Below are 54,006 nucleotides of genomic sequence, written 5' to 3'. Positions count from 1 at the left end.
GCAAACTTCTTCGTCGCCAGCGGCGAGCCGCCCTCGTTCGTGAGGCGTATATAGTCGCCACCAACGAGAACTGTCAACAGCGATCTCAAAGTTTTTGAACTTTTTGCGACAGAAATCTCGGGCCCGGTCTGTTGGTAGCCGACTGCCCCAAGGGAACGTGGACCGTACGGGTTGGACACCGACGAAAGAGCCCTATTGCCGCCGCATTGCCGTTCGACACCAAACCCGACGAAAGCGGCGCCGCGCGATGGAGCGGCGCCTCTTTTGAGGGCCTCATAGAGGAGCGCGCGGCGAGCCTTGCAGGGAAGGTACACCGCCCCTTCCGATAGAGCGCTCTATAAGAGAAGTGCTTGGGGGGAATTCGGTCGGAGCCTGGCGCTTCGTTGACTTCACCTGCCATGACAGGCAAATGTCACGGCCACAACAAAAGCGACAAGCCGTTCCGCCCGGGGAAGAAGCAGCCTTTCTGGATGCCAGACACGGAAGATGTCATAGCCGAACTCGGCAATGAGCCGCCGCTTATCGCGGACGGCCGCAGCGGCCCGCCCGACCGGCGCGAGGTTTCTGCGCGCTGGCTTTCAGGAACCTTCCTCACCGGCGTGACCTCGAGCGTACTGATGGGCGTCGCGCTGTTCGCCGCCCTTGACGGCCGCCAGCAGCTGGCCACCCCACCCGAGATCGCCGAGTTGATCAATCTTGCCGGCAACGGCGATTCCGGCGAAATCGCCAAGACCACAAGGCTGGTGGCGCCGCGTCAGATCGCCAAGGCCAAGGACCGTCGCCGCATGGAAGTGTCGATGGTGACCAAGGTCGGCGACCGTGACGTCATCCACACCATGCCTTTCGTGCAGATCAAGATGGCGCTTGGCGCGGGCCACACCACCAGCCGCGCCTACCCGCCCTTCGATCCGATGCAGGTGTTCGGCGACGACAGCGACGACAGTGCTCAGCCCGCGACAGCCTCGGCCGCCTCTGGTCAGATCTACGGCGCCAAGGTCGAAAGCGAGATGAGCCTGAAGACCGTCGATTTCCCGATCGAGACGGCTTCCTTTGACGAAAAGAGCGACCTGTCCGCCGACGAGGTGGAAAAAGTGGTGCGCGAAGCCGGCACCGACCTCAGCGATGGCGCCGTGCAGGTTGCTTCACTCCACTATGTCGACCCGCAGCGGTTCGGCGAAGCCTTTGCCGAGAGCATGGCAGGCTCCTATGACGTCAAGATCGTGCCGGAGAACGTCTCGGTGGCACCGCGCGCCGCCGCCGACGACCAGGCGCCGGCTTTCGCCGAGGAGATCATCCCCTTCACCAAGGATCTCGACGTCACTGAGGCTTTTGCTGATTCGGGCTACACGGGCGAAGACGCCACCGGCATGGCCGAAGCCATCGCCAAGCTGTTGAACGCGACAGCGCTCAAGGCCGGAACCGTGCTGCGTGTCGGGCTTGAGGTTCGCGGCGATGCCGCCAAGGTCGTGCGCACCAGCGTCTACGACAGGACACAGCACATCGTCACCATCGCGCTCGACGATCGCGGCCAGTATGTGCCCGCGCAGGAACCCGATCCGAATCCGGAATTGCTGACTGCCTTCGATGATTCGTCGGCTCCGGTGGTGGTGCGCGGCAACTTGCCCAACATTTATGACGGCATCTACCGCACCGCCTATTCCTACGGCATGTCCAAGGCGATGACCAAGCAGCTGATCAAGCTGCTGGCGTCTGGCGTCGACTTCCAGTCCCGGCTCAACCCCGCCGACCGCATCGAAGTGCTGTTTTCGCAGCCCGATGGCGACGACCAGACCTCGGACAGCTCCGAGCTTCTCTACGTCTCGGCGACGTTCGGCGGCCAGACGCGCAACTTCTACCGTTTCCAGATGCAGGACGGCAGCACCGACTATTTCGACGAGAACGGCTCGAGCGCCGAGCAGTTCCTGCTGCGCAACCCGCTGCCCAATGGTAGATTTACCTCCGGATTTGGTGCCCGCAAACATCCGATCCTCGGCTATGTCCGCATGCACACCGGCACAGATTGGGCCGCTCCCATCGGATCGCCGATCATCGCCGCTGGCAATGGTGTCGTCGAGAAGGCGGGCTGGGCCGGCGGCTATGGCAAGCAGATCATCCTGCGCCATGCCAACGGCTACGAGACGTCATACAATCACCAGAGCGCCTTTGCCAAAGGCATCGAACCCGGCGTACGCGTGCGCCAGGGCCAGATCATTGGTTATCTCGGCCAGACCGGTCTCTCCACCGGTCCGCACCTCCACTACGAGCTGATCGTCAACGGCACCAAAGTCGATTCGATGCGCGTCCGGCTGCCGGTCGGCAAGGTGTTGAAGGGCGACGACCTCGTCGCCTTCAAGCGCGAGCGCGAGCGCATCGACGATCTGCTGAAGCAGGAAGACAGTGATTCGCTGAAGGTTGCGAGTGCCAAGATCGACGGTTGATCCGTCGGTCCAACCTTGCTGAATTTCTCAGCCTTGCGGATTTTCTGCACCCCGTGGCCATGGCAGCGGTTGCCCGGAAATGGTCGTCCAGGCGATGACGGCCGAAAGCAGGCAAAGCAGCGCCGTCACCGCAGAGACGGCGGCAAACGCGGCGTCGCTCGCGGCGAGCCTTGCCGCATCGACGGCGGGCGCAAGGCCAACCGTCGCCGGCTCGCCAAAGCCAGGCACGCCGGGCGTTGCATTGCCATCCAGCGCGTGCGCGTAGACCCAAGCGGCAAGCGAGCCCATCGCCGCCACCGCGATCAGACCGCCGATTCGCGAGACGGCATTGTTGATGCCGGAGGCCGCACCCGTATCCTTGTCTTCAACCGCCGTCATGATCGCGGTCGACAAAGGCGATACGACCAGCGCCATGCCGAGCCCCATCAGCGCCATCAGCGGAAATGTCCCCGTCCAGAAATTGTGGATGCCGGCATGGGCGAGCAAGGCAAGTCCGGCGAAGGCGAAAGCCACGACGAGGCTGCCGCAGGCGATCGGAAAACGCGGGCCGATCCGGTCCGACAGCTGGCCGACCGGTCCCGACAGGAGTGCGATCAATGCCGACAGCGGCAAGAAGATGAAGCCGACCTCGGCCGTACTCAGCCCCCAGCCGGCTATCAGCAACATCGGCAGATAGAAAAGATTGGCCGACAGCGCGAAATAGAGGAAAAACGTCGCGACATTGGCGCCGGCGAAAGCGCCGACGCGAAACAGGCTGAGGTCGATCATCGGCTCGCGCTGCCGAAGTTCGAAGACGATGAAGACAGCCAGCAATACGACGCCGGCGGCAATGCTCGGCCCGGCCATGTGGCCCTCACCGCTGGCGCTCATCGAGGTCAGCCCGTAGGCGAGCGCACCGAAGGCCAATGTCGCGAGTGCGGCACCGCCGAGGTCCAGGCTGCGTTTTTCCGTGGCCGCATCGGCTGGAACCTTGGCCAGCAGGAGATAGATCGAGATAAGGCCGAGCGGCAGGTTGATGGCGAAGATCGCCCGCCAGATGCCGTCGCCGAAAGCCGACAGTACGAAGCCGCCGAACACCGGGCCAAGTGCCGTGGTCAGCGCCGAAGCCGCCGCCCAGATGCCGATGGCGCGGCCGCGTTCCTTTTTCGGGTAGGCCTTGGCAATGATGGCTAGGCTACCCGGCACCATGATGGCCGCACCAATGCCCTGCACGGCGCGAAATGCGATCAGCACAATTGCATTCGGCGCCAGCGCACAGGCAAGCGAAGCGGCAATGAACAGCGCAATGCCCGCCACGAAGGCGCGGCGCAGCCCGAATCGGTCACCGGCGGCACCCCCGGCAAGGATCAGCGCCGACAGCGTCAACGCATAGGCATTGGAAATCCACTGCGCTTGCGCCAGGCTGGCGCCGAGGTTGACGCGGATCGCCGGCATGGCGATGGCAAGGATCGAACCGTCGATGAAGCCGAGCGCCGAGGCCAGGATTGCCGCGATCAGCACAAATCGCCGCTGCGCTTGCGGGCAGAAGGTTCCATTCGTGACCGGACTGGTCAGGGGGACGGCGGCGGCGGCACTTGGTGAATGCATGGAACCTTGCTTAGACTTCGGGTGTAATGGCAACAACCGGCCAGCGGCTTGCTGTCGTTGAACCCAGCCACATTGCCGGGATTGCGCCTGCTCTGATGCAAACGGCGGCAGCCATGTTAGGTTTCCTGCAAATTGCAACGGGGAGAAATCGATGAAGCGGCCACTTGAAGCATCGGCGGAGGGACGTGGCCGTATCGTCGGCATCACCGACGGGGTGTTCGCCATCGCACTCACCTTGATTGTCCTCGAAATCAGGGTGCCGGCGCACGAGGCGATCCATTCAGAAGGCGAACTGCTTGCCGCGATGGTAGCACTGGCGCCACGCTTCCTGACCTACGCCTTGAGTTTCCTGACGCTGACCATCTTCTGGTTCGGCCAGCAGGCACAGCATGGCCTGATCGCCAGATCCGACCGACGGCTTGCGACGTTGAACCTCTGCTTTCTCGCCTTCATCGCCTTGTTGCCGTTCTCGACCGACCTTCTGGCTGACTTCCTCGAGTTCAGAACCGCCGTGCTGGTCTACTGGCTCAATCTGCTGATGCTCGGCGTCACCCTGTTCGCCAGCTGGCGCTATGCGGAGAAAAACGGCTTCCTGGCAGAGGGTGTCGACGCGGAAACGAAACGCACGGTCTATCTGCGCATCGTCAAGGCGCAAATCCTGTGGGCGATCGGCGCCGCATTGTCGTTCGTCAATGCATTGCTCGGCATCGGCTTCATCCTGGTCGTGCAGCTGATCTATGCCGCCGCACTTCGGAGTTCACTGCTGCGCAAAATCATCGGCTGAAGGCCCGCCGACAAACTCAACCGTCACACCCGGCGAAACCAGTTTGGCCAGCTCACGCGCATCCCAGTTGGTCAGGCGCACGCAGCCATGGCTTTCAGTCTTGCCGATCTTCGAGGGGTCGGGTGTACCATGAATGCCGTAGGTCGGCTTGTCCAGCGCGATCCAAACCGAGCCGACAGGACCGTTCGGGCCTGGCGGAATGGTCAGGATCTTGTTGTTTTGACCCTGCTTGAAATTGATGCTGGGGTTGTAGGTGTAGTTCGGATCGAGCGCGACGCGCGATACCGCATGCGTGCCGGACGGTGACGGCGTATCCGACGAGCCGATGGTGGCGGGATAGGCTGCCACCAGCTTGCCGCCGGCATCATAGGCGAAAACCTCTTTCTTGTCCTTGTCGGCGACGATGCGGGCCACCGGCGTCGAGACCAGCCTGCCGAAATTGGCGACTTTGATGATCGTGCCGGGGCGATTGAAGTTGACGTCCGGATTGAGCGCCTTGAGATAATTCTCGTCCATGTGGAAGCGCTCCGCCAGCGCTTCGGTCACAGACGTATAGCCCATGCGATCGAGCTGCGCCTTTTGGCTGTAGTCTTCCGGGATCGAGGCGACATACGGGCCGGCCGCATCCTCCGGCGTGATCGTGTAGTTGGCGAAAGCGTCGCCGCCGGATTGCGCCAGTGCTGACTGGATGCCGACAGCATCGGTCGATCGCAGATTGCTTCCGGTGATCTGGTTGTAGGCGGCGAGTGCCTTGTCGACATTCGAACCGAATCGCCCGTCGATGACGCCAGGCGAAGCGCCACCCCGGTCGAGCAGCACCTGCAGCGCTGCGACGTCCTCGCGCGCTCCCAGCGAAAGCGACGGCTCGATGGTCTTGCCGCCGATCTTCGGCGGCAGTGCCGCCTGATCCTCGGGCATGGTCTGTTCGGTCGGTGCCGCAGGCTGACCAGGGTCTATCGAGGCCTCGTCCAGCGGCTGACGCGTTATGATTTGCGGCTCTGCCGGCTGGGGTGCATCGGGAAAATTGTTGTCGTAGCTGCCATCGTCCTGCGGCGCCGGCGGATAGACTTCCACGGAATTGTCACCGTTAGGATCGTATTCGTCGGCCGGCGGCGGGATGACCCGGCCTTCCTCTTCCAGTTGCTTGCGGCGGAACCGCGCCATATCTTCCGGATTGTCGAGATAATAGCGATCATTGTCATCGGGGACGCGGCCCAGTTCGCGCAACCGTGTCTCGCGACGCAGCGCGCGGCGATCGAGTCGCGACTTCGGCGGCTGAATGGCGATGACCTTGCCGGTTTCGGCGTCGACAATGACGCGGTTGCCCCTGGCGTCGTAGTAGATGTCCAGATTGCCGTCCTGTGCGAGCAGGATGGCACCGTCGTTGATGGCGCGGACAATCGGTGGTGCGCTGTCCTGCGTCGGGGCAGCGACGGCATTGGCAGACAAAAACCCGCCGGCAAGTGCCGAGAGGGTGAAGATCGTGCGCAGCATGGTGGCGAAGCTCTCCGGTCCGTAATTGCCGCCGCCCGGCAGTGTCCCTGTAAGGCGAACCCCTTCGCCAGCAAACCAGTCAATCACCATATGGTTCCAATATGAACCGGGCATGAAGATGGCGGTTTCCGGCGCATCGGCGAATATTATCTAGCTTGCGGCAAGACCCAATTCCTTGCGCGCCTGCTTGGTCAGCTTCAGGGCGACAAGACGATGGCTCTCGCGCAGATAGTCCTTCAGCGCACTATCATCCATGCTCTGGCTTGTCTGACGCTGGATCCATGTCATGCCGCGCGACGCAAGATAGGGCGCGGGCCGCAGACCCGGCCGCTCCTTGAGCACATCATAGGCGATATCGGAGCATTTGAAGGTCACGAAGAGTTGGCCACCCTGGCCCCAGCCGCCGATCGCAAAGACCTTGGCGCCGACCTTCCAGACATGGGCACCGCCCCACTGGACGACATGGGTCGCCGACGGCAAGGAAGCGCAGAAGTCGTTATAGTCGTCCAGCGTCATCCCCGCCCCCGTTTATATGAAAAAAGCCGCGCGTCCAGGATGAACGCGCGGCGTTGGATCAGGCTGCCGCTTCCGCCGCGACGATCGTCGGCTTCGAGCGGAAGTTCAGCCGGTCTGAACCGGCTGTCACCTTGACGGTCGAGCCGTCGAGAATGTCGCCAAGCAGGACCTTCTCCGCCAGAGGATCCTGCAACTCCTTCTGCATCACTCGCTTCAGCGGCCGCGCGCCATAGGCCGGGTCGTAACCCTTGGCTGCCAGCCAGTCGATCGCCTCCTGATCCAGCGACAGCGTGATCTTGCGGTCGACAAGCAGGCTCTCCAACCGCTTGAGCTGGATCTCGACGATGCGGCCCATATCCTGCCGGCGCAGCCGGTGGAACAGGATCACCTCGTCGACGCGGTTGAGGAACTCCGGCCGGAACGATGCCCTGACGACATTCATCACCTCGTCGCGAACCACATCGACATCCTGGTCCTCGCCGAGATTGACGAGATATTCAGCACCGAGGTTCGAGGTCATGATGATCAGCGTGTTGCGGAAGTCGACGGTGCGGCCCTGGCCATCGGTCAGGCGGCCGTCGTCGAGCACCTGCAACAGCACGTTGAAGACATCGGGATGTGCCTTTTCGATCTCGTCGAACAGCACGACCTGATAAGGCCGCCGCCGCACCGCTTCGGTCAGCGCGCCGCCTTCCTCATAGCCGACATAGCCGGGAGGCGCGCCGATCAGCCGGGCAACCGAGTGCTTCTCCATGAACTCCGACATGTCGATGCGCACCATCGCGCTTTCGTCGTCGAACAGGAAGTTCGCCAGCGCCTTGGTCAGTTCGGTCTTGCCGACACCCGTCGGTCCGAGGAACATGAACGAGCCGATCGGCCGGTTCGGATCCTGCAAGCCGGCACGCGCCCGACGCACGGCCTTCGAGACGGACTGAACCGCTTCGCCCTGGCCGACGACGCGCTTGCCGATCTCGTCTTCCATGCGCAGCAGCTTGTCGCGCTCGCCCTGCAGCATCTTGTCGACCGGAATGCCGGTCCAGCGCGAGACGATATGGGCGACGTGGTCGGGGGTGACCACCTCTTCGACCATGCCGACCTTGCCGTCCTGGGCCTCGGCCTGCTTCAGCTTCTTTTCCAGTTCCGGGATCTTGCCATAAGCCAGCTCGCCGGCGCGCTGGAACTCACCCTTGCGCTGGGCAATGGCAAGGTCGTTGCGCGCCTCGTCGAGCTGCTTCTTGAGGTCCGCGGCGAGCCCGAGCTTCTGCTTCTCGGCCTGCCACTTGGCGGTGATCTCGGTCGATTCCTCTTCGAGGCCGACGAGTTCCTTTTCCAGGCGGGCGAGCCGGTCCTTCGAGGCATCGTCCGTCTCGACCTTCAGCGCTTCGCGCTCGATCTTGAGCTGCATGATGCGGCGATCGATCTCGTCCAGTGCTTCGGGCTTGGAATCGACCTGCATGCGCAGCCGCGATGCGGCTTCGTCGACGAGGTCGATCGCCTTGTCCGGCAGGAAGCGGTCGGCGATGTAGCGGTTGGACAGCGTCGCCGCCGCCACCAGCGCCGAATCCGAGATACGCACCTTGTGGTGCTGCTCGTATTTTTCCTTCAGGCCGCGCAGGATTGAAACGGTGTCTTCCACCGTCGGCTCATCGACGAACACCGGCTGGAAGCGGCGGGCAAGGGCTGCATCTTTCTCGACATGCTTGCGGTACTCGTCGAGCGTGGTGGCGCCGACACAGTGCAGTTCACCGCGCGCAAGCGCGGGCTTCAACAAGTTCGACGCATCCATGGCGCCATCCGCCTTTCCGGCGCCGACCAGCGTATGCATCTCGTCGATGAACAGGATGATGTTGCCGCTGGCCGAGGTGACTTCGGAGAGCACGGCCTTCAGCCGCTCCTCGAACTCGCCGCGGTATTTGGCGCCGGCAATCAGCGCGCCCATGTCGAGCGCCATCAATTGCTTGTCCTTCAGCGATTCCGGCACGTCGCCATTGACGATGCGCAGCGCCAGGCCTTCGGCGATCGCTGTCTTGCCGACGCCCGGTTCACCGATCAGCACCGGATTGTTCTTGGTGCGGCGCGACAGCACCTGGATGGTGCGTCGGATCTCGTCGTCACGGCCAATCACGGGATCGAGCTTGCCGGCACGCCCATCAGCGGTCAGGTCGCGCGCATATTTCTTCAGCGCGTCGTAGCCCTGTTCGGCACTCGCTGAATCGGCGGTGCGGCCCTTGCGGACGTCGTTGATGACCTGGTTGAGCGCCTGCGCGGTGACGCTGGCCTTGGCCAGGATGTCGGCGGTCTTGGCCGATTTCTCCATGGCGAGCGCCTGCAGCAGCCGCTCGACGGTGACAAAACTGTCGCCGGCCTTCTTGGCCAGTTCCTCGGCGGTCGAGAACACTTTTGCCAGCGGCTGCGCCAGATAGAGCTGACCGTTGCCGCCCTCAACCTTGGGCATCGCCTCGAGCGCCGTCTCGACGCCAAGCTTGACGTCGCGGACGTTGCCGCCGGCGCGCTCGATCAGCGATGCGACCAGGCCCTCGTCATCGTCGACGAGCACCTTCAGGATGTGTTCAGGCGTGAACTGCTGGTGGTTGCGGGAGAGCGCCATGGTCTGCGCGGACTGGATGAAGCCGCGCACGCGCTCGGAGTATTTCTCAAGGTTCATATCTGTCTCCTTCCATCACCGGCCCGCTTTGCGGCACCGGATCAGATTGCGGTGACGAATCCGCCCATTCGAGCCGGATCCTGTTCAGCCGAGATATGGTGCGTAGGCCATGCTGTCTCAAGACGCCTTGATGTCGGTCAACGCATAATATGCCATCGCGGCACAAAACAAAAACGGCGGAGATTTCTCCCCGCCGCCCAATGTGTTGAAATGTCGTTCGATTAGTTGTCGATGTCGACAATGGCCGGTTCGGCGTTGCCGCTGTCGGCCGGGGCCGCAGTCACCTCGCCGCCTTCGGCACTGTCGCCACCGCCTTCGACCTGATTGGCGTTGACGCGCGGACGGCGCGGACGCCTCGGGCGACGGGCAGCACCGCTTTCGGCAGCCGCCTCATTGAGCTCGGCCCGGGCGGCAAGACCCGCCGGCGAAAGGTTCTCGAACAACGGAGCAGGTTCGGCCGCCGCAATGGACTCGGTCGGCGAAGCGGTTTCGGCCTGAACCGGAGCCTCGTTGCTCCGGGGCTGACCACCTTGCTCGGCGGACGATGAATAATCCCGCTGACCGTAACCGCCATTGGGGCGACGATCGCGATGGCGTGCGCCACTGTTGTCGCGGCCACCACTGTTGCGCCCGCTATTGTCACGCCCGCTATTATCACGCCCGCTATTGTCACGCCCGCTATTGTCACGATTGTCGCGGCTACCTTCCCGGTTGAGTGCAACCTCGGCCGGCATGCCTTCGATGACCGGCTGCGGGCCGGCGCCATGGTTGATCACCGGCACCTGGGCATCGGAAACGGTATTGCTGTTGTTGCTGGCATTGTCGAAATCGTCGCGATCCTCGTCGCCGTCATCGTCGAAATCATCGCGATTCTGCTGCGTGTTCTGGATCGGCATCTGCGCCTGCGCGGCCGCGATGATGCGATTGTAATGTTCGGCGTGCTGGAGATAATTCTCCGCCATGACCCGATCGCCGGAGCTTTGCGCGTCGCGGGCAAGGGTGGCGTATTTTTCGGCGATCTGCTGAGCCGAACCGCGGATCTTGACGTCCGGGCCATTGCTCTCGTAGTTGCGCGTCAGGGGGTTCGGCCCCTTGCGGTTGTTGTTGTTATTGTTGTTATTGTTGCTGCCGCCGCCATTGTTGTTGCGACCGCGCATGCGCCTGTTCTGCTGTTGTGGCCTCATCAAACTCTCTTCATCTTGAAATTTTCGAAAACTCTTCACGAACGGAGGCGCTCATGCAGCCAGCCGCTTCGTCTCTTCACCGGCGTTCGCCCGCATCAATTGCGTTGGCGCCACGTGCCATCCTGTTCCGGTTACATCACTTGCCGGACGATTCCCGCACGAAGCTTGGGCATCGTTTGCGCAAGAAGGCAGCTATTTCCAAGGAAAACCGAATCGCTAAGAGCACTGCCTGCTTCGTCTCATCCGGTTAAGGCGACCCTAGCCGCATTCCCCGGCATTGCCAAGCGCTTTTTTGCACTGCATCAAGGCTTTATCCTTTCAAAGACAAGAACCCTGTCGTTTCCGCCAAGATCCCGAAAAGCACCACCCGGCACGTAGCCGGCAACTGTGAATGTCTTCGAGACTTGATCGTGCTGCGTGTGGCCGATCTCGACCGCAATCCTGCCTTCAGTTTCCAAAAACCTCGCCGCCTCCGCGGCGATGATCCTATAGGGGTTCAGACCATCCGCGCCGCCATCCAAGGCCAAGCGCGGGTCGAAATTGCGGACTTCGTCCTGCAGATTTCCTATGTCTTCAGAGGGTATATAGGGAGGGTTTGCGGCAATTACATGGTACCGGCCCGAAACTTTTTCAAACCAGTCCGACTGGAGCGCTGTGAACCGCCTTGCAAGGCCCAACTGCCCGGCATTGCGGGTCGCCGTCGCCAGCGCGCCCGCGGACAGATCGACACCGGTGGCCGTAGCTGTCGGCACGGCGCTGAGCAGCGCCAGCGCAATGGCGCCGGTGCCGGTGCCAAGATCGAGGATCCGGCATACGCCCTCCCGCGCCGCGATTGCCTTGACGAAGGGCAACACCGCCTCGACCAGCGTTTCGGTATCCGGCCGCGGCTCCAGCGTTTCCGGCGACAGCGACAGGCGCAAACCGTAGAATTCACGATAGCCAAGGATGCGGTGCACCGGCTCACCGCCGGCGCGGCGCCGCAAGGCGGCGTCGATTTCGACAACAATATCAGCGTCGACCTTGCGTTCGGGGTCCGCGATGGCTTGCGTACGCGTGGTGCCGGAAAAATGCTCGACGATCAGCCGCGCATCGAGCGCCGGATCATTGGTAGCGGCAGCGGCAAGCCGAGCCTGCGCTTCCCGCAGCAGCGGCCCGAGCGTCTCGGGCAGTTGATCAGCCATCGATGCCGATGTCGGCAAGCAGCTTCGACTGGTGATCGGCGATCAGCGCGTTGATGATCTCGTCGAGCTCGCCCATCATCACCCGGTCGAGCTTGTAGAGCGTCAGGTTGATGCGATGGTCGGTGACTCGGCCTTGCGGGAAATTATAGGTGCGGATGCGTTCCGAGCGGTCGCCCGAACCGACCTGCGACTTGCGCGATTCGGAACGCTCCTCGTCAGCCTTGCCGCGCCCCAGGTCATAGAGCCGGGCGCGCAGGATCTGCATGGCCTTCGCCCGATTCTGATGCTGCGACTTCTCCGCCTGCACCACCATGATGCCGGTCGGCAAATGAGTGATGCGAACGGCCGAATCGGTGGTGTTGACGTGCTGGCCGCCTGAACCCGAGGCGCGCATCGTGTCGATGCGGATGTCTTCGGCCCTGATGTCGATGTCGACCTCTTCGGCTTCCGGCAGCACTGCGACGGTTGCCGCCGACGTGTGGATGCGCCCGCTCGCCTCGGTCGCCGGCACGCGCTGCACGCGGTGCACGCCGGATTCGAATTTCAGATGCGCAAAGACGCCCTTGCCCGACACCGTGGCGATGATTTCCTTGTAGCCGCCGGCATCGCCTTCACTGGCCGAAGCCGTCTCGAAACGCCAGCCACGTTCGGCAGCGTAGCGCTCATACATGCGAAACAGATCGCCGGCGAAAAGGGCGGCCTCATCGCCGCCGGTTCCGGCACGAATTTCGAGAATGGCGTTCTTGTCGTCGGCGGCATCCTTGGGCAACAGCAGGATCTGGATGTCCCTCTGCAGCGCCTCGATGCGTTCCTCGACCTCCGGCAGGTCGGCCTCGGCAAGCGCCCGCATCTCGGCATCGGTGCCCTTGTCGGCAAGCATGGCTTTGAGGTCGGCCTGCTCATGCTCGGCCAAGCGCAGTGCCCTGACCTTGGCCACCATGTTCTGGATGTCGGCATATTCGGACGCCATCCGTACATAGGCATCCGGCGCCGGGCCAGCCGACATCTGCGCTTCGAGCATCTCGAAACGCTTGACGACTTGATCCATACGATCGCGGGGCAGGTTGACCATGATGAGGCTGCTACAATGGAATCGAACGGTCGTCGGCAAAGGCCTGCAGCAGCGCCCGCATCGGCAACCCCTGCGCCGGCGCCATCAGATTGTCGTCGAAGAACGCCTCCAGCTCATCCAGCGGCAGTTCCGTCAGCATCGCCTTGACCGGGCCGATCGAGGCCGGCGACATCGAGATGGAGCGGAAGCCGAGGCCGATCAACGCCATCGCCGAGATAGGTTTTCCGGCGAGTTCGCCGCACAGGGTCACCGGCGTGTGGTTGCGGACGCCGGCATCGGCGATCTGCTTGAGCACCCGCAGGAACGGCGCCGACAGCGTGTCGAAACGGTTGGCCAATTGCGTGTTGCCGCGGTCGACGGCCATGACGAACTGGAACAGGTCGTTCGAACCGACCGAGACGAAATCGACGGCCTTCATCAATTCGTCGAGCTGGAACAAAAGCGACGGCACTTCCAGCATGGCGCCCAGCTTGAGGCTGGTCGGCAAATGATGGGCAAAACGCGACAGATGCCGCACCTCGCGATCGATGATCTCGCGCGCCTGGGCGATCTCGCCGAGTTCGGTCACCATCGGCAGCATCAGCTTCAATTCGCGCCCGCCGCTGGCCTTGAGCAAGGCGCGGATCTGGGTGCGCAGCAAGCCCGGCCGATCCAGCGTCAGGCGGATCGCCCGCCAGCCGAGCGCCGGATTCTCCTCCTGGATAGAGCCCTTGAAGTAGGGCAGCACCTTGTCGCCGCCAATATCGATGGTGCGGAAGGTAACCGGCTTGCCGCGCGCTGCCTCAAGCACGTCGCGGTAAAGCTTTTCCTGGGCCTCGGCCCGGGGAAATGTCGAGGCGACCATGAATTGCAATTCGGTGCGAAACAGGCCGATACCGGCCGCACCCGCCTCGGCGAGCTGCGGCAGGTCGACCGCAAGACCGGCGTTCATCAGCAGGTCGACCTGGACGCCGTCCTTGGTCGTCGACGGCTTCTTGCGCAGCTCGCGATAGACCTCTTGCCGGCGCGCCCGGAAACGCACCTTTTCGGCATAGGCGGCTTCGAGATCGGCCTGCGGCCGCAAATGGATCACGCCCTCTTCGCCATCGACTATGATGGCGTCGCCGTTTTCCGCCATGGAAACGGCGCCCTTCATCTGGCCGGCGACAGGGATGCCCATGGCACGCGCGACGATGACGACGTGACTGGTCGCGGCACCGTCCTCGAGCACCAGCCCGCGCATCTTGTCCCGGGGATAATCGAGCAGTTCGGCGGCCCCCATCGAACGGGCAACGATGATGGCGTCCTTCGGCAGCGATGCGGCGACATCCTCCGGCCCACGTCCCATCAGCTGGCGCAGCAGCCGGTTGGCGAGGTCGTCGAAGTCGCTCATCCGTTCGCGCAGATACGGATCGGTCATGTGCAGCATGCGGGCGCGCATGTCGCTCTGCACCTTTTCCACGGCAGCCTCGGCCGTCAGGCCGTTGCGGATCGCCTCCTCAAGCCGCCGCACCCAGCCGCGGTCGTTGGCGAACATGCGATAGGCTTCCAGAACCTGGCGATGCTCGCCCTCGAAGGCAACATCGCGGCGCTCCAGCATGTCGTCGATGGACAGCCTGAGCGAGCCGAGCGAGGTTTCGAGCCGGCGGACCTCTTCCTCGCTGTCCTCGTTGAACAGATTGGTGACGACGATGCGCGGCTCGTGCAGCACGACATGGCCAAGCCCGACGCCGTCATTGAAGGACAGGCCGGTGAAGCTGACCGGGCGGCGCAGATCGAGTTCGAGACCGGGCCTGGTCAGCCGCGCCAGATCGCCGGTGGCGATCATCTCGGCGATCACCATGGCGGTGGTTTCCAGCGCCTCGACCTCATCGTCGCGATAGTGACGCATGGTCTTGTTCTGCACCACAAGCACGCCCAATGTGCGCCCTGCCCGCAGCACCGGCACGCCGAGGAAGGAATTGTAGATCTCCTCCCCGGTCTCCGGCAGATAGGCGAAGGCCGGGTGTTCCTGCGCATTCGAGAGATTAAGCGGCCGCGCGCTGGCCGCGATCGTGCCGACCAGGCCCTGTCCCAATCGCAACTGCGCCAGATGGACGGCGTTCGGGTTCAAGCCCTCGGTGGCGTAGAGTTCGAGCACCGAATCGGAGCGCAGCACATAGAGCGAGCAGACTTCGGCGACCATATTGGAGGCGATGTCGCGCACGATCCGGTCAAGCCGCTCCTGCGGCTCCAGCGGCTCCTGCATGAGCTCGCGGAGCCGTTTCAGCAAAACGCGCGGGCCACTGGCCTGATCACGCATCGCGGCTTGTTCTCCAATGGGCATTCTGCCCGCCACAGTTTCCACTGCGACCGGCGCACACGCAACAACTCAAATCGTTCTCGCTACTGCTTATCCAGACCGTAGACGGAATGCAAAGTGCGAACCGCAAGTTCGGTGTACGGACCGTCGATCAGGATCGAAATCTTGATCTCCGAAGTCGTGATGGCACGGATGTTGATCGACTTGTCGGCCAGCGCCTTGAAAGCGGTGGCGGCGACGCCGGCATGGCTCCTCATGCCTATGCCGATGACCGAAACTTTCGACATGCCGGCTTCCGACTGCACGACATCGTAGCCTATCGACGCCTTGAGGCGCTCCAGCACGGCCAGCGCCTTGTCGACATCGCCCGACGGCACGGTGAATGTCATGTCGGTAGACTTTCCGTCCTCGGATATGTTCTGGACGATCATGTCGACATTGATGTTGGCCTCGGCCAGCGGCCCGAAGATGCCGGCGGCAACGCCCGGCCGGTCGCCGACCCGGCGCAGCGAAATCTGCGCCTCGTCCTTGGCATAGGCAATTCCGGTGACGACCTGTTGTTCCACGATCTCTTCCTCGTCGCAAATGAGCGTTCCGGGCGGATTGAGCAAATCCCCCATTCCGGGCGCATTGGGATCGTCGAAGGACGACCGCACGAAGGTACGCACCCTGTGCACCATGGCAAGCTCGACCGAACGCACCTGCAGAACCTTGGCACCGAGCGAGGCCATTTCAAGCATTTCCTCGAACGATATCTTGGCCAGACGCCGCGCCTTGGGCTCGATGCGCGGGTCGGTGGTGTAGACCCCGTCGACATCGGTGTAGATGTCGCAACGATCGGCCTTGACCGCCGCCGCAATGGCGACCGCGCTGGTGTCGGAGCCGCCGCGGCCAAGCGTGGAGATGCGATTGTCTGGACCGATGCCCTGGAATCCGGCGATCACCGCCACCTGGCCCTCGCCGAAGCGTTTGATCAGGAACGCACCATCGATGTCGAGGATGCGCGCCGCGCCATGCGCATTATCGGTCTTGATCGGGATCTGCCAGCCCTGCCAGGAGCGTGCATGCACGCCCATGTTCTGCAAGGTGATTGCCAGAAGGCCGGCAGTGACCTGTTCGCCGGAAGCGACGACCGCGTCATATTCGCGTGCGTCGTGCATCGGCGAGGCCTCGCGCGTCCAGCCGACCAGTTCGTTGGTCTTGCCGGACATCGCCGAAACGACCACCGCCACCTCATGTCCGGCGTCGACCTCGCGTTTGACATGACGCGCCACGTTGCGGATGCGGGCGATGTCGGCGACGGAGGTTCCGCCGAATTTCATCACGATGCGCGCCATGGAAGCGAAATGCCTTTGACTGAAGCCGGATCCAGCCAAAAAAAGCGGGAATCCCGAAAAGTGGAAGGCCGGCTGACGCCGGCCGCTGAATGCGCGGCCTCCTTAGCCAAATGATGAAGGTTTCGCAAGGCTGGCGGCGGATTGCCGCCTTCAAGAAGACGACATATTGCGTTCCGCCCCGCTGCCGCTTACGAAATACCGCCCAGGGGGAACTCCTTTTGGTTCAGCATTGCAGATGATTACTCGTCTTCGGCGTGCCATGCGGTGGCAATCGCTCCCGCTCATCATCGGCTTCGCGGTGTTGGCGCTGATCGTCGGTAGCCGTGCCATGCTGGTCGAGGGCCAGAGGGCTAATCGCGCAGCCGCGCGCGAAGCAATCGAGTATCAGGAATTGCTTTCGGAGCTGCTTTCGCTGGCGCAAGACGCGGAGGGCGGTCAGCGCGGCTACCTTCTGACCGGCGAGAAATCCTATCTCGAACCCTATCGGCAAGCCGTCGGCGCAATTCCCGAGCAACTTGCGCATATCGAAGGCATGACCGCCCCCGACGACCAGGTCGTCCAGCAAATCAACCACATCAAGGAGGCGCTTTCGCAAAAGCAGGCCGAAATGGCCGAGACGATTGCGCTGTATGACCAAGGCAATGCGACAAAGGCGCTGGATCTGGTCCGCAGCGGCCAGGGCAAGGCCGCCATGGACGAAATCCGGACAAGCATGGATGCGATCCGACGCATCAGCGCCGCCGCCCTCGCTGCGCGCGACAGCCATACCGACCAGGTCGAGGCCTGGCTGCGCATCGGTTCGCTGGCGGCGCTGCTGGCGATCTTCCTGCTTGCCGCCTACACGATCAGGCAATCGCGTCGCCGCTTTCACGACGTGGTCATCGTCCAAGAGGAACTGATGCGCAAGAACATCGCGCTCGGCCATGAGATCCAGACGCGCGAAAAGGCCGAATCCCAGATACGCCAGATGCAGAAGATGGAGGCAGTCGGCCAACTGACGGGCGGTATCGCCCACGATTTCAACAACATGCTGGCTGTGATCATCAGTGCCATGAACCTCGCCCAGCGCAAGCTGGCGCGCGGCGAACACGACATCGAAAAATTCATCGAAGCGGCGGTCGACGCAGCGACCCGTGCCGCCAATCTGACGGCCCGGCTGCTCGCCTTCTCGCGTCAGCAGCCACTGGCGCCGCAGATCGTCGACGCCAACCGGCTGCTGACCGGAATGTCGGACCTGATCCGGCGGGCACTCGGCGAAGCCATCCGCATCGAAACCGTGCTGGCGGGCGGCTTGTGGAGGATCCATGCCGACCCGAGCCAGATCGAGAACGCCATTCTCAACCTCGCCGTCAATGCACGCGACGCCATGGGAGATGGCGGCAAGCTGACCATCGAAACCGCCAACAGCCATCTCGACGACAACTACGCCGCCGCACATGCCGATGTCGAGGCCGGCCAGTATGTGATGATCGCCGTCAGCGACACCGGTTCGGGCATGGCCCCCGAAATCATAGCCAGGGCCTTCGAGCCCTTTTTCACCACCAAGCCGGTCAACAAGGGCACCGGCCTGGGATTGAGCCAGGTATTCGGTTTCGTCAAACAGTCTGGTGGCCACGTCAAGATCTATTCCGAACCCGGCGAAGGCACGACGGTCAAGGTATACTTGCCGCGATTCTTCGACCCGCAGGGACCTGTCGTGCCGGGCGGGCGCGGAGAGAATCCCGCCGCACCGGTCACCGAAACGATCCTTGTCGTCGAGGACGATGCCGGCGTGCGCGCCTCCACCACGGATGCCTTGCGCGAACTCGGCTACGCCGTCATCGACGCCGCGAGTGGCCAGGAAGCGTTGCAGAAGCTGGCGGAAAACCCCGGCATCGCACTTCTGTTCACCGATATCGTCATGCCCGTGATGAACGGCCGCAAGCTGGCGCAAGAGGCGGTCGCGCGCATGCCGCGGCTGAAGGTGATCTTCACCACCGGCTTCACCAGGAATGCCGTGGTCCACAATGGCGTGCTCGACCATGACGTGCATTTCCTGGCCAAGCCCTTCACCATCGAGCAGTTGGCGACGAAACTGCGCGACGTGCTGGACACGAAATAGGCCGCATCGGAACGACCTTGATCGCTTCAGCCTGATGCAGCCGAGCTTGCCCACAGGCCGGGATAATCGACTACGAACCCGCACGGCGAAACCTGAAGGACCCCGTCATAGCCGAACATGGGCGCGACGTAGGCGTAGCGAGCCTCATCGAGACGGCGGTAACTCTGTTCGAGGCGCGCCAGCTTGAGCTCCGGAAAGGTCAGGTAGGCGGCGGGGGCGGGCGTCGCCTCGCCGATGCCGAGATCGAACTGGCGGATCGCCAACAGGTTCGATGCCGGCGTGAACCCGAGGTCGACGTCGGCGAGGCCGGCGACATCGCGCTGGACTTCGCCGTTCAGCGTCCAGCGGCCATCCGAACCGCGTTCGATCGCATAATGCAGCTCGCGCGTGCCCAGAAAGCCGTCGACCTGCGCCGCCCGTGTCCTCCAGCCGGCATCGCAATCCAGCTTGTAGGCAAGGCAGCACGGCTGGCCGTCCTGGATGAAGATGGCCTGCCCCTCGAGGCTGTGCCCGCCGTCGTTCGGCGAAAGCAGGCAGGCGTCGTGGCCCTCCAGGTCCAGCCGGCGCCAGAGGATCGAAGCCGTTTCCTCTTTCATCGTCATCTCCTCGAACTTCAACCCTGTCCTCTTTTCGCCCGACGGGCCAATTGTGTTTCGATGAGGTGCCCGACAGGTGACAGAACCTGTCGCTTCGACTGCATCGAAAAATGCTGCCTTGACATTCGCGGTCTCACGCCCGACTTCCTAGCGTTCGAGGAGACCAATCTATGCCAGAGCCCCGACGATCGACGATCGATGCCGGAGAGGTGGAACGCTTTTCCGCCCTTGCCGCCGAATGGTGGAACCCGAACGGCAAGTTCCGTCCGCTGCACAAATTCAATCCGGTCCGGCTGTCCTATATCCGTGACCAGATAGCGACGCGCTTTGGCCGTGATCCACGCGCTGCGAGGCCTTTCGAGGGTCTGCGCATCCTCGACATCGGCTGCGGCGGCGGCCTGTTATGCGAGCCGATGGCGCGGCTTGGCGCCGAAGTCGTTGGCGCAGATGCCTCCGAAACAAACATCGAAGTGGCGAAGCTGCACGCGGCCGAGGTCAATGTCAGCGTCGACTATCGCGCCACGACGGCCGAAGACCTTGCCGGCGCCGGTGAGAAATTCGACGTCATCCTCAACATGGAAGTGGTCGAGCATGTCGCCGACATCGACCTGTTTGTCGCCAAATGCGGCGAGATGGTCCGGCCGGGCGGCATCATGTTCGTGGCCACTATCAACCGCACGCTGAAGGCGCTCGGTCTGGCCATCATCGGCGCCGAATACGTGCTGCGCTGGTTGCCGCGCGGCACCCACCAATTCGGCAAGCTGGTGCGCCCGGAAGAGCTTGAGAAGGCACTTGGCAGCGCTGGCCTCACCGTCATCGACCGCACCGGAGTCAGCTACAATCCGCTCGCCGACCGTTGGGCGCGCTCGAAGGACATGGACGTCAACTACATGGTGCTGGCGGAAAAAAGCTCGGTCTGACCCTATTCGGAATCGAGCCGCCGAGCCGCCGCGCCAATAGATCGCCTTGGGCGGCTCGGCCGACACGTGATGGCGAAGACAGCGAAACCGGCTGAGGCGCGAAGGCGCTCACGCCGCCTGGCTTTGCGCCTTCGTGCTGAACTGATTTTGTGCACTGGTGGTGATGAAAACGCCGGCCGTGATGATGACCGCGCCCGCCCAGGTCAGCAGCTGATACTGTTCGCCGAGGAAGATCGTGCCGGCAAACAAGCCGACCGCCGCCGCCACGTAGCCGATCTGGCTGAGGTAGACCGGACCGCCGACCGCCTGCAGCCGGAAAAAGAAGGCGAACATCGCCGACGCCGACGCAGCCTGCGCGATGACCACCATCGGCACGCCGCTCAGGGGAGCGAAGGCCTTGACGCCGAACAGAGCCAGAATGCCGACAAGCAGTATCGTCGCCGATGCTAGGTGGCTGCCGACGGCAAGCTCGATGGGGCCGGTGCCCTGGGGCCAGTCGGCCGTGCGGTAGATGTTGCCGGCGGCAAGGCTGAACGGGATGAGCAGCCCCATCACCACCCAGAACAAATCGGCCGGCTCGCCGGCCTCGCCGCGCGTCACCGCCACCATGACGGCGCCGACAAAGCCGACGGCAATGCCGACGATGCCCAGCATGTTCGGGCGCCGGACACGCAGCAGGATCGAGAACACCAGCGTGATGACCGGCGACAGGGTGAACATGATGCCGGTATAGCCTGCACCAAGATGCGGAATGGCCGAGAACATCAGGAGATTGGGCACGGCATAGGACACCGCCGCGGTGACGAAGAAATAGCGCAGTTTGTGCGCCGTGAGCCGGACGCGCTGGCCGCGTAGCAGCAAGGAGCACAACAGCACGCCGCCGGCGCCAAACGAGATGACGAAAGCCCAGACCATGGCCGGCACGCCGGCAGCCGTGGCGAGCTTGCCGAACGGCAGCGTCAGGCCGAGCAAACCGCCGGTGACGACCAGCAGTCCGAGCGCCGAATCCCAGAGAAATTTCATCATCGAACCCTGTTGCGAGCGGCCCTTGGCCGGCATTGCATCTTGCGATAAGATAATGGAAAGATTCTTAACGTCAAGATACATGATGGTGAGACAGTTGGACAGGGCGGCTAGGGCAATCGAGCAATGGAAGCGTGAGCGTCCCGACCTGGATGTCTCGCCGATGGCCGTGCTCGGGCGGCTGAACGAGGCCGCCTCGCTGATCGCCCGCGAGCACCTCGGTCCGTTGTTTGCCCGCTATGGATTGCAGTCCGGGGAATTCGACGTGCTGGCGACGCTGCGCCGCTCTGGCTCTCCTTACGCGCTGACGCCGACCGCCCTCTATGAAGCAACCATGGTGACGTCCGGCGCCATGACCAACAGGCTCGACCGGCTCGAAACGTCCGGATTGATCCTGCGCGCGCCGCATCCCAACGATCGGCGCGGCATCGTCGTGCGGTTGACTGAAAAGGGTCTCGCTTTGATCGACGAAGCAGTTACCGCCCACGTTGCCAACGAGCACAAGATTCTGGCGAGCCTGACGCAGGCAGAAAAGGAAACGCTCTCTCGGCTGCTTGAAAAGCTGATCGGCAGCGTCAGCTAGCCGCTCAGTTGCGGTCGTCCGGGAATACCGGGATCGGCATGAACTCGACGCCGTCCTCGGCCAGGCTCTTGGCCTCGTCCAGCGTCGCCTCGCCGTAGATGCCGCGCGGGTCGCTTTCGCCGAAATGGATTTTTCGGGCTTCCTCGGCGAATTTGTCGCCGACATAGTCGGCATTCTCGCGCACCTTCTCGGCCATCGCCTTCAGCTGCGCCAAAGCCTGCTTCTGCGCCTCGCCCATGGCGAGCGCGATCGTTTCCTGCTTGCGCGCCGTGGAGACGGCCGGCGCCATCAGCGCCTTCTGCACCTTGTGCGAGCCGCAGCTCGGGCAATCGACAAAGCCGCGCTTCTTCTGGGTGTCGAAATCTTCGTTGCTGCGAAACCAGCCTTCGAATTCGTGCTCATGCTCGCAGATCAGGGAAAAACGGATCAAGAGGCTGCACCCCTGAGACGCGGCGCCTCGCCCGAGCCGTTGACGGCAAAATCCCGCGCATTTTTCAAATTGGGGATCTTCTTGCGCGCGGCAAGCGACTGCGCCGGGTCGATTTCGGCGACGATCACTGCCGGATCATCATGTGCGGCTTCCGCGATGATACGGCCCCACGGATCGACGATCAGCGAATGGCCATAGGTCTCACGGCCGTCTTCATGCAAGCCGCCTTGTGCAGCGGCGACGACATAGGCGCCGTTCTCGATGGCGCGCGCCCTGAGCAGCACGTGCCAGTGCGCCTCACCGGTCTGGCGGGTGAAGGCGGCAGGTACGGAAAGCAGGTCGGCGCCGGCCAGTGCCTCGGCGCGGAACAATTGCGGAAAGCGCAAATCGTAGCAGACCGCGAAACCCAGTTTCGCGCCCTCGATCTCGGCTACGACAGCCTCGGTCCCCGGCTCATAGGCAGAGGATTCGCGCCAGCTCTCGCCATTGTCGAGATCGACGTCGAACATGTGGATCTTGTCGTAGGTGGCGAGCGTGGCGCCATCCGGGCCAAACAGCAGCGCCCGGTTGGCGAGCTTGCCGTCGGCGCGCGCGATGGCGGTCGAGCCGATATGCAGGAAGACGCCGAGCTCCTTGGCAAGTCTGCGCGCGGTCGAGACGACGACATCCTTGTCCTCGGACGTGAAGGACGCGGCGCGGGCTTGCCTGTCGCGGATCAGCGCGCCGGTCATCTCCGGCGTCTGGATGTAAGTCGCACCTTGGCCAGCAGCCTCACGCACCAGCCGCTCGAGATCGACGGCGTTGCGCTCGGGGCTTTCGCCTGAACGCATCTGGATTGCAGCCGCCTTGAAAACACCCATCGCCATCTTCCTCAATTCGTCGCGCCGTTGGCGAGCAGTTTGTCCAGCCGGCCTTCGGCTTCCAGCTCGTGGAGGTCGTCGCAACCGCCGACATGCGTGTCGCCGACGAAAATCTGCGGAAAGGTCGAGCGGCCACGGGCGCGGGAGATCATCTCCTGGCGCAGTTCCGGCGAGAACGAGGCATCATGCTCGGTGAAGGCGACGCCTTTGCGCTCCAGCAGCCGCTTGGCTGCCGTGCAATAGCCGCACATCATGCGGGTGTAGATGGTGACTTCGGCCATGACGAATTTCCGCTGTTCGTTGCCGACTTATATAGTCACGGACTCGTCCGCCCGGAAGTCCCCCGGCAACACACGCGCGAAGGTCAGCACGTCGACGGCGGCCGCACCTCCCCTTTTGAGCGCCTTGGTGGCGGAACGCACGGTGGCGCCGGTGGTGTAGACATCGTCGATCAAAAGCACTCGGCGGCCGGCGATTTCGATTTCCGCCTCGGCGGGCACGCGAAAGGCGGCCCGCACATTCTCCTCGCGCTCGCTGCGCTCCAGCCCAACCTGCTGCCGGGTGAGTTTTACGCGCCGCACCGCCGAGGGCGCGAACGGCAATTGACTGAGCACCGAAACCGCCCTTGCCAATTCCGCCGACTGATTGAACCTTCGCCTGAAAAAGCGCCGCCAGTGCAGCGGTACCGGCACCACCACATCCGCCTGCGCGATGAGATCGGCACCGGCGCGCACCATCCAACGTGCCATCCATGGCGCGAGATCGGTGCGATCCTGGTATTTCAGCCCCTGCACCATCTGGCGGGCGACGCCGGAATAGGCGACCGCTGCCCGCGCCCGCTCGAAAGGCGGCGGATCGGCAATGGCCTCGGCGGACAGAAAGCCCTCGCCCATATGGTGGGTGAACGGCGTGCCCATCACCGGGCACCATGGCCGCTCCAGCAGCCTGAGCTTCGGCCAGCAGGCGCCGCACAGCACGCCGGGCTGCGAGACATGCCGCCGGCAACCGGCGCAGACCGGCGGAAACAGGATGCGCGCCGGCCAGCCGAGAGCCGATCGGGCGAAGCTGCGGATCTCGACGGACTTGATCTTGGGCATCGGATCGGCCACGTGGTTGGTCCTGCGATCACTATATCAACGATCTATAGGCCTGGACAAACAAGGATCTGCCCGTTGCAGCCGATAATCGATACCTCTCTGTGGCTGGCGCACAAGCGGCGCGCGCTTGCCCATCCGGTTGACGGCGCGGACTTCCTCATGCGCCGCACGGCCGAGGACCTTGCCGACCGTCTTGGTGCCGTCGAGCGCCGGTTCGGCAAGGCGGCCGTGCTGTTTTGCCAGACACCGGCTGCAGCCGAAATGCTCGCCCAAAGCGGCAAGGTCGCCGACATTGTCCGCGTCGAGACGGATAGGACGTTCCTGAACGGTGGCGGCGCCGGCATGATCGCACCGCTCGAAACCGTGCCGTTCGAGGCGGAGAGCCTCGATCTGGCGGTCTCGCTTCTGTCGCTGCAGGCGATGAACGACATTCCCGGCATGCTGATCCAGATCCGCCGCGCATTGCGGCCGGACGGGCTTTTCCTCGGCGCCTTTGCCGGCGCCGGCACGCTTTTCGAGTTACGCGAAAGCCTGCTTGCGGCAGAGACCGAGCTTTATGGCGGCGCCAGCCCGCGTGTCATCCCGTTCACCGACGTGCGCGAGGCCGGTGCGCTTCTGCAGCGCGCCGGTCTCGCCCTGCCGGTCGCCGATGTCGAGACGGTGACGGTGCGCTATGCCAGCCTGTTCAACCTGATGGCGGATTTGCGGGCCATGGGCGAGACCAATGCGCTCACCGATCGCAGCCGGCGGCCGGGTTCGCGCGCGCTGTTTGCCCGCGCGGCGGAAATCTACGCCGAGCGGTTTTCCGACCCCGACGGCCGCGTGAGGGCTAGTTTCTCGATTGTCTGGATGTCCGGCTGGGCGCCCGACGCATCGCAGCAAAAACCGCTGAAGCCAGGTTCGGCCAAGGTTTCGCTGAAGGCGATCCTAGAGGCGCCAGACGGGCAATGATCCTGCCCGCAATCGCGGAAGAATTGGATCAGGGTGTGGGTGCGAAAGCGTTCGCAAGCCTGCTGCTGTTGTCGCTGAACAGCCAGATGATCCCGTCGCGGACCTGACCGATGCCGCCGACGATGGCCAGCGACAGCACCGCGATGATCACGCCATATTCGACGGCCGTGGCGCCCGTCTCGTCTTTCAGAAAACGCAGCAGCACTGCTTTCATGGCCTGAACCCCTCTCGTCCGGACCTTACCGCCGACCTGTTAAGAAAGGTTAACGGCAAAGGCTTAACAGGCGGTGAAACAGCCGCGTTCGCGAAAAGTCTTAACCATCTCAGCAATCGCCGCTGCTTCTGCCATTGGACCTGATGATGCAGACCGAACCGGGCTGCGGCTGCAGCACGCTGCGGCGCAGCGTATAGGTTTCGCGATGGCTCAGCGAGCCGGTGGCCGTCATGTCGAGCCCGGCAAGACCGTCGCGGGCAGACAGCGGGCGTGTCTGGTTGTCGAGGAAAGAGGTCGCGATCAGTGCCAGCGCCACCGCGGCCGAACCGAACAGCAGCGTGATGCGCAATATCCCCATGCCCGCGTCGGCGGCGCGAAAGCCGCGCTCGGGCCGGATCGAGTCCCAATCCCTGTCTAGGCTCATGCTATCGCTCCCCAGCAAATCGGCGGCGCGACCGTGAAACGGCCATGCTTCAATTTTTCACGATGAGATAAATCTTCCATTAACGCTGGCTGATACGAGGGCTCGACCGGCAATCGGACGGCAGCGCGCTCAAAGAAGATCGATGAGGAACGGGATCAGCGGCGCATCGGCCGGCGGCATCGGATAGTCGCGCATCTGCTTCGGCCGCACCCATTTCAGCGCCTGCCCTTCCCTCGGCTGGGCAATGCCGCGAAAGCGGCGGCAGATGAAAAGCGGCATCAACAGGTGGAAATCGTCGTAGGAATGGCTGGCGAAGGTGAGCGGCGCCAGGCACGGAATGTCGGTTTCGACGCCGATTTCCTCGTGCAGTTCGCGAATGATGCATTGTTCGGGCGTCTCGCCGGGCTCGACCTTGCCACCGGGAAATTCCCACAGCCCGGCAAGTTGCTTGCCCTCGGGCCGCTGCGCCAAAAGCACGCGCCCGTCGGCATCGACCAGCGCGCAGGCGGCGACCAGGAGCATGCGCTTGCCGGCGATCATCACGTCACTCATGGCCAACTTCACCCATGCCACCTTCACCCATAAACAGGCGGCCGGCGGTAGTGGTAGCGATAGACTTCGTCGAAGCCGAGCGAATGGTAGAGCGCCAGCGCCGGCACATTGCCAGCCTCGACCTGCAGCCAGGCTTCCCGCGCGCCACGCAACCGTGCCCACTTCAGCGCCGACAGGATCAGGTTGCGGCCGTGGCCCTTGTTGCGCGCCGACTTGTCGGTGGCGACCTCGAACAGGCCGGCCAGATCGCCGTCATGCACGCAGATAAGTGTTGCCAGCGGCTCGGTTCCATCTTCGAGCGCGAACAGGCCGGCCTCGGGCTGGATGGCACCGATGATCTCCGACAGCCCAGGCCGCAGCGAAACATCCGAACCGCTGACCTTGAGCGAGGCGCCGATGAAGCGGCTGATGTCCTTCAGCGGAATCTGGTCCATGGCAGCGTCGAGTTGCGCGTCGGCCAGCGGCAGCCGCATCACTAGCGACTCGTCGAACCGGCTCCAGCCTTGCTTATCGAGATGGCTGGCGAGATCGGGACCCGACAGCGGCGACATGCGAAACGTCAGCGGCCTGCCATAGGCATCGAAACGGCGGCTGGCCCGGCCGATGCGGTCGGCAATGTGCTGGGTGTCGCCGGGATCGAGCGGGTTGACCGAGTTCAGCCGCTTGGCCGGATGGCCGGCGGTCAGCCGCACCACCCAGGTGCCGTCATAGTGGACGGCCGCTGCAGGCCATGCGCGAAAGCCGGCCGCCTCGTAGCGGCGTACGATCGCGAGCATGCTTGCCGGATGCCTGGATCCCAAAACCATCAGCTCCGATAATCGCCATTGATGGCGACATATTCCTTGGTGAGATCGCAGGTCCACACCGTCGCCTTGCCGCGGCCGATGCCGATATCGGCGCGGATGCGGATATCGTCGCGCTTCATGTAGGCCGAAATCGCCTGCTCGGAATAGGAGGGATCGCGCTCGCCTTCATGCGCCAGCCTGTTGTCGCCGAACCAGATCGACAGCCGGTCGCGATCGGCGGGCTCGCCGGCCTTGCCGACGGCCATGACGACGCGGCCCCAATTGGCGTCCTCGCCGGCGACCGCCGTCTTGACCAGCGGCGAATTGGCGATCGACAGTGCGATGCGCTTGGCCGAGCGCGCCGATTTGGCGCCGGTGACGGTGACTTCGACTTGCTTGCGGGCGCCCTCGCCGTCGCGCACCACTTGCAGCGCCAGCGATTTCAGCACCTTGCCGAGCGCCCGGCGGAACGCTCCAAGGCGGGCATCCTTGGGATCGGTTATATCAGGCGCGCCGCGCTTGGCGGCCTTGCCGGTGGCGAAAATCAGCAGCGTATCGCTGGTCGAGGTGTCGCTGTCGACGGTGACCGCGTTGAAGGTCTTCGCCGTGCCGCGCGACAACAGGTCCTGCAAAACAGGGGCGGCGATCGGCGCGTCGGTGGCGACGAAGGAGAGCATCGTTGCCATGTCGGGCGCGATCATGCCGGCGCCCTTGGAGATGCCGTTGATGGTGACGCTGGTGTCGCCGAGCTTGACAGTCGCGGTCGCCACTTTCGGATAGGTATCCGTGGTCATGATCGCCTTGGCCGCTTCGGTCCACAGGTCGGGCTTGCCGTTGCTGACCAGCCCCGCGAGCAGATGGCTGAATTTGCTGGTGTCGAGCGGCTCGCCGATGACGCCTGTCGACGCCAGGAAAACCTCGCTTGCCTTGCAGCCCGCCGCCTTGGCCGCCGCCTCGCCTGTCAGTGCGGTCGATTCGCGGCCTTTCTTGCCGGTGAAGGCGTTGGCGTTGCCGGAATTGACGACCAGCACCCGCGCCTTGCCGGGTCCGAGGTTCTGCCGGCAGAAATCGACCGGCGCCGAGGGGCACTTCGATTTCGTGAACACGCCGGCGACCGCAGTGCCTTCATCGAAGACCATGGTCAAAAGGTCGGTGCGGTTCTTGTACTTTATCCCCGCCTCGGCGGTGGCGATGCGCACCCCCTCAATGGCCGGCATCTTGGGGTATTTCTTCGGCGCAAGCGGCGAAATCGTCGTGGACATGCAAACCTCGGGCGGCAAAAATCGCAAGGGAAGGCCGGTTTGCCCGATACGACGCGCGGGCGCAAGGGCGTTGTGTCTTCGCTTTGCAGGACGGGCCAACCCGGGATTAGACTTGCATTTCAAATCTGTTGGCGTCGCCGGGAGCTATGGCGTTATGAGGTCATCGCGGGCAATGAACCAGGCAAGCGCGAACTCGAACGCAGCATCGGCGAGTTCTCCCCATCATGCTGATAGGAATTTTTTCCTTGACCCGTGAGGGCAGCTATGCTACTTTTTCAACCATGGTGCTGATTGCGCCCGTGACCCGCCGCACAGGCGGGTTTTTGCTTTGGGGCTTCGCCGACCAACACGCTGGTAAAGGCTCCAAAGGAATACGTTAACGCGGGTTCATTGCCTACCGCGACCATCACCGCCGTCCAGAAGTTTGAAAACGCGGCGTTTCGTTTGAGCGCCGGGTCACCTATGCTGCCGGCAAACCTGGTGGCGAGGACGACAGAAATGGCCGAGGATGCCGATCCGGCGCGCAGATCGATCGGTGCGCGGCGCAACCCCGACAGCGCCGATGCCATTCTCGACGCTGCCGAGGCCGTGCTGGTCGAGGCCGGCTATGCCGGTTTCTCGATCGAGGCTGTGGCGCGGCGGGCCCGCGCCGGCAAACCCACCATCTACCGCTGGTGGCCGAGCAAGGCGGCATTGCTGCTCGAAGTCTACCAGCGCCAGAAGCGCGTCGATGTTCCCGATACCGGGCGGCTCGAGGAGGATCTCGTCGGCTTCGTGAACAACCTGTTCGCCCACTGGCGCGAGACATCGTCGGGCAGCGTGTTCAGGTCGCTGATCGCCGAGGCTCAGTCGGATGACATGGCGGCGGCGGCGCTCAACGACTATGCGCTGGGCCGACGGTCCCATACCGGCCAGATCGTCGAACGCGCCAAGGCAAGGGGCGAAATCCCGGCCGAAATCGATCCGGCTGTTGTCGCCGACCTGATCGCCTCCTTCGCCTGGAAGCATCTGTTGACCAACCGGCTCGACGAGGGCGAGGCGACCATACGCAAGGCAGTCGGTTACATCATGCGAGGCATAGCGGCGCCCGGAAGGTAAAATCGGCCGATGCTGGACGAAAAAGGGCGCGGCAACCCGTGGCTGCCGCGCCCCTCTTCAAAAACTCTCTGCAGGCTTACTTGGCGCTTTCCAGCGTATCGACCGCCTTCTTCAGGTTCGCGTCGGGGATTTCGACCTTGGCGCCGGCGCGCAGCGACTTGACCAGCGCGAAATACTTGTCGCGGATGACCGCCTGCTTGGCCTGGTCCTTGACGTCGTCGAAGGCCGGCGGCTGCTTGGTGCGCTTGTCCTCGAGCTTGATGACATGCCAGCCGAACTGCGACTGCACCGGCTGCTTGGTGTATTTGCCGACTTCGAGCGCGAAGGCCGCCTTGTCGAACTCCGGCACCATCTGGCCGGGTCCGAACCAGCCGAGATCGCCGCCGCTGGTCTTGCCTGAGGGATCGCTGGTGTGCTCGTTGGCGAGCTTCTGGAAATCGGCGCCGCCGTCGAGCTGCTTGATGATGGCCTCGGCCTCTTCCTTGGTCTTAACGAGGATGTGGCGGGCATGCACCTCGTTGGTGGGCGGCGTGTTGGCGATTTCCTGGTCGTAGCGGGCGCGAACCTCGGCGTCGGTGACCTTGTTGACAACGCCCTTCTCGACCATCTCGCCATGCAGCGCACGCTGCTGCAGGAAGGCCATGCGGCGCTGGAAGTCGGGATCCTTGTCGAGCCCTGTCGTGACCGCCTGGGCGGCCATGACGCGGATTTCGATGGCGGCCGAAAGAGCGGCGGCGCGGCGCTGCTCGGGCGGCAGCTGTGCAAACTGCTGCGACAGCTCGCCTTCGGCAAGCACCAGGTCGGCCTCGGTCAAGGGCTGGCCGTTGACCGTGGCGATAACCGTATTCGGATCGACCGGTGCCGCGGCCGGCGCATCCGCCGGAGCGGGAGCGGTTTGCTGCGCCATCAGCGGCGACAGCGAAAGGGCCGACAGGCCGAAGGCCAAGCCAAGGCTGGCAAGCGACGCACGGCGGAACAACAAGGACATAAGACGACTCCGGTGGGGATTGTAAGGACGGGTGGCTTCCAGATCAGCCAGATTGTGGCGGAATTTGGCGCGCCCGGCAGGCCCAGCGCGGCGTTGACATCAGTTGAGCCCCCTCTTATCTGTCCAACGACTTTGCGTCCAGAACCGTTTTCCGGGCGCTTTTTGCGTTTGTCCACGTTCACGTGGAGTTGATGGGGCCGGCCGGCGCTCATCTCATGTTTGAGAATTCTATCGAAAGGACCATTGGATGGTCAGTCTCGGCGGTCTCGCCCGTAAGGTTTTCGGTTCCTCCAACGACCGTCGGGTCAAATCGACCCGGCCCCGTGTCGAGGCGATCAACGCCATGGAAAACGAGATGCGGGCGCTCTCCGACGAGGAGCTGGTCGGCCGCACCGCGAAATTCCGCCAGGACATCGCCAACGGCGCCACGCTCGATGACCTTCTGGTGCCCGCCTTTGCCACTGCGCGCGAGGCGGCGCGCCGCGTGCTCGGCATGCGGCCCTTCGATGTCCAGCTGATCGGCGGCATGGTGCTGCACAATGGCGGCATTGCCGAGATGCGCACCGGCGAGGGCAAGACCCTGGTGGCGACGCTGCCGGTCTACCTCAACGCGCTCGCCGGCAATGGCGTCCATGTCGTCACCGTCAACGATTATCTCGCCACCCGCGACTCCGAATGGATGGGCCGCGTCTACAAATTCCTCGGCCTCTCGGTCGGCGTCATCGTGCACGGCCTGTCCGACGAGGAACGCCGCATCGCCTATGCGTCCGACGTCACCTACGCCACCAACAACGAGCTCGGCTTCGACTACCTGCGCGACAACATGAAGTACGAGCGCGCCCAGATGGTGCAGCGCGGTCACAATTACGCGATCGTCGACGAGGTCGATTCCATCCTGGTCGACGAGGCGCGCACGCCGCTGATCATTTCCGGTCCGCTCGAGGACCGTTCGGAAATGTACAACACCATCGACACCTTCATCATCCAGCTGCAGCCGCAGGATTATGAAATCGACGAGAAGCAGAAGACCTCCATCTTCACCGAGGAAGGCACCGAGAAGCTCGAGAACCTTTTGCGCGACGCCGACTTGCTCAAGGGCGAGTCGCTCTACGACGTCGAGAACGTCGCCATCGTCCACCACGTCAACAACGCGCTGAAGGCGCACCGGCTGTTCCAGAAGGACAAGGATTATATCGTGCGCAACGGCGAGATCGTCATCATCGACGAGTTCACCGGCCGCATGATGCCCGGCCGCCGCTATTCGGAGGGCCTGCACCAGGCGCTCGAAGCCAAGGAGCATGTGGCGATCCAGCCGGAGAACCAGACGCTCGCCTCCGTCACCTTCCAGAACTACTTCCGCCTCTACAAGAAGCTCTCCGGCATGACCGGCACGGCGCTGACCGAGGCCGAGGAATTCGGCAACATCTACAATCTCGACGTCACCGAGATCCCGACCAATTTGCCGGTCATCCGCATCGACGAGGACGACGAGGTCTACCGGACGGTCGAGGAGAAATACAAGGCGATCGTCAGGGAGATCCGCGAAGCCAGCGCGAAGGGCCAGCCGACGCTGGTCGGCACCACTTCCATTGAAAAGTCCGAGCAGCTGGCCGAGCGACTGCGCAAGGAAGGCTTCACCGGTTTCGAGGTGCTCAACGCCCGCCATCACGAGCGCGAGGCCGCCATCGTCGCCCAGGCCGGCAAGCCGGGCGCCATCACCATTGCCACCAACATGGCCGGCCGCGGCACCGACATCAAGCTTGGCGGCAACGCCGAGATGCGCATCGAAGAGGAACTCGGCGACATGCCGGCCGGTCCGGAGCGCGAAGCGCGCGAAAAGGAAATCCAGGCCGACGTCGAGCGCCTGAAGGAAAAGGCGCTGGCGGCCGGCGGCCTCTATGTGCTCGCCACCGAGCGCCACGAATCGCGCCGCATCGACAACCAGCTGCGCGGCCGCTCCGGTCGCCAGGGCGACCCCGGCCGCTCGAAATTCTTCCTGTCGCTGCAGGACGACCTGATGCGCATCTTCGGCTCCGAGCGCATGGACGGCATGCTGCAGAAGCTCGGCCTCAAGGAAGACGAGGCGATCATCCATCCGTGGATCAACAAGGCGCTGGAAAAGGCGCAGAAGAAGGTCGAGGCGCGCAACTTCGACATCCGCAAGAATCTGCTGAAATATGACGACGTTTCCAACGACCAGCGCAAGGTGGTGTTCGAGCAGCGCATCGAGCTGATGGACGGCGAAGGCCTGAGCGAGACCATCGCCGAGATGCGCGAGGGCGTCATCGACGAGATCGTCGCCAAGGCCATTCCCGAAAACGCCTATGCCGAGCAGTGGGATGTTGCCGGCCTGAAGGCCGAGGCCGCCGAATTCCTCAACCTCGACCTGCCGATCGAAGAGTGGGTCAAGGAAGAGGGCATCGCCGAGGACGATATCCGCGAGCGTATCGCGCAGGCCGCCGACGCCGCCGCCAGGGAGCGCGCCGAGCGCTTCGGCCCCGAGGTGATGAACTATGTCGAACGTTCGGTGGTGCTGCAGACGCTCGACCATCTGTGGCGCGAGCACATCGTCAATCTCGACCATCTGCGTTCGGTCGTCGGCTTCCGCGGCTACGCCCAGCGCGATCCGCTGCAGGAGTACAAGAGCGAGGCGTTCGAGCTGTTCCAGGCGATGCTGGGCAATCTGCGCCAGGCCGTCACCGCGCAGCTGATGCGCGTCGAACTGGTCCGCCAGGCCGCCGAAGCGCCGCCGCCCGAAGCCCCCGACATGTTCGGCACCCATATCGACGGCACCACCGGCGAGAACGACTTCGAAGGCGGCGAGACGGCGCTGCTGATCCGCCCGGAGACAACCGCCATCGTCGCCCCCGAAGACCGCGACCCCAACAACCCTGCCACCTGGGGCAAGGTCGGCCGCAACGAAGCCTGCCCCTGCGGCTCGGGGAAGAAGTATAAGCACTGCCACGGGGCGTTCGCCTAAGGGCGCGCTTTTCCCTTCTCCCCGTCACTATACGGGGAGAAGGTGCCCGAAGGGCGGATGAGGGGCGGCGCGGACGTCAGCGATTAGCCAATCTCCCCACCTGAGGGGGAGATGGCCGGCAGGCCAGAGGGGGGCGCTGTCCCGCTGGCTTGCCCGCTAAAATCCCGCGAAAGCGGCTTCGTCTACCGTCACTTCCTCGACCATCTTCACCCGCACGCCGATCTTCTGATCCTTGAGCAGGTCGCATAATCCGTCCCCATCGATCAAGTCGATGGCCGGAGCTCCGTCGCGCACAGCCTCGCGCCGCGCATCCGCGGTAAATGTACCGGTGGTGATGACAAGACCCTTGTCGGCTCGACCTACCATTGCGCCGCGAAAGTCGCGCACGACGCCTGACCCCACCGAGCCTTTCCAACGCTTACACTGGAACAGCACATGGAACGAAAGCAGGTTGACTCGCAATACGCCGGTTCCGTCGATGCCACCGTCACCGCTTCGCCCGGTCACCTCGACCTTGATAAAGCCGGCCTCACGGAGAATTCTCTGGCACAACCGCTCGAAGGCCGCCGGATCAAGCGCAAGGAGAACGTCGAGCAATTGCTCTCGCCAGTCCTTCAAAGCGATATCAGCTGCTTCCGCTTCAGCCTCAGCACGCTCAGGGGCAGCGACAGTTTTCGCCTTGCGCAATGCCGCGTCGGCTCGCCTGACAAGCCGTACGATTTCTTCCGGATCAAGTGACAGCGATGCACGGCCTTCCGCCGTGAGCGCCCACACGCCGCGCTCGCTGTTGTTCGTGAGGCCCGCATTCTTCAGCCAGCTCCGCGCCCAGGCGCAGCGATAATCGAATTTCGACCTTGGCCCATCGCCAACCAGCACGGCCCGCGCCGTATCGGAAATGTTCATCAACGCAGCCGTCTTGTCGTCGATCTCTTCGATCGAAGCGGAGCCGCCGAGCGCGTCCAGCGCCCTGAGAACAGGCACGAAAAACTCAGCGAAGGGTGGAACGGGCGCTTTCATTTGTCTGCCCTAGGCTGCCTTGCGCGAGGCGAATTTCCCGTCCGGAAGTGTCGTCACCCGACCATAGCGAGCCAGTGTGAGAAGCACCTGCGTCACGCGCTGCTCGATCTTTTTGCCGCCACCCTTGAACGAACGGGCGATAGTCGCGGCGTCGAGCGGGACAGCACTTGCCGAAAGCAACGCTTCCACGGCCAATGGCTGCTCATAGCGATCTTTCGGAAATACTGGCTTACTTTCGTCGATTGCCACCACCGTTTCGCTGAGATCCAACTCGCCGGTCTTGGCCGATGCTCCCTTAGCGAAGCGCGATATCTGATACTCGGGCCTGAGCCAGCGTGTATGGCCGGCCGCTTCTTCCCTCGCCTACGGTTGGCCGGTAGACCTTTCGGATGAGCAGATTCTCGAACGGCTGGCGCCGAGCGGGCGGGCTTCTGCCGTGAACCGGTCCGTCGTCTCGTGGAGTTCCTTCAGGATTAGTACTAATCCGCGCAGCCTGACGTCCTCGTCCTTGCCGGTCAGTTCGTCGCCGGCTTTCAACTTTTCCAAGACATTGTAGAGTGCGGTCAATGTCAGGTCGGAGTGCTCGGCCAACACCCTCTTTCGTTTTCGACCCGTTCCCCTTTCCCGATCTTTCGGAGGCACTACAGCTACAGCTCCGCGAGGTTGGCGAAGAACTCGACGCCTTGCGTTTTGACATACACAGGGTCGTTGCCAACCCCTAGCCAACCACCTGCACGATTAGCCCAAGTTACATGAATGCGAGACGAAAGCATTGCGAGAATCGAGGCATCGTCATCTGTTACTATTACGACTTTGTCGTCGCAAACTATCTCTGAATTGATGAATTGAAACACACGGTGTCGGGCCGTATCAATCGTCCCAATGTAACGCTTGAGGTTCGACAGGGCCGGCCGAAGCTCCGGCCGAGGCTTTCCAAAAAGCCACCAGTTTTCTAGATAGGTAAGCAAGTCCTTACTTGGTTCCCCGCCTTTGGCGCGTTTGTTATCTATGACGGCTTGACGCTCAGCCCTCACCGCCATCAAGTGCTGATATACCTCGGGATAGGCAGATCTTATGTCTTTCTCGTCCAGCCCCCACATATCAATGACCATCCTTTCCGGACGCGTCATTTTAAGGTCCATTCCGTTCTTGTAGGGGCGGATATGGCGCTCCAGTCCAGGCCTCACTCCAAGGCCCAAGTGGTGAGCTTGTTTCCTGTCTATGATGAAACCCCTCCCGTGGAGCTTCACCCCGTCGAAGCAGCATCCCGCGTTGGCGAGGAGGCTGCGCGACTTAGCAATGTCCACACCTGTGGTCAGATCTGGATTGATTAGCCCAACCTTCTTAGAAACTACTATCTCGGGCTGATCACTCGCCAGATCAGCTTCACGGATCACCGATAAAAGCCTGCCTGTTTGTCGAATGCTTTCCACTACGGTCATCGAAATTCGGACTTGGGCAGCACCCCCACTCCGGCGATACCAAGGATGGTCATCAATCGCCCAGATGATTGCCACAGGTCTTTTCGCGGAAAGATGATACGCGACGACGTCGCGACTATATCCCTGAGCTATCTTGTTCGTTGTGACGAACCCAAATCGTCGAATGGTCCGATCGGCCGCGATCTCGGTTGCCGCTTGATCCCACCAGAACATGACAAAATCGGCGCCACCTGAGATATGATCGTATACTCGCCAGATTGTCTGCGCATATTGATCACCCAATTCGCTGCGCATTTCGCTACCCTTGATAAAGGGGGGATTTCCAACGATAAATTCGGCTTTTGGCCAATCCGGGCGACGCGCATTGGGGTAAGTTTCAATACGTCTGCCGTCCTTTTCAACAACCTTGGGCACTGGGTAGCCGTCCCAAGTCAAAACAGCATCATAGCCTTCGCGATGGCCGAAATTGATGTTCTTGAACGCCTGCAAAATGGGTTCTGCCGGATGGCCTGTCCGGGTGCGGTAGTGCTGTTGCAGATAGCCGATCCACACTACCAATTCGGCGATCGCCGCAGCGCGCGGATTGAGTTCTAGCCCGAGGAACTGATGCGGATCGACGGTCTCGCGCTCCAGACCAAGGCTTTCGTTGAAGCCAAGCCGAGCCAGTGTTTCCAGTACCTCGCCTTCTAGCTTCTTCATCAATTCAAGGCTGACATAAAGGAAATTGCCGGTGCCGCAGGCAGGATCGAGCACGCGCGTCAGACAAAGCTGATGGTGGAAGCCGCGCACGATCTCGATCGCTTTGGCGTCGTCGTGCTCATCCTTCGCGGCTTCGGCCTTGGTGAGCGCCTTCTGCCAATCGCCACGTAACGGCTCCATCACCGTAACCTCGACGAGCCGCTGCACATAGGAGCGCGGCGTATAATGTGCACCTAGCTTCTTGCGCTCGCCCGGCTCCAGCGCCTGTTCCAGCAGTGTGCCGAAGATCGCAGGATCGACCTCCGTCCACTTCGCCTTTGCTGCCTGCAGCAGTTCTCCGATTTCTTCACGGCCAAGCGGGAAGGCGCGCGCATTCTTGAACAGATTGCCGTTGAAATAGCGAAGTTCGGCGCGGAACGCCGAGAAGAACCGCTTCTTCTGCTCCGGTTCGTCCATCTTTGCCCACAGTTCCTCGATCAGCGGCACAAATGCGGAAGGCGATTTGACGCAATCCTCCAGCAGTTCGGTGAACGAGCCCTTTGGCAGCAAATCCACATCTTCCGCGAACATCGTGAAGATGCAGCGCATAAGAAAATGCGCCACCTCTTCGGCTGGATGATTTTTCTCCAGCGCCTTGCTGACTTCTGCCAACCGCTTGGCAATCTCGCGCGTGACCCGCGCCGATTCCTTTGCCGGATCAAGACTCGCCGGATCGGTCCAGATACGCGCAAAAAACTCACGCGTTTCCTTGTTCCTCAAATCGTCCAGATAGACGCGAAAACCCTTGCGGTCAGGAAACTGGCTATAGGCGCGACCCGTGCCGGTGAAGTCAGCGAAAACCTCGAACGCGTTACCGACGTCGCAGGCGATGACGAAGGGTGGCGCGGGGTGGCTGGCATCGAGCAGATAGACGTACTCCTCTGCCTGCTTGCGGGCGTTCTGCATCATTACATCCCAGCCGCGCGCGACACTGCGCTTGCCGAGTTGTTCCGGTTCGTCAGCGAACAGTGCGCCCTGCCCCGGAATGGCGTTCTTCGCGCCCGGCAATCGCGACTGTTTGGCTTCGAGTATGAAGCAGCCTTTCTTATAAAGATCGATTCGCTTGGATGAGGCGATTTCGTCGCTTGCACGCCGCCGAACCGCCCGTTCGAACACGTAGTCATTGTGTTCGCGTTCCGCACCGGAGGGTTCAGGACGTGGAACACCGATGACGTCGCAGAATTCGGACAGGAACATCTGATAGTTGGCGCGCTCCGCGCCGCCTTCCCGCGCCGTCCATCTGTGAATAAAATCTTCGACTTGCACGTATTCCCCCAATGGTTGCGAAGAGAAACAGAATTCCTTTTCAACAGCAACCGCACTTTGACGCTATAGCTCTCGATAAGAATGCGTTTTTGTTTAGCCACAGCGCAAATCCCCGAAGCCTGCGCCGCCCCTCATCCGCCTGCCGGCACCTTCTCCCCGTATAGTGCCCAGGGCTATCGCATACGGAATTCCTGAGATGTCTGCCCGGCACGGACCCCCACCCCTAACCCCTCCCCACAAGGGAGGGAGACTTCCGTTGGCGCTGGCCCATGAGAATCGCTTGTCTTTTCGGCGCCAAGAAGAATTAAAGGCACGCGGCAGCGTTCCCTCCCCCTTGTGGGGAGGGTTAGGGTGGGGGTTCTTCTTCGCAAGAATCCATATGCGATAGCCCTGGTATAGGGACGGAGAAGGAAGCCCCTCACCCAACCGTTTCTTAATGTGTCTCCGCTACACCCAACCCTGAAAAAGAAGCGGAAAACGGAGAGAAATCGGGGTGCGCTTTTCCGCGGCCACGACTGCCGGGCGGTTCTTGCCGCAGCGTTGGGCGCTGCGCATGAGGCCGCTGCTTGGCCGCATCGATGCCGTGCTGTTCACCGCCGACGAGCGCGGCGAGGCCGGCCGCATGTCGGTCATCGCCTTCTCCATCCGCATCGTCAGCGCCGTCATCGCCTTCATCAGCCAGGTGCTGATGGCGCGCTGGATGGGCTCGTTCGAATACGGCATCTTCGTCCTCGTCTGGGTGACGATGGTGATCGTCGGCAACCTCGCCTGCCTCGGCTTCCACACCTCGGTCATCCGCTTCATTCCCGAATACCGCGAGCGCGGCCTGATGGACGAACTGCGCGGCATCGTTCTGGCCAGCCGCCTGTTCGTGCTGATCGCCTCCACGCTCATCGCCGGGCTCGGCGCGCTCGGCGTCTGGCTGGCGGCACCCTGGATCGAAAACTACTATGTGATCCCGTTCATCCTCGGCGTCATCTGCCTGCCGATGATCGCCATGTCGGACCTTCTGTCGGGACTGGCACGCGCCAACAGCTGGGCGCTGTTTGCGCTGTCGCCGACCTATCTGGTGCGACCCATCCTGATCCTGCTGTTCATGGCGCTGATGCTGCTGGCGGGCTACGCGCCCGACGCCAGGACGGCGATCTTCGCCTCGATCGCCGCCACCTACGCCACCACGCTCGGTCAGCTCATCGGCGTCACCCAGCGCATGGAAAGGCAGGTCCCGGCCGGGCCGATGAAGGTGCATTTCGCGCAATGGTTCGTCGTCTCGCTGCCGATCTTCCTGGTCGAAAGCTTCTTCTTCCTGCTCACCAATGCCGACGTGCTGATGGTCGGCGCCTATATGGATCCCAACGACGTCGCCGTCTATTTCGCCACGGTGAAGACGCTGGCGCTGGTGCATTTCGTCTATTTCGCCGTCAAGGCCGGCGTTGCCCAGCGCTATGCGCAGTTCACCCATGGCGACCCGCAAAGGCTCGCCGCCTTTGCCCGCGAGACGGTGTCGTGGACGTTCTGGCCATCGCTGCTGATGGCGCTGCTGGTGCTGGCGCTCGGCGAACCGATGCTGGTGCTGTTCGGCCCTGAATTCGGCAGTGGCTATCCCCTGCTGTTCCTGCTCGTCTTCGGCGTCGTGGCCCGCGCCGCCGTCGGCCCTTGCGAGAGCCTGCTGACGATGAGCGGCAACCAGAACATCTGCGCCGCCGTCTATGCCATGACGCTGGCCTTCAACATCGCCCTCAACGTGGTGCTGATCCCGATGTTCGGCCTGTGGGGCGCGGCCATGGCCACCGCCTTTGCCATGATCTTCGAAGCCAGCGCGCTGTCCTTCACGGTGTGGCGCAAGCTCGGCATCGTCATGCTCATCTTCGTGCCTGCGAAAGGAGCCGCGTGATGGCCGCCATCCCGTTGCTTGAGGAAACCAGCGGCGGCAGCGCCGGCGCCATGGTGTCCGGCCTCGCCGGACTGGCCCGCGACCCCGACCCTGCCCATATCGAGATCCTCGCCAACAACCGGCCCGAGCGCAAACTCGCCATCTACCCGGCATCGGCCGGCTTCGACCTGGTCGAGGAGCTGGATTATCTCTGCGCCCGCACGGTCGAGCCCAACGTCTTCTTCAACCCACGCTTCCTGGCGCCGGCCATGCCGCGGCTGGAGGATCGCGAGGTGCGGCTGGCGGTCATCCGCGACGGCGACGAATATCGCAACCGGCTGCGCCTCCTGGCGCCGTTCTCGGTGGAGCGGCCGGCCATGCCGCTCGGCGTGCCGGTCATGCGCACATGGTCGAGCCCGTTCGGTCCGCTCGGCACGCCGCTGGTCGACCGTGACGATCCGGTCGGCGTCGTCGAGGATTTCTTCTCGATGCTGTCGCGCCCGCACCTCAAACTGCCGAAAGTGTTCGTCCTGCCCGATATCCGGCTCGACGGCCCGGCGGCGAGCCTGATTGCCACCGTGGCCGAGACGCGCGGCCTGATGCTGGTCACCACCGGCCAGACGCAGCGCCCGGCGCTGGAGAGCGAAGCCGACGGCGACGACTATCTCAAGGCCTCGCTGCGCCCGCACCATTATCGCGAGTTCCGCCGGCTGAAGCGGCGGCTTGGCGACCTCGGCAGGCTGGAGCATGTCGTGGCGCGCGGGCCCGAAGACATCCGCCACGCCATCGAAAGCTTCCTGACGCTGGAAGCGGCCGGCTGGAAAGGCCGCGAACGCACCGCCATGGCGATCGACCGCTACCGCGCCGCCTTCGCCCGCGAGGCGGTGCACCGGCTGGCCGAGCAGGACATGTGCCGCATCCATTCGCTGACGCTCGACGGCCGCACCATCGCCTGCCTGATCGTCTTCGTCGAAACCGGCGTCGCCTACACCTGGAAAACGGCCTATGACGAGACGCTTGCCGCCTATTCGCCGGGCACGCTGCTGACGATCGAGGTGACCAGGCAGCATCTCGACGATCCCAACATCATGATGACCGATTCCTGCTCCGTGCCCGACCATCCGGTGATGAGCCGGCTGTGGGCCGAGCGCAAGCCGATGGGCACGCTGGTGATCGGGCTGACGCCGGACGCCGACCGCCTCACCCGCCAGGCCGCCTCGCAACTGCACCTCTACCGCGAAACCCGCAACATGGCCCGCCTGCTGCGCAACCGCATGAAGAGCCTGCTGGGACGGCGGTAAGGTGGCCAGGCTCGGTCCCGAGAGAACGGCATATTTCGCTGCAAGCGCTGGATAATTGATAGAGGTGGCCGAGGACTTACTTCGATTCCCAACAGTCGATGCTAATATTGACGTCTGTTCATAAAAAAACGAGATTTTTTCGACAGCACTTTTTCCGTGACAGCCGGCAAAATCTACTCGCAATCTTGTTGTTGATCCGCGATACTTCAGTGATTCGGTAGCGATGAGAGAAAAATGTCGCTGAATCATGAGGCCAACGGCGCCCGGCACATCAGTGCAGAGGCCAGTGCCGTTGTCCGAAGATGCGACGATGACGCGCTGGAAGAGCTGATCCGAAGCATTCAAGCCGGCACGGCTTCGCCTTTCTTCGAAGAGAAGCCCAACGGGTTGACCCAGTCGGACCCGCTGGCTGCTTCCCCCGCTTCAATTCAGACGGGACAGGGCAGGCACGTTTCCTCCCCCTTGTCCCGCCATCAGTCGATTCTGCATTCCGGTGACGATTTGGCCGCCCATTTGAAAGGCGTGGCGCAAGGGCTGGAATTGTCGCGTCAAGCATGGTCCTCCCTGCAAGACTATCTGGTCAGGCTCGATGCGCGGACGCGCCATGCCGACGCGCTCGATACCGAGACATGGGAGTTGCAAGGGGCGACGGCCAGGCTCGAACACCTGCATGATCGCGCATCGAAAGAACTTGAGCGGAAATCGCACGAGCTGTCGATCGCGAGCGCGACCATCGCCGACCTGAAGGTCGAACTCGACAGTACCGGTCAGGCCATTGCGGAGGCCGACAGGCACGCCAACCAGCGCGAAGCGCGGTTCCTCAAGGCGAATGTCGAGGTCGAGCGCCTGGGACGCAATCTGGCGCGGATCTCGGAGCAGCTTGCCGATGAGATCATGGCCAGGCAAGCCGCCGAGCGGGCGCGTGAGGACGTTGCATCGCGGCTTGCCGGCCTGGAACAGGCGGCCATGCTGCTTCATGCCAAGGTCGCGGATTACCAGCTTCTCAACGAGCAACTGACCGGCAAACTGTCGCGGCAGATGGCGGTGCAGCAAGACCTGCAAGCGCGGCTGTCCACGGCCGAGCATGAGCGCGGCGTGCTCAACGATTGCGCCGCCGCCGCGCAAGAGCGGGCCGCGGGGCTCGAGAGAGAATTGCGCTCGCTCCAGCGCCGGACCACGACTCTGCTCGTCGATCACGCCGTGGTGCGCGCACCGGCGAGCCATGTCGGGGACGGTGCCGGGGAAGCCGAGCATTGGCGCCGCGCTTCGCAAGCCGAGATCGCGAAGTTACGCGAGGAGCGCGATGCGGCGCGCAAGGACTATGCCGCGGTGAGGGTTCAACTCGCGGACCTGCGCTTGCGCGGTATGACCGACGAGCTCGTCCATGCCCGTTGCCGCGATGAGAACCGCGACCTTCAACACAGGTTGGAAACGCTAACGCGCCAGGACCGGCACAGCGGACCGGCCGCGGATGTGAGTGCCGATCTCGAACGGGCATTCGACGAATTGGACCTGCTGGCGACCGGTGAGCTTAGCGCGGCCAACGACGGCGATCCCGCCGGAGCGCGCAAAGCGTCTTGATCGCTGAAGGTCAAATTTTTCGGATTGCAACGCCGGTTGTTCGAAAAGGCAGTGGTGCCCCTAGCCGGGGTACTGGGGCTGGATCGAACCAGCGCCTAGACCGAACAATCTCTCAGCGATAACAAGACCTTATGGGCATGCCGCCCCCGAAGTCCGATAGTCTCGATGTACCTCAGTGGGTATCAGGCGCTGTACCTCGGGTCAAGCCTCCTCAGCTCGCGCCATCTCTGGGTGCCATCGTAGCCGGTTTGTGCGCTTCGCCTTTGATCCAATCACTCCGAACGACCGAGTTCGCCCCATTTGCGAACTCTATCGTAACGGCTAAGGTGCACTACTTAGCGGAGGCAGCTCTTCAATGGATCAGCCGTTTGTGTCGCGGACATTCGAGATGGGTGAGCAGGAAATAGCCTGCATATTTCATCGACCGGTACGCGAAGATGATGACCGGTATCGCTGTAATTATGAAATTGCTTTTCCAACATGGAAGCGGGCATTCCGCGCCCTTGGCGTCGACGAGGTTCAGGCCCTTCTTCATGCCATGGGGATGGCGCATGCTGATATTCTTGCCTCTGATGAATATCAGGACCAAAGGCTAATGTGGCTTGAAAGCCGCGATCTTGGACTTCCACTGGCTGGTGGTTTGTCGCCTGAAGATTTTGGTAAATCATCACGAAAACCCCCAAAACCCTGAATTTCAAACTGACCCCCTACCCCGCCTCAACGAACCTGAGGGGTAACTTCGCGGCGATCTCCTCAGCCATCCCCGGCAAGAGCCGTTCGAGGGCCTGACGGGTCCGACAATAGGACTGAGGTCGCCACGAGGGCTGGCCGCTGCGTGTCAGCGCCTTGGCAATGTAGCCCACCGCCCGCTCTGCGCGCTGCTCATCCTTCCGGCGCTCCAGAGGCTTCGGATCGTTCAACGCGAAGCGGTCCTTGAGATAGAGCTTCTTGGCGTCTTCGATGGTCGGCGCGGGTGTCCTGGGGCGGGCAGTGTTGAGCATTCGCACAAGCCGCGTGTCTTCAGCGCTCACCCCCATAGGGTAATCGGTCTCGGGGTCGGTTGGGTACTTAGCTGCGATGCCCTCAACCACAGCGCTGTGCTCGATCCAGTCGCGCGTCTCTTGGTCGTCCTCCACGCCCTCCCTATCATCGTCAGTCGGCTGCCGGTACGGGTTGAGCCCCAGCGCCTTGATCCGTTCGACGGTCTCTTGGAACAACTCCCGCGCGGTCTTGGGGCGGTTGATGCCGCGCACCTCGTCCCATGCCGCTGCCAGCGTCTGCTCGACCTCGCGATGCACTTGCCGGTACTTCACCAGCGCGTCACCCTTGGCATTCCCCAACGGAATGGTGATCTCACCCTTGTCCAGTATAGGTCGCAGCTCTCGCTCGACGACGCGCCGGTAACGATAGCTGGAACTGCCCAGCTTCTTACTCTTGCGCTCCTGCCAGTAATCCACGGTCACGCTACCCATGATGTTTGGACCCCTCAATGTACCTCAACGATGTACCTCGGGGGACGTCTAAGCCCTTGAAAGCCTTGCAATTACTGGGCTTGCCGGTGGTCAGTGGTGCCCCTAGCCGGGATCGAACCAGCACTCCTTGCGGAACTCGATTTTGAGTCGAGCGCGTCTACCAATTCCGCCATAGGGGCTCAGGCCGGGCGGCCTGGATGGCGCGGGACTATACGGTTGGGGGCCCGTTCGTCAACTGGCCAATTCTCCGGCTGGCCAATTCTCCGGCATGAATTCTCCGGCATGCCGGATGCGACCAAACTGCGTCTTTCGATTTCGTGACGGCGCTGCCATTGTGCAGTGCGGCAAATCTTTCTAGACAAGCGGCGCATCAAAGCGCGGCTGCCGGAGAATATCGCTGCGCAATTTTGGGCGACATGCGTTAGGAGTGGCGATGCTTCGCGGACTTTACGACTGGACGTTGTCGCTGGCGGCCCGCAAATCCGCCGAATGGTGGCTGGCCTTCATCGCCTTCGTCGAAAGCTCGGTGTTCCTGGTGCCGGCCGACGTGCTCTATCTGCCGATGGCGCTGTCGCGGCCGGATCGTGCCTACCGCTATGCGCTGATCGCCACCGTGGCCTCGGTGCTGGGCGGCATCGCCGGCTGGTTTATCGGCCACTACGCCTATGACGCGGTGGCGCGGCCGATCCTCGAATTCTACGGCAAATATGACGAGTTCGAGACGCTGCGCGCGGGCGCGGGTGTCGGCTTCATCATCCTGATGCTGATCACTTCGGGCGCGGCCCATTTGCCGCCGATCAAGGTGGTGACGATCCTGTCGGGCGTCATCGGCGTCAATTTGCTGCTGTTCACCGTGCTGGCGATCGTGGCGCGCGGCGGTCGCTTCCTGCTGCTCGCCTGGCTCTTGCGCCGCTATGGCGAGCCGATCCGCGATTTCATCGAAAAGCGCCTCGGCCTGATTGCAGGCACCGCGGCGGCCGCCCTGATTTTGCTCTATATAACAGTCAAATACGCCCTCTGAAGACAGCCATTGCGAGCCGGACGGAGCCGATTGAAATGACAGCGACCATGAATGCCGACGCCGGGCGCCAGCGCACGGCTCTGTTCCTCGCCGTCGCCATGGCCGCCACCGTCGGCTCGGCGCTCGGCTTCCAGTATCTCGGCGGCTACATTCCCTGCCACCTCTGCCTGGAGCAGCGCACACCCTACTACATCGGCGTGCCGCTGATGGTGCTGGCGGCGATAGCATCGATGCTGCACGCACCGGCCTGGCTGACGCGCGGCCTGCTGGCTGTCGGCGGCCTGCTGATGCTCTATGGCCTCTATCTCGGCGTCTATCACTCCGGCGTCGAATGGCAGTGGTGGGCCGGCCCGACCGATTGCACCGCGGGTGCTGGACCGGTCGACACCGGCGGCAAGGGCGTGCTCGACGCGCTCGACAAATTCGTGCCGCCATCCTGCGACAAGGCGGCGCTGCGCATCCTTGGCCTGTCGCTGGCCGGCTGGAACGCCATCGCCAGCCTGATCCTCGCCGCCGTCGCCTTCCGCGGCGCTTTCACGCGCGACTGAGCCAAAATTGGCCAGGCTGAGTCGGATCGCGCGGCGTTCGACGTCCGAGCCAGATCGACCCCCACTCCGTCTCGGCTTCGCCGAGCCACCTCTCCCCCGATCAACGGGGTAGAGGAAGGGCGCGAACTTATTCTAGCCACCGCTCCTCACGCTGGGCTCCCTTCCTCTCCCTCCGGAGGGGGGAGAGGTGGCGCTGCGAAGCAGCGACGGAGTGGGGGAAGCCGGTCCTTAAGCGCGAAGCCGCTGATAAGTGAGCGACCGAGCTGGCCCGATCTCAGGGCTCGAGTTCGACATCCCAGTAGAGATAATCCATCCAGCTTTCATGCAGATGGTTGGGCGGGAACAGGCGGCCGTTATTGTGCAGATCATGCACCGTCGGCTGGAAAGGCTTCTGCAGCGGCCACATCTTGGCGTGCGCCGGCATCATGCCGCCTTTCCTGAGGTTGCAGGGCGAGCAGGCGGCAACGACATTCTCCCATGTCGTGGCACCGCCACGATGGCGGGGGATGACGTGATCGAAGGTCAGGTCCTCCGGCGTGCCGCAATACTGGCACTGGAATCGGTCGCGCAGGAAGACGTTGAAGCGGGTGAAGGCCGGATGCCTCGACGGCTTCACATAGGCCTTCAGGCTGACCACGCTCGGCAGCTTCATCGAGAAGGTCGGCGAGGAGACGGCGTGCTCGTATTCGGCGACGATGTTCACCCGATCGAGGAACACCGCCTTGATCGCGTCCTGCCAGGACCAGAGCGACAAAGGGTAATAGCTGAGCGGACGGTAATCCGCATTCAGCACAAGTGCTGGAAGCCCATCCGGAGATACGGCAACCGTCACGTGTTTACCTCCTTGGTTCTAGAACCGAACGGCGAGGATACTGTAAGCCCGACATGACAGGGATGTGAAGCGGATTGTCGCGTCGTCGAAGCAGCAAAAAGATAGGATTTTCATGCTTTTTTGCGGTTTCAGGCCGGTGGTGCGGCGTCCCGCCCTCTGGTTTCGCGATAATAGGACCAGAAAAGCCGCGATGCGACACCTCGCCACGGGCTCCATGATTCGGCGAGTTGGATCAGTGTTTTCTCCGGCGGACGCGGGTCTATGCCAAGCGCATGGCCGACCGCGCTCTGCAAGGCGACGTCGCGCGCGGGGAAGATGTCGGGATGCCCGGCGGCAAACAACAGGTATACTTCCGCCGTCCACGGACCGATGCCCGGCACCGCCGTCATCGTCGTGATCGCCTCCTGGGCATCGAGCCAACAGAGGTGATGCAGGTCGAGGCCGTCGACCACGGCTTTCGCAATTGCGATCAGGCCACGCTGCTTCGGCCGCGACAGGCCCGCCTCGCGAAACATGTCTTCGCCGGCAGCCAGGATAGCCTGCGGCGTCAGCGGATCGACGAGCTTGGTCAGCCGACCGAAGATCGCATCGGCGCTGGCGCGCGACACTTGCTGTGAAACGACAATCGACGCCAGGCTTCGAAACCCCGGCTCTGAAAGCCGCAGCGGCACCTCGCCGGCCATGCCGCGCACCTTTTCCAGGCGTGGGTCGATCACGCAAAGCGCGTCTAGGCCCCGGGCAATGTCGTTCGATGTCACGATACGCTGCATGCTTTCTTGTTCCTCGACCGGCTGCACGGTAGCAATTGGCAAAACCGCCGCACAACCCGATTGCCGCAGATGAGATGACACTCCTGACATTCCGCTTCGCGCCCAGCCCCAATGGCGAACTGCATCTCGGCCACGCCTATTCGGCGCTGCTCAACCAGAAGCTCGCGACACAGGGGGACGGCCGCCTGCTGCTGCGCATCGAGGATATCGACACGACGCGCTGCACGCCGCAATTCGAGGCCGGCGTGCTTGCCGATCTGAAATGGCTGGGGCTCGCATGGGAAGAGCCGGTGCGCCGCCAGTCCGAGCATTTCGCCGAGTACAAGGCGATGCTTGACCGGCTGATCGCGGAAGAACTCGTCTATCCCGCCTTCATGAGCCGTGGCGAGATCCGCGCCTTCATCACCGATAGCGAAAAGCACGGACGCGACTGGCCGCGCGATCCCGACGGCGTACCGCTCTATCCGGCCGCAGACAAGGCGCTGCCGATGAAGGAACGCAAGCGGCGGATCGCCGAAAACACGCCTTTCGCCTGGCGACTGGATGTCAGCGCGGCCATGGCGCGTGTCGGCAAGGCCCTGTCATGGACCGAGTATTCCGACGAGACGCTGCTTGTGGCACGCTCTATCGAAGCCCGCCCGCAGGAGTGGGGCGACGTGATCGTGGCGCGCCGCGACATCCCGACCAGCTACCACCTCGCCGTCGTCATGGACGATGCGCTGCAAGGCATCAGCCACGTCGTGCGCGGGCAGGATCTGTTTTCCGCCACCGCCGTGCAGCGCCTGCTGCAGGAACTCCTCGGGCTGCCGCAGCCTGCCTATTTCCATCATCGTCTCATCCTCGAGCCGGATGGACGAAAGCTGTCCAAGAGCCTCGGCGATACCGGCCTTGCCGCCTTGCGCCATGCCGGCTCATCACCCGAAGACATCAGGCGGGCAGTCGGGCTTTGAGCCCAGTGACATCCGAGAAACCGCCCGCCAAGTGCACCGGCCGTTGAATTCCGATGATGCATGGATCAACGGTTTCACTTTGCGCGTCGCATTGAAGCGCAGTAGAGCAGCGCCACGTTCAACTTCTCCCAGGCGGTCTCCGGAACATGCACAGCATCAAGCGGTTCATTCCCGCCACCTTCGTCGTCTTGTGGGCGACCGGCTTCATCGGCGCGCGCTATGCCATGCCGTGGGCGGAGCCGTTCACCTTCCTTGCCGCGCGTTTCGTCATCGCCGCCATCCTGCTGGCCGTCCTGATGCTGGTGCTGGGCTCGAAGGGAGCCACCCGCGAGGAGGCATTGCATGCCACCGGCGCCGGCATACTGATGCACGGCGTCTATCTCGGTGCCGTGTTCTGGGCCATCCACCACGGCATGCCGGCCGGCTTTTCGGCCCTGATCGTCGGCCTGCAGCCGCTGATCACGGCGGTGCTTGCCGGCAAGCTTCTCGGCGAGGCGATCCTGCCACGCCACTGGCTTGGCCTTGGCATCGGCCTCGTCGGCATCGTCATCGTGCTGTGGCCGAAGCTCGGCGCGCTCGGCGGCGGCGTAACAGCGGCGACACTGGCCGCTTCGCTGGTCTCGGTGCTCGGCATGAGTGCCGGCACCATCTGGCAGAAGCGCTTCGCATCCGGCGGCGACCTCGTCGCGGCGACCATGTGGCAGTATGTCGGCGGCGCCTCGCTGATGCTCCTGGCTTCGCTCGCCTTCGAGACGCATACGGTCGTCATCAACGGCGAATTGATCTTCGCCATGGCCTGGCTGGTGCTGGTGCTGTCGCTCGGCGCCATCTTCCTGCTGATGGTGATGATCCGCGACGGCGAGATGTCGAAAGTGGCCTCGTTGTTCTATTTGGTGCCGGCGGTGACGGCCATCATCGCCTGGGCCTTGTTCGACGAGCAGCTCAACGCGCTGCAGATTGCCGGCATGGCGATCACCACATTCGGCGTCGGCCTGGCAACGGCGCGGCAGACAAAGGGTGGAATTGTAGAATTGAGGAATTGAGGAATTGAGGAATTGAGGAATTGAGGAATTGAGGAATTGAGGAATTGAGGAATTGAGGAAAATGGGCCCATCTGGCGCTGGGTGCTACCTTCTTTAATTCTTCAATTCTTCAATTCTCCAGTTCCTCAATTCTCCCGTTCCCCGTTCTCCAATTCGGCCGTCATCCAACCCGGGCGCGGGCCTCCAGATAGCGGCTGATCGCGGCATTGAGCTCGCCGCCAAGGATGAAGATCGCCGAGACCATGTAGAGGAAGACCACGGCGATCATGATCGAGGCGAGGCCGGCATAGGTCGTCACGTAGGACGAGAAATGGTCGAGATAGGTGGCGAAGACAGTCGAGCCGACAAGCCATCCGGAAAGCGTGAAGATGATGCCCGGGACGATCGACACCAGGCGACGCTTGCCCGCCGGCAACCAGAAATGGACGGCAAACAATCCGCCGACGATGACCGCCGAGGCGATCACATAACGCCACAGCGTGATGGTGCCCATATAGGGCTTGATCCAGTCGATATGGGCTTCGGCGAGCCGCGCCAGCAGCGGCGCGAACACCAGAAGCACGCTGATCGCCAGAAACCCGGCCGTTGCGATGAGCACGAAGATAATGCTCTGCACCCGGCGGTAAATGATGCCGCGCGTTTCCGAGACACGATAGGCGCGGTTGAGCGACGTGCGCAGCGCCTCGATGCCGTTCGAGGCGAAGTAGGCGGCAAGCAGCACGCCATAGGTCAAGAGATCGGTGCGCCTGACGGTCAGCACATTGAGCACCTCGCGCGCGATCGGCTTGGCGATCTGCTCGGGCCAGGTGTCGAACACAAGGTGCACGGCCGTGTCTGAGAACGCCTGCGCGCCGAGGAAGCTCGCCAGCGTCGTGGCAAAGATCAGGAATGGGAACAGGGCCATCAACGATGTGATCGCCAGATGGCTGGCCATCGCCCAGCCGTCATCGGTGTTGAAATGGCCAAGCGCGTCGTAGAGGACCCGTTTGAGTGCAACGATCTTCCGCAACAAGAACCGTGCCCTCCAATTGTCTCCACGCCGGGAATATGGGAAGGGATTGCGGCAAATGGCAACCCTTGGCGAAACCACGAACAGTTCAACGCAAGAGTTGCGCCCGATCATCGTCACCGGCGCATCTTCTGGAATAGGTGCGTATTGCGCCCGTGCGTTGAAGGCGGAAGGCTGGCGGGTGTTCGCCACGGCGCGCAAGCCGCAGGACATCGCCGCACTTGAGACCGACGGTATCGAGGCTTTCTATCTCGATTATTGCGAACCGGATTCCATCGCCGCGCTGGTGGCGGCGGTGCTCGACCGCACCGGCGGCCGGCTCGATGCCCTGTTCAACAATGGCGCCTATGCGCAAGGCGGCGCCGTCGAGGATCTGCCCGTTGCCGCGCTCAAGGAGCAGTTCGAGGCGAATTTCTTCGGCTGGCATGACCTGACCCGCCGGCTGGTGCCGGTGATGCGCCGCCAGGGGCACGGCCGCATCGTCCACTGCTCGTCGATCCTCGGCTTGATGCCAGTGCGTTTTCGCGGCGCCTATTCGGCGTCGAAACACGCCTTGGAGGCCTTGATGCTGTGCCAGCGCCAGGAACTGGCCGGCAGCGGCATCCATGTCTCTCTGATCGAGCCCGGGCCGGTAAAGTCGAAAATCGCCAGCAACGCGCTTCCCTGGTTCTTGAAGAACATCGAGCACGAGACTTCAGTCCACCGCCTCGACTATGCGGCGCAACTGGAGCGGCTGCGGGCCGGCGGCAGTCAATCGGCCTTGAAACCCGGACCGGAGGTGGTTCATGCGGCGCTGCGCCATGCACTTCTGTCGCGGCGCCCGCGCCCGCACTATGTGGTAACAGTGCCGGCCAGGATCGGTGCGGCGCTCAAACGCATCCTGCCCGCTTCGATGCTCTATCGCCTGCTCGCCAAGCGAGCCTGAAGCCAACAACTGGAAACGCAATAATGGCATCCGTCTTCAACATCCTCGCCATCCTGGTCATGGTCGCCGTGGTGATCGTCCTCGTTCGCGGACTCATCAACATGATGCGAGGCGGTTCCGGCTTCACCTCGAACAAGCTGATGCAGACGCGCGTTCTGTTGCAGGCCGTGGCGCTGGCGCTGATCCTGCTTGCGGTGTATTTCACCCGCAAGTGAGATATCGGCTGCCGGGAGGCGACGTGGTCAAGCTCAACAAGATCTACACCCGCACCGGCGATGACGGCACCACGGGTCTCGGCACCGGCGAGCGGCGACTGAAATCCGATCTGCGGGTGGACGCCTACGGCACCGTCGACGAGGCCAATGCCTGCATCGGCATCGCCAGGATCCACACGGCATCGAGCCACCCCGCGATCGACGCCATGCTCTCCCGCATCCAGAACGATCTATTCGATCTCGGCGCGGATCTCGCTGTGCCCGACGACGGCAAGCCGCTCGGCTATGAGCCGCTTCGCATCGTCGCCGTGCAGACCGATCGGGTCGAGAAGGAGATCGACCTGCTCAACAAGGGGCTCCAGCCGCTCAAATCCTTCGTGCTCAATGGCGGCACACCGGCGGCCGCCGCCCTGCACCTCGCCCGCACCGTGGCACGGCGGGCCGAACGGCTGATGGTGGCCCTGGCCCAGGACCCGAACGAACACGTCAACCGCGACGGACTGAAATACATCAACCGCGTCTCGGATTTCCTGTTTGTCGCCGCCCGGGCGGTCAATGACAACGGAAACGCCGACGTGTTATGGGTTCCGGGCAAGAACCGCTGATTGTCGAAAGCCGAAAGGGCCTGCGGCATGTTCATCCCGCTCTACGATACCAACAGGCTGCGGCACATCAGGCTGCAATATGTGACGATCGGGCTGATCGCGGTCAACGCCCTGGTCTACCTCGCCACTGCGATCGGCGGCGAGAATTTCTCCAATGCCGCCGTGCTTGGCCTCGGCTTCATCCCCTCGGTCGTGCATGACACCGCCGAACTCGACCCGCGCTTTGTCGTCATCCCCGAAAGCCTGAGCTATCTCAGTTATTCCTTCCTGCACGCCGACATCTTCCACCTCGGCGGCAACATGCTGTTCCTGTGGGTGTTCGGCGACAATGTCGAGGATGCGCTCGGCCACATCCGCTATCTCATCTTCTACCTGTTGTGCGCCGTTGCGGGAGCGGCCTTCCAGGGGCTCGTCGCCTGGGATTCGCAGGTGCCGCTGATCGGCGCGTCCGGGGCCATCGCCGGCGTGGTCGTCGCCTATCTGATCCTTTATCCAAGAGTAAAGGTCTGGGTGCTGGCCTTTGCCCGCATCCCGTTGCGCATTCCGGCCTTCATCCCGCTCATTCTGTGGGTGCTGTTCCAGGTGGTGATGTTTGCCGCCGGCGGCGAGGATCAGATCTCCTGGGCCTGCCACATCGGCGGCATCATCGCCGGCGCCGTTCTGGTGCTCATATTGCGCAGCCGCGGTGTGCCGCTGTTTGCAGGCCCTGACGAAGATGTCGCGCCCAGCGCTCCCAACCAACAGCCGGTTGCCACGGAACCGCTGATCCCCGACCCACCCGCCGCGACACCGCGCTGGGGGCGAGGAAACGCGTCCAGCTCGGACTGAACCGATTTGAGCAGCTTGCGGCGTATTGACGTGCAGGGTTGCCGCAACTACGGAAACGTCTCCGCCGCAGCCTAAGGCGGTCAAAGACCAGAATTTCCATCCGGAATGTCGGCTTTCGACAACTCAGCAGGGGCGCAGGCTGCTATAGGCGCGCCCAACTATCTCAAGAGAGGTGACAGGCAAATGAAGATCCTTGTGCCCGTGAAGCGGGTTGTGGATGCGAATGTGAAGGTTCGCGTGAAGGCCGATGGTTCGGCGGTTGAACTCGCCAACGTCAAGATGGCGATGAACCCGTTCGACGAGATCGCGGTGGAAGAAGCAATCCGGCTGAAGGAAGCCGGCAAGGCGGAAGAGATCATCGTTGTTTCGATCGGCCCGCAGCAGGCGCAGGAAACCCTGCGCACCGCGCTCGCCATGGGCGCCGACCGCGCCATTCTGGTCAAGACCGACGAGCAGACCGAGCCGCTCGGCGTCGCCAAGGTGCTGAAGGGCGTGGTCGAGGCAGAGCAGCCCGGCCTCGTCATCCTCGGCAAGCAGGCGATCGACGATGATTCCAACCAGACCGGCCAGATGCTGGCGGCGCTTCTGGGCTGGGCGCAGGGCACCTTCGCTTCCAAGGTCGTGCTCGACGGCGACAAGGCCAAGGTGACGCGCGAAGTCGACGGCGGCCTGCAGACCGTGGAATTGAAGATGCCGGCGATCGTGACCGCCGACCTTCGCCTCAACCAGCCGCGCTATGCCTCGCTGCCCAACATCATGAAGGCCAAGAAGAAGCAGCTCGACGAGAAATCGCCCGCCGACTACGGCGCTGACGTCAAGCCGCGCCTCAAGGTCATCAAGACCGAGGAGCCAGGTGGCCGCAAGGCGGGCGTCAAGGTCAAGAGCGTCGCCGAACTGGTCGACAAGCTGAAGAACGAAGCCGGCGTTTTGTGAGCGATCGGGAAGGAACAGATAAAATGGCAATTCTCCTCATCGCCGAACACGACAACGCCACCCTTTCCGACCAGACCGCCAAGGCGCTGTCGGCGGCCCTGCAGATCGGTTCGGACGTGCATGTGCTGGTGGCTGGCAAGAGCGCCAAGGGCGCAGCCGATGCTGCCGCCAAGCTGAAGGGCGTCACCAAGGTGCTGCTCGCGGAAGCCGACGAACTCGCCGAGCGTCTCGCCG

The 54,006-nt window shown here is 62.9% G+C and carries 51 protein-coding genes and 1 tRNA gene (1 of these 52 cut by a window edge); 22 read left to right on the top strand and 30 right to left on the bottom strand.

Features of this window, described 5'->3' with window-relative positions; genetic code table 11:
• Nucleotides 1-470: 470 nt before the first annotated feature.
• Nucleotides 471-2,438, top strand: a complete 1,968-nt coding sequence (locus NKJ01_RS11525) for a M23 family metallopeptidase (protein WP_352728005.1) — start codon at nt 471-473, stop codon at nt 2,436-2,438.
• A 27-nt stretch (nt 2,439-2,465) separates the two neighbouring features.
• On the opposite strand, the gene NKJ01_RS11520 is transcribed toward NKJ01_RS11525, so the two are convergent.
• On the bottom strand, nt 2,466-4,025 hold the full coding sequence (locus NKJ01_RS11520; protein ID WP_352728003.1) for an MFS transporter: 1,560 nt from the start codon (nt 4,023-4,025) through the stop codon (nt 2,466-2,468).
• A gap of 151 nt (nt 4,026-4,176) precedes the next feature.
• Between NKJ01_RS11520 and NKJ01_RS11515 the strand changes: the two genes are divergently transcribed.
• The gene (locus tag NKJ01_RS11515; RefSeq protein ID WP_352728001.1) at nt 4,177-4,809 is read left to right on the top strand and encodes a TMEM175 family protein; all 633 of its coding nucleotides are present in this window, start codon (nt 4,177-4,179) and stop codon (nt 4,807-4,809) included.
• Here the strand turns inward: NKJ01_RS11515 and NKJ01_RS11510 are convergent.
• The 8 genes from NKJ01_RS11510 to NKJ01_RS11475 form a co-directional block, all read right to left on the bottom strand.
• Nucleotides 4,783-6,303 (bottom strand): L,D-transpeptidase family protein, encoded by a 1,521-nt coding sequence (locus NKJ01_RS11510; RefSeq protein WP_352728019.1) that lies wholly within the window; start codon nt 6,301-6,303, stop codon nt 4,783-4,785. The two genes, NKJ01_RS11515 and NKJ01_RS11510, sit on opposite strands and share 27 nt — an antisense overlap.
• 150 nt (nt 6,304-6,453) lie before the next feature.
• Nucleotides 6,454-6,819, bottom strand: coding sequence for an MmcQ/YjbR family DNA-binding protein (locus NKJ01_RS11505; RefSeq protein ID WP_352727999.1), 366 nt, complete (start codon nt 6,817-6,819; stop codon nt 6,454-6,456).
• A 58-nt stretch (nt 6,820-6,877) separates the two neighbouring features.
• The gene (gene clpB, locus NKJ01_RS11500) at nt 6,878-9,484 is read right to left on the bottom strand and encodes an ATP-dependent chaperone ClpB (protein ID WP_352727997.1); all 2,607 of its coding nucleotides are present in this window, start codon (nt 9,482-9,484) and stop codon (nt 6,878-6,880) included.
• A 221-nt stretch (nt 9,485-9,705) separates the two neighbouring features.
• A complete protein-coding gene (locus tag NKJ01_RS11495; RefSeq protein ID WP_352727995.1) occupies nt 9,706-10,668 on the bottom strand; it encodes a DUF4167 domain-containing protein in 963 nt (320 codons plus the stop codon).
• Nucleotides 10,669-10,970: 302 nt separating this feature from the next.
• Entirely contained in the window at nt 10,971-11,849 is an 879-nt protein-coding gene (prmC, locus tag NKJ01_RS11490; RefSeq protein ID WP_352727993.1) for a peptide chain release factor N(5)-glutamine methyltransferase, read from the bottom strand.
• Nucleotides 11,842-12,921, bottom strand: coding sequence for a peptide chain release factor 1 (prfA, locus tag NKJ01_RS11485; protein ID WP_352727991.1), 1,080 nt, complete (start codon nt 12,919-12,921; stop codon nt 11,842-11,844). The genes prmC and prfA overlap by 8 nt, the downstream gene beginning before the upstream one ends.
• 10 nt (nt 12,922-12,931) lie before the next feature.
• Nucleotides 12,932-15,202 (bottom strand): phosphoenolpyruvate--protein phosphotransferase, encoded by a 2,271-nt coding sequence (gene ptsP, locus NKJ01_RS11480; RefSeq protein ID WP_023757177.1) that lies wholly within the window; start codon nt 15,200-15,202, stop codon nt 12,932-12,934.
• A gap of 83 nt (nt 15,203-15,285) precedes the next feature.
• Nucleotides 15,286-16,539, bottom strand: a complete 1,254-nt coding sequence (locus NKJ01_RS11475; protein WP_023757178.1) for an aspartate kinase — start codon at nt 16,537-16,539, stop codon at nt 15,286-15,288.
• Nucleotides 16,540-16,798: 259 nt separating this feature from the next.
• Between NKJ01_RS11475 and NKJ01_RS11470 the strand changes: the two genes are divergently transcribed.
• Entirely contained in the window at nt 16,799-18,640 is a 1,842-nt protein-coding gene (locus NKJ01_RS11470; protein ID WP_352728017.1) for a CHASE3 domain-containing protein, read from the top strand.
• A gap of 26 nt (nt 18,641-18,666) precedes the next feature.
• Here NKJ01_RS11470 and NKJ01_RS11465 read toward each other — a convergent pair whose 3' ends face one another.
• Nucleotides 18,667-19,257: a putative glycolipid-binding domain-containing protein gene (locus tag NKJ01_RS11465; protein WP_352727989.1), complete on the bottom strand. Its 591-nt coding sequence runs from the start codon at nt 19,255-19,257 to the stop codon at nt 18,667-18,669.
• Between the two features lie 149 nt (nt 19,258-19,406).
• Here NKJ01_RS11465 and ubiG point away from each other — a divergent pair, with 149 nt between their 5' ends.
• On the top strand, nt 19,407-20,156 hold the full coding sequence (ubiG, locus tag NKJ01_RS11460) for a bifunctional 2-polyprenyl-6-hydroxyphenol methylase/3-demethylubiquinol 3-O-methyltransferase UbiG (protein ID WP_352727987.1): 750 nt from the start codon (nt 19,407-19,409) through the stop codon (nt 20,154-20,156).
• A gap of 108 nt (nt 20,157-20,264) precedes the next feature.
• On the opposite strand, the gene NKJ01_RS11455 is transcribed toward ubiG, so the two are convergent.
• Complete coding sequence (locus NKJ01_RS11455) at nt 20,265-21,179, bottom strand: DMT family transporter (protein ID WP_352727985.1); 915 nt, start codon at nt 21,177-21,179, stop codon at nt 20,265-20,267.
• 97 nt (nt 21,180-21,276) lie between these two features.
• On the opposite strand from NKJ01_RS11455, the gene NKJ01_RS11450 reads away from it, so the two are divergent.
• Nucleotides 21,277-21,762 (top strand): MarR family winged helix-turn-helix transcriptional regulator, encoded by a 486-nt coding sequence (locus NKJ01_RS11450; RefSeq protein WP_352728015.1) that lies wholly within the window; start codon nt 21,277-21,279, stop codon nt 21,760-21,762.
• 4 nt (nt 21,763-21,766) lie between these two features.
• Here NKJ01_RS11450 and NKJ01_RS11445 read toward each other — a convergent pair whose 3' ends face one another.
• Genes NKJ01_RS11445 through NKJ01_RS11430 form a run of 4 tightly spaced genes read right to left on the bottom strand, consistent with a single transcriptional unit; the run spans nt 21,767 to nt 24,161 of the window.
• Nucleotides 21,767-22,192, bottom strand: coding sequence for a DUF1178 family protein (locus NKJ01_RS11445; protein ID WP_352727983.1), 426 nt, complete (start codon nt 22,190-22,192; stop codon nt 21,767-21,769).
• A complete protein-coding gene (locus NKJ01_RS11440; RefSeq protein WP_352727981.1) occupies nt 22,189-23,052 on the bottom strand; it encodes a carbon-nitrogen hydrolase family protein in 864 nt (287 codons plus the stop codon). Before NKJ01_RS11440 ends, NKJ01_RS11445 begins: the two co-directional genes overlap by 4 nt.
• Nucleotides 23,053-23,063: 11 nt before the next feature.
• On the bottom strand, nt 23,064-23,333 hold the full coding sequence (gene grxC, locus NKJ01_RS11435; protein WP_023757186.1) for a glutaredoxin 3: 270 nt from the start codon (nt 23,331-23,333) through the stop codon (nt 23,064-23,066).
• Between the two features lie 27 nt (nt 23,334-23,360).
• Complete coding sequence (locus NKJ01_RS11430) at nt 23,361-24,161, bottom strand: ComF family protein (protein WP_352727979.1); 801 nt, start codon at nt 24,159-24,161, stop codon at nt 23,361-23,363.
• Between the two features lie 63 nt (nt 24,162-24,224).
• On the opposite strand from NKJ01_RS11430, the gene NKJ01_RS11425 reads away from it, so the two are divergent.
• Nucleotides 24,225-25,100, top strand: a complete 876-nt coding sequence (locus tag NKJ01_RS11425) for a methyltransferase domain-containing protein (RefSeq protein WP_352727977.1) — start codon at nt 24,225-24,227, stop codon at nt 25,098-25,100.
• A 28-nt stretch (nt 25,101-25,128) separates the two neighbouring features.
• Here NKJ01_RS11425 and NKJ01_RS11420 read toward each other — a convergent pair whose 3' ends face one another.
• The 5 genes from NKJ01_RS11420 to argJ form a co-directional block, all read right to left on the bottom strand.
• The gene (locus NKJ01_RS11420) at nt 25,129-25,314 is read right to left on the bottom strand and encodes a Flp family type IVb pilin (RefSeq protein WP_023757189.1); all 186 of its coding nucleotides are present in this window, start codon (nt 25,312-25,314) and stop codon (nt 25,129-25,131) included.
• A gap of 109 nt (nt 25,315-25,423) precedes the next feature.
• Nucleotides 25,424-25,738: a hypothetical protein gene (locus tag NKJ01_RS11415; protein ID WP_023757190.1), complete on the bottom strand. Its 315-nt coding sequence runs from the start codon at nt 25,736-25,738 to the stop codon at nt 25,424-25,426.
• 129 nt (nt 25,739-25,867) lie between these two features.
• Nucleotides 25,868-26,290: a (deoxy)nucleoside triphosphate pyrophosphohydrolase gene (locus tag NKJ01_RS11410; RefSeq protein WP_023757191.1), complete on the bottom strand. Its 423-nt coding sequence runs from the start codon at nt 26,288-26,290 to the stop codon at nt 25,868-25,870.
• Nucleotides 26,291-26,313: 23 nt separating this feature from the next.
• Nucleotides 26,314-27,066: a GNAT family N-acetyltransferase gene (locus tag NKJ01_RS11405; protein WP_352727974.1), complete on the bottom strand. Its 753-nt coding sequence runs from the start codon at nt 27,064-27,066 to the stop codon at nt 26,314-26,316.
• A gap of 29 nt (nt 27,067-27,095) precedes the next feature.
• Nucleotides 27,096-28,337, bottom strand: coding sequence for a bifunctional glutamate N-acetyltransferase/amino-acid acetyltransferase ArgJ (gene argJ / locus NKJ01_RS11400; RefSeq protein ID WP_352727972.1), 1,242 nt, complete (start codon nt 28,335-28,337; stop codon nt 27,096-27,098).
• Nucleotides 28,338-28,835: 498 nt separating this feature from the next.
• Here argJ and NKJ01_RS11395 point away from each other — a divergent pair, with 498 nt between their 5' ends.
• Nucleotides 28,836-29,435: a TetR/AcrR family transcriptional regulator gene (locus tag NKJ01_RS11395; protein WP_352727970.1), complete on the top strand. Its 600-nt coding sequence runs from the start codon at nt 28,836-28,838 to the stop codon at nt 29,433-29,435.
• A 76-nt stretch (nt 29,436-29,511) separates the two neighbouring features.
• Here NKJ01_RS11395 and NKJ01_RS11390 read toward each other — a convergent pair whose 3' ends face one another.
• Nucleotides 29,512-30,423: a peptidylprolyl isomerase gene (locus NKJ01_RS11390; RefSeq protein WP_352727968.1), complete on the bottom strand. Its 912-nt coding sequence runs from the start codon at nt 30,421-30,423 to the stop codon at nt 29,512-29,514.
• A gap of 247 nt (nt 30,424-30,670) precedes the next feature.
• On the opposite strand from NKJ01_RS11390, the gene secA reads away from it, so the two are divergent.
• Entirely contained in the window at nt 30,671-33,403 is a 2,733-nt protein-coding gene (secA, locus tag NKJ01_RS11385; RefSeq protein WP_352727966.1) for a preprotein translocase subunit SecA, read from the top strand.
• A 156-nt stretch (nt 33,404-33,559) separates the two neighbouring features.
• On the opposite strand, the gene NKJ01_RS11380 is transcribed toward secA, so the two are convergent.
• The 4 genes from NKJ01_RS11380 to NKJ01_RS11365 all read right to left on the bottom strand — a co-directional run bounded on the left by NKJ01_RS11380 (nt 33,560) and on the right by NKJ01_RS11365 (nt 37,866).
• On the bottom strand, nt 33,560-34,420 hold the full coding sequence (locus NKJ01_RS11380; RefSeq protein ID WP_352727964.1) for a restriction endonuclease: 861 nt from the start codon (nt 34,418-34,420) through the stop codon (nt 33,560-33,562).
• A gap of 9 nt (nt 34,421-34,429) precedes the next feature.
• Nucleotides 34,430-34,669: a hypothetical protein gene (locus NKJ01_RS11375; protein WP_352727962.1), complete on the bottom strand. Its 240-nt coding sequence runs from the start codon at nt 34,667-34,669 to the stop codon at nt 34,430-34,432.
• Between the two features lie 114 nt (nt 34,670-34,783).
• Entirely contained in the window at nt 34,784-35,011 is a 228-nt protein-coding gene (locus tag NKJ01_RS11370; RefSeq protein ID WP_352727960.1) for a hypothetical protein, read from the bottom strand.
• Between the two features lie 56 nt (nt 35,012-35,067).
• Complete coding sequence (locus NKJ01_RS11365; RefSeq protein ID WP_352727958.1) at nt 35,068-37,866, bottom strand: class I SAM-dependent DNA methyltransferase; 2,799 nt, start codon at nt 37,864-37,866, stop codon at nt 35,068-35,070.
• Nucleotides 37,867-38,359: 493 nt separating this feature from the next.
• On the opposite strand from NKJ01_RS11365, the gene NKJ01_RS11360 reads away from it, so the two are divergent.
• The 4 genes from NKJ01_RS11360 (at nt 38,360) to NKJ01_RS11345 (ending at nt 43,312) form a co-directional block, all read left to right on the top strand.
• Nucleotides 38,360-39,760, top strand: coding sequence for a lipopolysaccharide biosynthesis protein (locus tag NKJ01_RS11360; protein WP_352727956.1), 1,401 nt, complete (start codon nt 38,360-38,362; stop codon nt 39,758-39,760).
• A complete protein-coding gene (locus tag NKJ01_RS11355; protein ID WP_352727954.1) occupies nt 39,760-41,040 on the top strand; it encodes a GNAT family N-acetyltransferase in 1,281 nt (426 codons plus the stop codon). Before NKJ01_RS11360 ends, NKJ01_RS11355 begins: the two co-directional genes overlap by 1 nt.
• Nucleotides 41,041-41,274: 234 nt before the next feature.
• Entirely contained in the window at nt 41,275-42,621 is a 1,347-nt protein-coding gene (locus NKJ01_RS11350; RefSeq protein WP_352727952.1) for a coiled-coil domain-containing protein, read from the top strand.
• A 355-nt stretch (nt 42,622-42,976) separates the two neighbouring features.
• Entirely contained in the window at nt 42,977-43,312 is a 336-nt protein-coding gene (locus tag NKJ01_RS11345; protein ID WP_352727950.1) for a DUF6968 family protein, read from the top strand.
• Between the two features lie 16 nt (nt 43,313-43,328).
• Here the strand turns inward: NKJ01_RS11345 and NKJ01_RS11340 are convergent, their stop codons facing one another.
• Both NKJ01_RS11340 and NKJ01_RS11335 read right to left on the bottom strand, forming a co-directional pair.
• Nucleotides 43,329-44,093 (bottom strand): hypothetical protein, encoded by a 765-nt coding sequence (locus tag NKJ01_RS11340; RefSeq protein WP_352727948.1) that lies wholly within the window; start codon nt 44,091-44,093, stop codon nt 43,329-43,331.
• 94 nt (nt 44,094-44,187) lie between these two features.
• Nucleotides 44,188-44,272 (bottom strand) — tRNA-Leu (locus tag NKJ01_RS11335).
• Between the two features lie 254 nt (nt 44,273-44,526).
• Here NKJ01_RS11335 and NKJ01_RS11330 point away from each other — a divergent pair.
• A complete protein-coding gene (locus tag NKJ01_RS11330; protein WP_023757201.1) occupies nt 44,527-45,114 on the top strand; it encodes a YqaA family protein in 588 nt (195 codons plus the stop codon).
• A gap of 35 nt (nt 45,115-45,149) precedes the next feature.
• Entirely contained in the window at nt 45,150-45,662 is a 513-nt protein-coding gene (locus NKJ01_RS11325) for a disulfide bond formation protein B (protein ID WP_352727946.1), read from the top strand.
• Between the two features lie 274 nt (nt 45,663-45,936).
• On the opposite strand, the gene NKJ01_RS11320 is transcribed toward NKJ01_RS11325, so the two are convergent.
• Together NKJ01_RS11320 and NKJ01_RS11315 are read right to left on the bottom strand one after the other, a co-directional pair.
• Nucleotides 45,937-46,494, bottom strand: coding sequence for an HNH endonuclease (locus NKJ01_RS11320; protein WP_006328497.1), 558 nt, complete (start codon nt 46,492-46,494; stop codon nt 45,937-45,939).
• A 128-nt stretch (nt 46,495-46,622) separates the two neighbouring features.
• Nucleotides 46,623-47,264 (bottom strand): DNA-3-methyladenine glycosylase family protein, encoded by a 642-nt coding sequence (locus NKJ01_RS11315; protein ID WP_352727945.1) that lies wholly within the window; start codon nt 47,262-47,264, stop codon nt 46,623-46,625.
• A 74-nt stretch (nt 47,265-47,338) separates the two neighbouring features.
• Here NKJ01_RS11315 and gluQRS point away from each other — a divergent pair, with 74 nt between their 5' ends.
• Entirely contained in the window at nt 47,339-48,214 is an 876-nt protein-coding gene (gluQRS, locus tag NKJ01_RS11310) for a tRNA glutamyl-Q(34) synthetase GluQRS (protein ID WP_352727943.1), read from the top strand.
• 146 nt (nt 48,215-48,360) lie between these two features.
• Entirely contained in the window at nt 48,361-49,257 is an 897-nt protein-coding gene (locus NKJ01_RS11305; protein WP_352727941.1) for a DMT family transporter, read from the top strand.
• Nucleotides 49,258-49,417: 160 nt separating this feature from the next.
• On the opposite strand, the gene NKJ01_RS11300 is transcribed toward NKJ01_RS11305, so the two are convergent.
• Nucleotides 49,418-50,269, bottom strand: a complete 852-nt coding sequence (locus tag NKJ01_RS11300) for a YihY/virulence factor BrkB family protein (RefSeq protein WP_032906951.1) — start codon at nt 50,267-50,269, stop codon at nt 49,418-49,420.
• A 55-nt stretch (nt 50,270-50,324) separates the two neighbouring features.
• Here NKJ01_RS11300 and NKJ01_RS11295 point away from each other — a divergent pair, with 55 nt between their 5' ends.
• The 6 genes from NKJ01_RS11295 to NKJ01_RS11270 all read left to right on the top strand — a co-directional run.
• Nucleotides 50,325-51,191: an SDR family oxidoreductase gene (locus tag NKJ01_RS11295; protein ID WP_352727938.1), complete on the top strand. Its 867-nt coding sequence runs from the start codon at nt 50,325-50,327 to the stop codon at nt 51,189-51,191.
• A 23-nt stretch (nt 51,192-51,214) separates the two neighbouring features.
• Nucleotides 51,215-51,406 (top strand): twin transmembrane helix small protein, encoded by a 192-nt coding sequence (locus NKJ01_RS11290; RefSeq protein ID WP_023757208.1) that lies wholly within the window; start codon nt 51,215-51,217, stop codon nt 51,404-51,406.
• Between the two features lie 23 nt (nt 51,407-51,429).
• The gene (locus tag NKJ01_RS11285) at nt 51,430-52,011 is read left to right on the top strand and encodes a cob(I)yrinic acid a,c-diamide adenosyltransferase (RefSeq protein ID WP_352727936.1); all 582 of its coding nucleotides are present in this window, start codon (nt 51,430-51,432) and stop codon (nt 52,009-52,011) included.
• A 27-nt stretch (nt 52,012-52,038) separates the two neighbouring features.
• The gene (locus NKJ01_RS11280; RefSeq protein WP_352728013.1) at nt 52,039-52,839 is read left to right on the top strand and encodes a rhomboid family intramembrane serine protease; all 801 of its coding nucleotides are present in this window, start codon (nt 52,039-52,041) and stop codon (nt 52,837-52,839) included.
• 183 nt (nt 52,840-53,022) lie between these two features.
• Nucleotides 53,023-53,772, top strand: a complete 750-nt coding sequence (locus NKJ01_RS11275) for an electron transfer flavoprotein subunit beta/FixA family protein (RefSeq protein WP_023757211.1) — start codon at nt 53,023-53,025, stop codon at nt 53,770-53,772.
• Between the two features lie 23 nt (nt 53,773-53,795).
• A protein-coding gene (locus NKJ01_RS11270; RefSeq protein WP_352727934.1) for an electron transfer flavoprotein subunit alpha/FixB family protein crosses the window boundary here: on the top strand, nt 53,796-54,006 show its beginning. Its footprint extends 719 nt past the window's final position; only the first 211 of its 930 coding nucleotides appear in the window; its start codon is at nt 53,796-53,798; its stop codon lies off the right edge, out of view.

This window comes from Mesorhizobium sp. M0276 (genome assembly GCF_040321755.1).
Taxonomy (GTDB): Bacteria; Pseudomonadota; Alphaproteobacteria; order Rhizobiales; family Rhizobiaceae; genus Mesorhizobium.
Note: the sequence above shows the minus strand (reverse complement) of the source record. Positions and strands in the feature narration are given on the sequence as shown.

Coding starts and splice junctions, on each gene's coding strand:
- NKJ01_RS11525 (WP_352728005.1), top strand. CDS start 471: ATGCCAGACACGGAAGATGTCATAGCCGAACTCGGCAATGAGCCGCCG.
- NKJ01_RS11520 (WP_352728003.1), bottom strand. CDS start 4,025: ATGCATTCACCAAGTGCCGCCGCCGCCGTCCCCCTGACCAGTCCGGTC.
- NKJ01_RS11515 (WP_352728001.1), top strand. CDS start 4,177: ATGAAGCGGCCACTTGAAGCATCGGCGGAGGGACGTGGCCGTATCGTC.
- NKJ01_RS11510 (WP_352728019.1), bottom strand. CDS start 6,303: ATGCTGCGCACGATCTTCACCCTCTCGGCACTTGCCGGCGGGTTTTTG.
- NKJ01_RS11505 (WP_352727999.1), bottom strand. CDS start 6,819: ATGACGCTGGACGACTATAACGACTTCTGCGCTTCCTTGCCGTCGGCG.
- clpB (WP_352727997.1), bottom strand. CDS start 9,484: ATGAACCTTGAGAAATACTCCGAGCGCGTGCGCGGCTTCATCCAGTCC.
- NKJ01_RS11495 (WP_352727995.1), bottom strand. CDS start 10,668: ATGAGGCCACAACAGCAGAACAGGCGCATGCGCGGTCGCAACAACAAT.
- prmC (WP_352727993.1), bottom strand. CDS start 11,849: ATGGCTGATCAACTGCCCGAGACGCTCGGGCCGCTGCTGCGGGAAGCG.
- prfA (WP_352727991.1), bottom strand. CDS start 12,921: ATGGTCAACCTGCCCCGCGATCGTATGGATCAAGTCGTCAAGCGTTTC.
- ptsP (WP_023757177.1), bottom strand. CDS start 15,202: ATGCGTGATCAGGCCAGTGGCCCGCGCGTTTTGCTGAAACGGCTCCGC.
- NKJ01_RS11475 (WP_023757178.1), bottom strand. CDS start 16,539: ATGGCGCGCATCGTGATGAAATTCGGCGGAACCTCCGTCGCCGACATC.
- NKJ01_RS11470 (WP_352728017.1), top strand. CDS start 16,799: ATGCGGTGGCAATCGCTCCCGCTCATCATCGGCTTCGCGGTGTTGGCG.
- ubiG (WP_352727987.1), top strand. CDS start 19,407: ATGCCAGAGCCCCGACGATCGACGATCGATGCCGGAGAGGTGGAACGC.
- NKJ01_RS11455 (WP_352727985.1), bottom strand. CDS start 21,179: ATGAAATTTCTCTGGGATTCGGCGCTCGGACTGCTGGTCGTCACCGGC.
- NKJ01_RS11440 (WP_352727981.1), bottom strand. CDS start 23,052: ATGGGTGTTTTCAAGGCGGCTGCAATCCAGATGCGTTCAGGCGAAAGC.
- grxC (WP_023757186.1), bottom strand. CDS start 23,333: ATGGCCGAAGTCACCATCTACACCCGCATGATGTGCGGCTATTGCACG.
- NKJ01_RS11420 (WP_023757189.1), bottom strand. CDS start 25,314: ATGAAAGCAGTGCTGCTGCGTTTTCTGAAAGACGAGACGGGCGCCACG.
- NKJ01_RS11415 (WP_023757190.1), bottom strand. CDS start 25,738: ATGAGCCTAGACAGGGATTGGGACTCGATCCGGCCCGAGCGCGGCTTT.
- NKJ01_RS11410 (WP_023757191.1), bottom strand. CDS start 26,290: ATGAGTGACGTGATGATCGCCGGCAAGCGCATGCTCCTGGTCGCCGCC.
- NKJ01_RS11405 (WP_352727974.1), bottom strand. CDS start 27,066: ATGCTCGCGATCGTACGCCGCTACGAGGCGGCCGGCTTTCGCGCATGG.
- argJ (WP_352727972.1), bottom strand. CDS start 28,337: ATGTCCACGACGATTTCGCCGCTTGCGCCGAAGAAATACCCCAAGATG.
- NKJ01_RS11395 (WP_352727970.1), top strand. CDS start 28,836: ATGGCCGAGGATGCCGATCCGGCGCGCAGATCGATCGGTGCGCGGCGC.
- NKJ01_RS11390 (WP_352727968.1), bottom strand. CDS start 30,423: ATGTCCTTGTTGTTCCGCCGTGCGTCGCTTGCCAGCCTTGGCTTGGCC.
- secA (WP_352727966.1), top strand. CDS start 30,671: ATGGTCAGTCTCGGCGGTCTCGCCCGTAAGGTTTTCGGTTCCTCCAAC.
- NKJ01_RS11380 (WP_352727964.1), bottom strand. CDS start 34,420: ATGAAAGCGCCCGTTCCACCCTTCGCTGAGTTTTTCGTGCCTGTTCTC.
- NKJ01_RS11355 (WP_352727954.1), top strand. CDS start 39,760: ATGGCCGCCATCCCGTTGCTTGAGGAAACCAGCGGCGGCAGCGCCGGC.
- NKJ01_RS11350 (WP_352727952.1), top strand. CDS start 41,275: ATGTCGCTGAATCATGAGGCCAACGGCGCCCGGCACATCAGTGCAGAG.
- NKJ01_RS11345 (WP_352727950.1), top strand. CDS start 42,977: ATGGATCAGCCGTTTGTGTCGCGGACATTCGAGATGGGTGAGCAGGAA.
- NKJ01_RS11340 (WP_352727948.1), bottom strand. CDS start 44,093: ATGGGTAGCGTGACCGTGGATTACTGGCAGGAGCGCAAGAGTAAGAAG.
- NKJ01_RS11330 (WP_023757201.1), top strand. CDS start 44,527: ATGCTTCGCGGACTTTACGACTGGACGTTGTCGCTGGCGGCCCGCAAA.
- NKJ01_RS11325 (WP_352727946.1), top strand. CDS start 45,150: ATGACAGCGACCATGAATGCCGACGCCGGGCGCCAGCGCACGGCTCTG.
- NKJ01_RS11315 (WP_352727945.1), bottom strand. CDS start 47,264: ATGCAGCGTATCGTGACATCGAACGACATTGCCCGGGGCCTAGACGCG.
- gluQRS (WP_352727943.1), top strand. CDS start 47,339: ATGACACTCCTGACATTCCGCTTCGCGCCCAGCCCCAATGGCGAACTG.
- NKJ01_RS11305 (WP_352727941.1), top strand. CDS start 48,361: ATGCACAGCATCAAGCGGTTCATTCCCGCCACCTTCGTCGTCTTGTGG.
- NKJ01_RS11295 (WP_352727938.1), top strand. CDS start 50,325: ATGGCAACCCTTGGCGAAACCACGAACAGTTCAACGCAAGAGTTGCGC.
- NKJ01_RS11290 (WP_023757208.1), top strand. CDS start 51,215: ATGGCATCCGTCTTCAACATCCTCGCCATCCTGGTCATGGTCGCCGTG.
- NKJ01_RS11280 (WP_352728013.1), top strand. CDS start 52,039: ATGTTCATCCCGCTCTACGATACCAACAGGCTGCGGCACATCAGGCTG.
- NKJ01_RS11275 (WP_023757211.1), top strand. CDS start 53,023: ATGAAGATCCTTGTGCCCGTGAAGCGGGTTGTGGATGCGAATGTGAAG.